General features: G+C 63.8%; 51 protein-coding genes and 1 pseudogene (1 of these 52 running past the window's edge). 22 read left to right on the forward strand and 30 right to left on the reverse strand.

The window, feature by feature from the left end; genetic code table 11:
* Positions 1 to 419 precede the first annotated feature (419 nt).
* The 12 genes from AC07SI_RS22850 to AC07SI_RS22905 all read right to left on the reverse strand — a co-directional run bounded on the left by AC07SI_RS22850 (position 420) and on the right by AC07SI_RS22905 (position 14164).
* Entirely contained in the window at positions 420 to 1817 is a 1398-nt protein-coding gene (locus AC07SI_RS22850; protein WP_495006558.1) for an amidase, read from the reverse strand.
* Complete coding sequence (locus tag AC07SI_RS22855) at positions 1814 to 3082, reverse strand: Zn-dependent hydrolase (RefSeq protein WP_120449076.1); 1269 nt, start codon at positions 3080 to 3082, stop codon at positions 1814 to 1816. The genes AC07SI_RS22850 and AC07SI_RS22855 overlap by 4 nt, the downstream gene beginning before the upstream one ends.
* 13 nt (positions 3083 to 3095) lie before the next feature.
* Entirely contained in the window at positions 3096 to 3791 is a 696-nt protein-coding gene (locus tag AC07SI_RS22860; RefSeq protein WP_495006559.1) for an ABC transporter ATP-binding protein, read from the reverse strand.
* Complete coding sequence (locus tag AC07SI_RS22865) at positions 3791 to 4540, reverse strand: ABC transporter ATP-binding protein (RefSeq protein WP_015884778.1); 750 nt, start codon at positions 4538 to 4540, stop codon at positions 3791 to 3793. The genes AC07SI_RS22860 and AC07SI_RS22865 overlap by 1 nt, the downstream gene beginning before the upstream one ends.
* Positions 4537 to 5547 (reverse strand): branched-chain amino acid ABC transporter permease, encoded by a 1011-nt coding sequence (locus AC07SI_RS22870; RefSeq protein WP_065904023.1) that lies wholly within the window; start codon positions 5545 to 5547, stop codon positions 4537 to 4539. The genes AC07SI_RS22865 and AC07SI_RS22870 overlap by 4 nt, the downstream gene beginning before the upstream one ends.
* 1 nt (position 5548) lies before the next feature.
* The gene (locus tag AC07SI_RS22875) at positions 5549 to 6409 is read right to left on the reverse strand and encodes a branched-chain amino acid ABC transporter permease (RefSeq protein ID WP_015884776.1); all 861 of its coding nucleotides are present in this window, start codon (positions 6407 to 6409) and stop codon (positions 5549 to 5551) included.
* A 61-nt stretch (positions 6410 to 6470) separates the two neighbouring features.
* Complete coding sequence (locus tag AC07SI_RS22880; protein WP_065904020.1) at positions 6471 to 7673, reverse strand: ABC transporter substrate-binding protein; 1203 nt, start codon at positions 7671 to 7673, stop codon at positions 6471 to 6473.
* Positions 7674 to 7883: 210 nt separating this feature from the next.
* Positions 7884 to 8651 carry a FadR/GntR family transcriptional regulator gene (locus AC07SI_RS22885; RefSeq protein ID WP_065904017.1) on the reverse strand — a complete coding sequence of 256 codons (768 nt, stop codon included), beginning with the start codon at positions 8649 to 8651 and terminating at the stop codon, positions 7884 to 7886.
* A gap of 107 nt (positions 8652 to 8758) precedes the next feature.
* A complete protein-coding gene (locus AC07SI_RS22890; protein WP_262134153.1) occupies positions 8759 to 9508 on the reverse strand; it encodes an alpha/beta hydrolase in 750 nt (249 codons plus the stop codon).
* 103 nt (positions 9509 to 9611) lie between these two features.
* Positions 9612 to 10976: an efflux transporter outer membrane subunit gene (locus tag AC07SI_RS22895; protein ID WP_120450779.1), complete on the reverse strand. Its 1365-nt coding sequence runs from the start codon at positions 10974 to 10976 to the stop codon at positions 9612 to 9614.
* Positions 10977 to 11019: 43 nt separating this feature from the next.
* Entirely contained in the window at positions 11020 to 12993 is a 1974-nt protein-coding gene (locus AC07SI_RS22900) for a MacB family efflux pump subunit (protein ID WP_120449075.1), read from the reverse strand.
* A 1-nt stretch (position 12994) separates the two neighbouring features.
* Positions 12995 to 14164: an efflux RND transporter periplasmic adaptor subunit gene (locus AC07SI_RS22905; protein WP_120449074.1), complete on the reverse strand. Its 1170-nt coding sequence runs from the start codon at positions 14162 to 14164 to the stop codon at positions 12995 to 12997.
* Between the two features lie 256 nt (positions 14165 to 14420).
* On the opposite strand from AC07SI_RS22905, the gene AC07SI_RS22910 reads away from it, so the two are divergent.
* The 4 genes from AC07SI_RS22910 to AC07SI_RS22925 all read left to right on the forward strand — a co-directional run bounded on the left by AC07SI_RS22910 (position 14421) and on the right by AC07SI_RS22925 (position 18595).
* Positions 14421 to 14903, forward strand: a complete 483-nt coding sequence (locus AC07SI_RS22910) for a sigma-70 family RNA polymerase sigma factor (RefSeq protein ID WP_065904000.1) — start codon at positions 14421 to 14423, stop codon at positions 14901 to 14903.
* A 119-nt stretch (positions 14904 to 15022) separates the two neighbouring features.
* Complete coding sequence (locus AC07SI_RS22915; RefSeq protein WP_065903997.1) at positions 15023 to 16360, forward strand: lysine N(6)-hydroxylase/L-ornithine N(5)-oxygenase family protein; 1338 nt, start codon at positions 15023 to 15025, stop codon at positions 16358 to 16360.
* A gap of 136 nt (positions 16361 to 16496) precedes the next feature.
* Complete coding sequence (locus AC07SI_RS22920) at positions 16497 to 17717, forward strand: putative DNA modification/repair radical SAM protein (RefSeq protein ID WP_495006560.1); 1221 nt, start codon at positions 16497 to 16499, stop codon at positions 17715 to 17717.
* Entirely contained in the window at positions 17714 to 18595 is an 882-nt protein-coding gene (locus tag AC07SI_RS22925; RefSeq protein ID WP_495006561.1) for a TIGR03915 family putative DNA repair protein, read from the forward strand. Before AC07SI_RS22920 ends, AC07SI_RS22925 begins: the two co-directional genes overlap by 4 nt.
* Before the next feature lie 449 nt (positions 18596 to 19044).
* Here AC07SI_RS22925 and AC07SI_RS22930 read toward each other — a convergent pair whose 3' ends face one another.
* The 7 genes from AC07SI_RS22930 to ctlX form a co-directional block, all read right to left on the reverse strand.
* Positions 19045 to 19542 carry an Lrp/AsnC family transcriptional regulator gene (locus tag AC07SI_RS22930; RefSeq protein ID WP_065903991.1) on the reverse strand — a complete coding sequence of 166 codons (498 nt, stop codon included), beginning with the start codon at positions 19540 to 19542 and terminating at the stop codon, positions 19045 to 19047.
* A gap of 5 nt (positions 19543 to 19547) precedes the next feature.
* Positions 19548 to 20378, reverse strand: coding sequence for an ABC transporter ATP-binding protein (locus AC07SI_RS22935; RefSeq protein ID WP_065903988.1), 831 nt, complete (start codon positions 20376 to 20378; stop codon positions 19548 to 19550).
* Positions 20379 to 20381: 3 nt separating this feature from the next.
* A complete protein-coding gene (locus AC07SI_RS22940; protein ID WP_065903984.1) occupies positions 20382 to 21095 on the reverse strand; it encodes an ABC transporter permease in 714 nt (237 codons plus the stop codon).
* Complete coding sequence (locus tag AC07SI_RS22945; RefSeq protein ID WP_106803316.1) at positions 21092 to 21793, reverse strand: ABC transporter permease; 702 nt, start codon at positions 21791 to 21793, stop codon at positions 21092 to 21094. The genes AC07SI_RS22940 and AC07SI_RS22945 overlap by 4 nt, the downstream gene beginning before the upstream one ends.
* A 169-nt stretch (positions 21794 to 21962) precedes the next feature.
* Positions 21963 to 22742: an ABC transporter substrate-binding protein gene (locus AC07SI_RS22950; protein WP_495006562.1), complete on the reverse strand. Its 780-nt coding sequence runs from the start codon at positions 22740 to 22742 to the stop codon at positions 21963 to 21965.
* A gap of 379 nt (positions 22743 to 23121) precedes the next feature.
* A complete protein-coding gene (ocd, locus tag AC07SI_RS22955; RefSeq protein ID WP_495006563.1) occupies positions 23122 to 24168 on the reverse strand; it encodes an ornithine cyclodeaminase in 1047 nt (348 codons plus the stop codon).
* Between the two features lie 11 nt (positions 24169 to 24179).
* The gene (gene ctlX, locus AC07SI_RS22960; RefSeq protein ID WP_065903973.1) at positions 24180 to 25106 is read right to left on the reverse strand and encodes a citrulline utilization hydrolase CtlX; all 927 of its coding nucleotides are present in this window, start codon (positions 25104 to 25106) and stop codon (positions 24180 to 24182) included.
* Positions 25107 to 25390: 284 nt separating this feature from the next.
* Between ctlX and AC07SI_RS22965 the strand changes: the two genes are divergently transcribed.
* On the forward strand, positions 25391 to 26287 hold the full coding sequence (locus AC07SI_RS22965) for a GNAT family acetyltransferase (protein WP_495006564.1): 897 nt from the start codon (positions 25391 to 25393) through the stop codon (positions 26285 to 26287).
* A gap of 117 nt (positions 26288 to 26404) precedes the next feature.
* On the opposite strand, the gene AC07SI_RS22970 is transcribed toward AC07SI_RS22965, so the two are convergent.
* The 5 genes from AC07SI_RS22970 to AC07SI_RS22990 form a co-directional block, all read right to left on the reverse strand.
* Positions 26405 to 27424, reverse strand: a complete 1020-nt coding sequence (locus AC07SI_RS22970) for a branched-chain amino acid aminotransferase (protein ID WP_065903971.1) — start codon at positions 27422 to 27424, stop codon at positions 26405 to 26407.
* Between the two features lie 226 nt (positions 27425 to 27650).
* Positions 27651 to 29030 (reverse strand): dihydrolipoyl dehydrogenase, encoded by a 1380-nt coding sequence (gene lpdA / locus AC07SI_RS22975; RefSeq protein WP_065903968.1) that lies wholly within the window; start codon positions 29028 to 29030, stop codon positions 27651 to 27653.
* 4 nt (positions 29031 to 29034) lie between these two features.
* Positions 29035 to 30291, reverse strand: coding sequence for a dihydrolipoamide acetyltransferase family protein (locus tag AC07SI_RS22980; RefSeq protein WP_495006565.1), 1257 nt, complete (start codon positions 30289 to 30291; stop codon positions 29035 to 29037).
* A complete protein-coding gene (locus AC07SI_RS22985) occupies positions 30292 to 31350 on the reverse strand; it encodes an alpha-ketoacid dehydrogenase subunit beta (RefSeq protein WP_065903963.1) in 1059 nt (352 codons plus the stop codon).
* A 1-nt stretch (position 31351) separates the two neighbouring features.
* Entirely contained in the window at positions 31352 to 32587 is a 1236-nt protein-coding gene (locus AC07SI_RS22990) for a 3-methyl-2-oxobutanoate dehydrogenase (2-methylpropanoyl-transferring) subunit alpha (RefSeq protein WP_065903960.1), read from the reverse strand.
* 195 nt (positions 32588 to 32782) lie between these two features.
* Here AC07SI_RS22990 and bkdR point away from each other — a divergent pair, with 195 nt between their 5' ends.
* On the forward strand, positions 32783 to 33271 hold the full coding sequence (gene bkdR / locus AC07SI_RS22995; protein ID WP_056861361.1) for a Bkd operon transcriptional regulator BkdR: 489 nt from the start codon (positions 32783 to 32785) through the stop codon (positions 33269 to 33271).
* A gap of 140 nt (positions 33272 to 33411) precedes the next feature.
* On the opposite strand, the gene AC07SI_RS23000 is transcribed toward bkdR, so the two are convergent.
* Positions 33412 to 34275 (reverse strand): MBL fold metallo-hydrolase, encoded by an 864-nt coding sequence (locus tag AC07SI_RS23000; protein WP_213551146.1) that lies wholly within the window; start codon positions 34273 to 34275, stop codon positions 33412 to 33414.
* 94 nt (positions 34276 to 34369) lie between these two features.
* Between AC07SI_RS23000 and AC07SI_RS23005 the strand changes: the two genes are divergently transcribed.
* The 5 genes and pseudogenes from AC07SI_RS23005 to AC07SI_RS23025 all read left to right on the forward strand — a co-directional run.
* Positions 34370 to 34705 carry an ArsR/SmtB family transcription factor gene (locus tag AC07SI_RS23005; protein WP_053256978.1) on the forward strand — a complete coding sequence of 112 codons (336 nt, stop codon included), beginning with the start codon at positions 34370 to 34372 and terminating at the stop codon, positions 34703 to 34705.
* A 50-nt stretch (positions 34706 to 34755) separates the two neighbouring features.
* A complete protein-coding gene (locus tag AC07SI_RS23010) occupies positions 34756 to 36000 on the forward strand; it encodes an NAD(P)/FAD-dependent oxidoreductase (RefSeq protein WP_495006566.1) in 1245 nt (414 codons plus the stop codon).
* Complete coding sequence (locus tag AC07SI_RS23015; RefSeq protein WP_120449063.1) at positions 36001 to 36807, forward strand: sulfite exporter TauE/SafE family protein; 807 nt, start codon at positions 36001 to 36003, stop codon at positions 36805 to 36807.
* A gap of 120 nt (positions 36808 to 36927) precedes the next feature.
* Positions 36928 to 38073, forward strand: coding sequence for a nitric oxide-sensing protein NosP (gene nosP, locus AC07SI_RS23020; protein WP_065903949.1), 1146 nt, complete (start codon positions 36928 to 36930; stop codon positions 38071 to 38073).
* A gap of 262 nt (positions 38074 to 38335) precedes the next feature.
* Positions 38336 to 39967 (forward strand): annotated as a pseudogene (locus AC07SI_RS23025) (PAS domain-containing hybrid sensor histidine kinase/response regulator); the annotation flags it as partial.
* 20 nt (positions 39968 to 39987) lie between these two features.
* On the opposite strand, the gene AC07SI_RS23030 reads toward AC07SI_RS23025, so the two are convergent.
* Together AC07SI_RS23030 and AC07SI_RS23035 are read right to left on the reverse strand one after the other, a co-directional pair.
* The gene (locus AC07SI_RS23030) at positions 39988 to 40653 is read right to left on the reverse strand and encodes a response regulator transcription factor (RefSeq protein ID WP_065903944.1); all 666 of its coding nucleotides are present in this window, start codon (positions 40651 to 40653) and stop codon (positions 39988 to 39990) included.
* A gap of 27 nt (positions 40654 to 40680) precedes the next feature.
* On the reverse strand, positions 40681 to 41220 hold the full coding sequence (locus tag AC07SI_RS23035) for a PQQ-dependent catabolism-associated CXXCW motif protein (RefSeq protein WP_495006567.1): 540 nt from the start codon (positions 41218 to 41220) through the stop codon (positions 40681 to 40683).
* A 153-nt stretch (positions 41221 to 41373) separates the two neighbouring features.
* Between AC07SI_RS23035 and AC07SI_RS23040 the strand changes: the two genes are divergently transcribed.
* A complete protein-coding gene (locus tag AC07SI_RS23040) occupies positions 41374 to 42000 on the forward strand; it encodes a response regulator (RefSeq protein ID WP_065903938.1) in 627 nt (208 codons plus the stop codon).
* 130 nt (positions 42001 to 42130) lie between these two features.
* Here AC07SI_RS23040 and AC07SI_RS23045 read toward each other — a convergent pair whose 3' ends face one another.
* Both AC07SI_RS23045 and exaA read right to left on the reverse strand, forming a co-directional pair.
* A complete protein-coding gene (locus AC07SI_RS23045) occupies positions 42131 to 42778 on the reverse strand; it encodes a pentapeptide repeat-containing protein (RefSeq protein WP_065903937.1) in 648 nt (215 codons plus the stop codon).
* Positions 42779 to 42921: 143 nt separating this feature from the next.
* On the reverse strand, positions 42922 to 44814 hold the full coding sequence (gene exaA, locus AC07SI_RS23050; protein ID WP_495006568.1) for a quinoprotein ethanol dehydrogenase: 1893 nt from the start codon (positions 44812 to 44814) through the stop codon (positions 42922 to 42924).
* A 254-nt stretch (positions 44815 to 45068) separates the two neighbouring features.
* Between exaA and pedF the strand changes: the two genes are divergently transcribed.
* From pedF to AC07SI_RS23100, 10 genes are all read left to right on the forward strand, one after another.
* Positions 45069 to 45530 carry a cytochrome c-550 PedF gene (pedF, locus tag AC07SI_RS23055; protein ID WP_065903930.1) on the forward strand — a complete coding sequence of 154 codons (462 nt, stop codon included), beginning with the start codon at positions 45069 to 45071 and terminating at the stop codon, positions 45528 to 45530.
* Positions 45531 to 45533: 3 nt separating this feature from the next.
* Positions 45534 to 46277 (forward strand): quinoprotein dehydrogenase-associated SoxYZ-like carrier, encoded by a 744-nt coding sequence (locus tag AC07SI_RS23060; RefSeq protein ID WP_495006569.1) that lies wholly within the window; start codon positions 45534 to 45536, stop codon positions 46275 to 46277.
* A gap of 2 nt (positions 46278 to 46279) precedes the next feature.
* Positions 46280 to 47206, forward strand: coding sequence for a quinoprotein relay system zinc metallohydrolase 1 (locus AC07SI_RS23065; protein WP_495006633.1), 927 nt, complete (start codon positions 46280 to 46282; stop codon positions 47204 to 47206).
* Positions 47207 to 47235: 29 nt separating this feature from the next.
* Positions 47236 to 48756 (forward strand): acetaldehyde dehydrogenase ExaC, encoded by a 1521-nt coding sequence (exaC, locus tag AC07SI_RS23070; protein ID WP_495006570.1) that lies wholly within the window; start codon positions 47236 to 47238, stop codon positions 48754 to 48756.
* A gap of 179 nt (positions 48757 to 48935) precedes the next feature.
* The gene (gene pqqA / locus AC07SI_RS23075; protein WP_106805631.1) at positions 48936 to 49007 is read left to right on the forward strand and encodes a pyrroloquinoline quinone precursor peptide PqqA; all 72 of its coding nucleotides are present in this window, start codon (positions 48936 to 48938) and stop codon (positions 49005 to 49007) included.
* A gap of 104 nt (positions 49008 to 49111) precedes the next feature.
* Positions 49112 to 50275: an alcohol dehydrogenase-like regulatory protein ErcA gene (gene ercA, locus AC07SI_RS23080; RefSeq protein WP_213551159.1), complete on the forward strand. Its 1164-nt coding sequence runs from the start codon at positions 49112 to 49114 to the stop codon at positions 50273 to 50275.
* Positions 50259 to 51629: an ATP-binding response regulator gene (locus tag AC07SI_RS23085; protein ID WP_065903909.1), complete on the forward strand. Its 1371-nt coding sequence runs from the start codon at positions 50259 to 50261 to the stop codon at positions 51627 to 51629. The genes ercA and AC07SI_RS23085 overlap by 17 nt, the downstream gene beginning before the upstream one ends.
* 86 nt (positions 51630 to 51715) lie before the next feature.
* Complete coding sequence (locus tag AC07SI_RS23090) at positions 51716 to 53194, forward strand: DASS family sodium-coupled anion symporter (protein WP_262134174.1); 1479 nt, start codon at positions 51716 to 51718, stop codon at positions 53192 to 53194.
* A gap of 147 nt (positions 53195 to 53341) precedes the next feature.
* Entirely contained in the window at positions 53342 to 54988 is a 1647-nt protein-coding gene (locus AC07SI_RS23095; RefSeq protein WP_065903904.1) for an MFS transporter, read from the forward strand.
* Positions 54985 to 56133 carry an HlyD family secretion protein gene (locus AC07SI_RS23100; RefSeq protein WP_106803333.1) on the forward strand — a complete coding sequence of 383 codons (1149 nt, stop codon included), beginning with the start codon at positions 54985 to 54987 and terminating at the stop codon, positions 56131 to 56133. Before AC07SI_RS23095 ends, AC07SI_RS23100 begins: the two co-directional genes overlap by 4 nt.
* 39 nt (positions 56134 to 56172) lie before the next feature.
* On the opposite strand, the gene AC07SI_RS23105 is transcribed toward AC07SI_RS23100, so the two are convergent.
* A protein-coding gene (locus AC07SI_RS23105) for an aldose 1-epimerase (protein WP_495006571.1) crosses the window boundary here: on the reverse strand, positions 56173 to 56915 show its 3' portion. The gene runs 115 nt beyond the window's last position; the window shows 743 of its 858 coding nt (coding positions 116–858); the start codon falls outside the window, past its right edge; its stop codon occupies positions 56173 to 56175.

Here is a 56915-nt window from a genome sequence, read left to right on the forward strand (position 1 = left end):
TGCTGGCATTTTCTGCGCCTGAGACACCGCTTTCGCAGCCTCGCTAAAGCTCGACAACTCCCACAGGGGATTGGCGGAGTCGCGCTTATTTCAATTGCCTGTGGCATCGCAGTAGTTGGCGCGACGCAGCTCAAGTGTGGGAGTTGTCGAGCCCCAGCGAGGCTGCGAAGGCGGCGGTATTGCTGGCATTTTCTTCGTCTGAGACACCGCTTTCGCAGCCTCGCTAAAGCTCGACAACTCCCACAGGGGATTTGCGGAGTCGCGCTTATTTCAATTCCCTGTGGCATCGCAGTAGTTGGCGCGACGCAGCCCAAGTGTGGGAGCTGCCGAGCCTTGGCGAGGCTGCGAAGGCGGCGGCATGGGCGATAGGGGGGTTGGCTGACCTGCCACCCCCGAAAGCCCCCCCAGTTGAGTCCACTTCAGGTCTGCGGCGCTTGCAAGTGCGGTGTGGGGAACGCTTTGGCGTACACCTGGCAGACCTTCAGCACCTGTTCATCGGCAAAGCGCGCGCCCACCACATGCAACCCTACCGGCAGACCATTCGCCGCCAGCCCGCATGGCACCGATGCCGCCGGTTGCTGGGTCAGGTTGAACGGGTAGGTAAACGGCGTCCACTCCATCCATGCCTGCATCCCGGAACCCGGCGGCACGTTGTGCCCGGCGTCGAACGCGGTGATCGGCAGCATCGGCGACACCAATATGTCGTAATGCTCATGGAACGCGGCCATCTTCGCTACCAGCGCCGCGCGGGCTTCGAGGGCGTCGTTGAAGTCGCCAAGACTGAGCTGTTCACCGCGTTGTGCGATGCGCAACAGACCGGGGTCCAGCAGCTGTTTTTGCGCATCACTCATGGCGCCGGTCAGGCGTGCGGCACCGGCGGCCCACAGGGTATTGAACACTTCCAGTGGGTCGCTGAAGCCTGGATCGATCTGCTCGACATGGGCGCCCAATTGCACCAATCCCTCGACTGCCTGGCCCACGACCTTGGCAACCTGCGGATCGACCTTCACATAGCCGAACGTCGGGCTATAGGCCACGCGCAACCCTTTGAGGTCCGCAGCGCCCGTCAACCAGGGCGTCGTCCGCGGCGCGCCGATCAGGCCGTCCCGCGCGTCTGGCTGGGCGATGGTCTGCAGCATCAACACGCTGTCTTCCACGGTGCGGGTCATCGGCCCCAGGTGCGACAGAATCGTCATGGAACTGGCCGGCCACTGCGGCACATAACCGAACGTCGGCTTGATCCCGAAAGTGCCGGTAAACGCGCACGGAATCCGGATCGAGCCGCCGGCATCGCTGCCCTGGTGCAATACGCCGAGGTTCAACGCCGCCGCTGCACCGGCGCCGCCGGACGAACCGCCCGCCGTGGTGCGTGTGTCCCACGGGTTGCGCGTGATGCCGTACAGCGGGTTGTCGGTCACGCCTTTCCAGCCGAACTCCGGGGTGGTGGTCTTGCCCAGCAGCACGGCGCCGGCCTTGCGCATCAAGGCGGAAAACGGCGCGTCGACGTCCCACGGCCCTTCGGCGGATGAGGTGCGCGAGCCCTTGCGGGTGGGCATGCCGATTGTCAGCGTGAGGTCCTTGATCGACGCCGGTACACCGTCCAGCGCGCCGCAGGGCTGGCCCTTGAACCAACGCTGCTCCGAGGCTCGCGCAGCCTGCAGCGCGCCTTCGGGGTCGACGTGGCAGTAGGCGTTCACCACCGGGTTGTAGCGTTCGATACGCAGCAGGGCGTCCTCGGTGACGTCCACCGGTGACAAGGTCTTGTCGCGAAAATGCTGCAGCAGTTGCACCGCTGTCAGTTGGCCCATCTCACTCATGCCTGGTCCCCCTGTGCCGCATTGACCATGGCGCGCAACAGCACCGCGCAGCCTGCCGCGAGGTCATCCGGCGCGGCGTTTTCGATTTCGTTGTGGCTGATGCCGCCTTCGCACGGCACGAAAATCATCCCGGCCGGGCCGAGTTCGGCGACGAAAATCGCGTCATGCCCGGCACCGCTGACGATGTCCATGTGGCTCAAACCCAGCGCGCCTGCCGCGTCGCGCACGGCATTGACGCACGCCGGGGCGAAGTCCAGGGGCGGGAAGTCGGCGGTCGGCGTCAGCTCGAACGTCAACCCATGCCGGGCCGCGCTGGCTTCGATCACGCTGCGCACTTCATCGACCATCGCTTGCAGCTTGTCCGCGTGCAGGTGGCGCAAGTCGAGGGTCATGTGCACCTGGCCGGGAATCACATTGCGCGAGCCTGGGTGCAGGCTCAGGCAGCCGACGGTGCCACAGGCGTGAGGTTGCTGCTGGTGAGCGATGCGATTGACCGCGCTGACCACCTCGGCGGCGCCGACCAGGGCGTCCTTGCGCAGGTGCATCGGCGTCGGGCCGGCGTGGGCTTCGACGCCGGTGAGGGTCAGGTCGAACCACTTCTGGCCCAGGCAACCCATCACCACGCCAATCGTGGTGGCCTGGTCTTCCAGCACCGGGCCCTGCTCGATATGCGCCTCGAAATACGCCCCCACGGGATGGCCGAGCACCGCACGGGAACCGGCATAGCCGATGCGCTGCAGCTCGGCGCCCACCGACAGGCCCTGGTCGTCGAGCTTGTCGAGCGTGTCCTGCAGGTCGAATTTCCCGGCAAACACCCCGGAGCCCATCATGCAGGGCGGAAAGCGCGAGCCTTCCTCGTTGGTCCAGACCACCACCTCGATCGGCGCCTGGGTTTCGATGTTGAGATCATTGAGGGTACGGATCACTTCCAGCCCGGCCATCACCCCGTAGCAGCCGTCGAACTTGCCACCGGTAGGCTGGGTGTCGATATGGCTGCCAGTCATCACCGGCGCCAGGGCCGGGTTGCGCCCAGGGCGACGCGCAAAAATATTGCCGATGGCGTCGACACTCACGCTGCACCCAGCGGCCTCGCACCACTGCACAAACAAGTCGCGGGCCTGGCGATCGAGGTCGGTAAGGGCCAGGCGGCACACGCCGCCCTTGACCGTGGCGCCGAGCTGGGCGAGGTCCATCAGCGATTGCCACAGGCGGTCGCGATTGATCAGTGGGGCATTGCTCTGGAGCGGTTGCGCAAAGCTATTCATCAGTGTTCTCCGGTCAGGCGCTCAGGGCCAGGTAGCGGTTCTTGATGGTCGGGTCGGCGCGGAAGGCGGCGGCGCTGCCCTCGTAGACCACGCGGCCCTGTTCGAGCACGTAATGGCGGTCGGCGAGCTTGTCGCAGACCATCAGGTTCTGTTCCACCAGCAGCACGGGGAGGCCGTCGTCCTTGACCTTGCGCAGGATCTTCACCAACTCGTCGACGATCACCGGGGCGAGGCCTTCGGTGGGTTCGTCGAGGATCAGCAGCTTGGGATCGTTGAGCAGGGCGCGGGCGATGGCGAGCATCTGCTGCTCGCCGCCGGACAGCGCGTGGCCGGCGTTTTTGCGCCGCTCCTTGAGGCGCGGGAACATGCCGTAGACGTCATCCAGCTGCCAGCGGCTGGTCTTGCGCGCGGCGATGCGCAGGTTTTCCTCGACGGTGAGCAGGCGGAAAATCCCGCGGTTCTCCGGCACCAGGGCCAAGCCCTGGCGCGCGATTTCAAAGATCTTCTGGCCCACCAGTGCCTGGCCATTGAAGTGAATCTGGCCCTGGCGCGGGCAGATGATCCCGAGAATGCTGCGCAGCGTGGTGGTCTTGCCGGCGCCGTTGCGCCCCAGCAGCGTCACCAGCTCGCCGGGGTTGACGGTCAGCGACACGCCTTCGAGCACGTGGCTCTTGTCGTAGTAGGAATGGATATTGTCGACGATCAGCATCAGGCAGCCTCCCCAAGATAAGCCGTGCGCACACGTTCATCGGCCCGCACGAATTCCGGCGTGCCTTCCACCAGGATCTGCCCGTGGCTCATCACCGTGATGCGTTGGCTGATCGACATGACGATGCTCATGTTGTGTTCGATCAGCAGCACCGTATGGTCGCGGCCGAGGTCGCTGATCAGCTGGGTCATGATCGGAATGTCATCGATGCCCATGCCCGAGGTGGGCTCGTCGAGCATCAACAGTTTCGGTTTCGAGCAGATCGACATGCCCACCTCCAGCACGCGTTGCTGGCCGTGGGAAAGCTCGCCGGCCAAGGTGTCGGCACGCGCGCTGAGCTGCAGGCGTTCGAGCACCTGGTCGGCCATCTCCAGGTGTTCGCGCTTGCTGTCGACCCGGCGCCAGAAGTTCAGCGCGCGGGCACCGTCGCGGCCTTGGGCGGCCAGGCGCAGGTTCTCGCGCACGCTGAGGTTCTGGAACAGGCTGGTGAGCTGGAACGAGCGCGCCATGCCCAGGCCGACGCGGCCGTGGGCGGGCTTGCGCATCAGGTTCTTGCCGTCGAAATGGATCGCCCCGGCAGTGGCCTGGCGCTCACCGGTCAGGCAATGAAACAGGCTGGTCTTGCCCGCGCCATTGGGGCCGATGATGGTGTGGATGGTGCCGGCTTCGACCTTGAGGTTCACGCCATTCACCGCATGGAACGCGCCGTAGGCCAGTTCCAGGTCTTTGGTTTCCAGCAGGATGCTCATAGCACTTCCTCCTTGGTGATCACAGCGGCCTTGCGCGGGCCTCGCACCTTCTCGAACAGCGACGCCAGGCCTCCCCACAACCCACCGCGCATGAAGATCACCACCAGGATCAGGATCACCCCCAGCAACATCAGCCAGCGCGGCCACAGGTCGGAGAGAAAATCCCCCAGCAGCACGATGGAACCGGCCCCCAGCAATGAGCCGAACAGCGAGCCGGTGCCGCCGACGATGGTCATGATCAGGATGTTCTCGGACATCGCCAGGTCGATATTCGACAGCGGCACGAAGTGCAGCAGCATCGCGTACAGCGCGCCGGCGATGCCGGTGACCGCGCCGGACAGCACGAACACCAGGATCTTGAAGTGGCGGGTGTCGTAGCCGATGGCCGAGGCGCGGGTTTCGTTTTCGCGGATCGCCATCAGCGTGCTGCCGAATGGCGAAGCGATCACCCGGCGTGCGCCGATGAAGATCAGCAGGAACAGCACCGCGACAAACCCATAGAACGCACGGGCGTCGGCCAGCGACAGCAGCACGGTGTCGCCGAGGCGGATTTCCGGGCGCGGCACGCTGAGCAGGCCGTTGTCGCCACCGGTCCAGTCGCTCAAGGTGTAGGCCACGAAGTAGGCCATCTGGCTGAACGCCAAGGTCAGCATCACGAAGTAGATGCCAGTGCGCCGGATCGCCAGGGCGCCCACCAGCAAGGCCAGGAAGCCACCGGCCACGGCAGCGCCGAGCAACGCGGTGAACAGGCCCAGTTGCAGATGAATCATCAGCAGCGCCGCGCAATAGGCGCCGGCGCCGAAGAAGATGCCTTGGCCGAACGACAGCAGCCCGGTGTAGCCGAGCAACAGGTTGCAGGCGAGGGCGGCCATGGCAAAGATCAGGATCTCGGTGGCCAGGGTCGCCGAGGGCAGCACCAAGGGCAGGCCGATCAGCACCGCGAGTACCCACAGCAACATGGCTTTGGATTGGGTCTTGGCAAACGGCAGTGGATTTTTCTCGCTCATCTCAGGCTCTCCCGAACAGGCCGTAAGGGCGCACCAGAATCACCACGGCCATTGCGCCGTAGATCATCAGGCTCGCGCCTTGGGGCCAGAGTGTGGTCATCAGGCTCTGCACCACGCCCACCAGCAAACCGCCGACCAGCGCTCCGCTGAACGAGCCCATGCCGCCGATCACCACGACCACGAAGGCCACGCCGAGGATCTCCGGGCCGACAAAGGGCTGCGCGCCGCGCAACGGCGCAAACAGCACGCCGGCGACACCGGCCAGGGCCACGCCGAGGGCGAAGGTCATGGAAAACAGGCGGAAGATATTCGTGCCCAGCAGCGACACGGTTTCGGTGCTTTCACTGCCGGCGCGCACCAGTGCGCCGAAGCGCGTGCGTTCCAGCAGCAGCCACAGGCCCAGGCCGACCAGCCCGGAAAACACGATGAGGAACAGGCGATAGTAGGGGTAGACGAAGTCGCCGACCACCAGCACCCCGCGCAGCAGTTCCGGCACGGCGACGCTCTTGCCCACCGGGCCCCAGATCATCACGCTGGCTTCCTGGATGATCAGCGCGATCCCCAGGGTGACGAGGATCTGGAACATGTGTGGCAGGTGGTAAATCCGTTGGATTAACAGGCGCTCGATCACCCACGCCAACGCAGCCACCACCAGCGGCGCGATCAGCAGGGCCAGCCAGAAGTTGCCGGTGAGGCTCACGGCGGTGTAGCAGATGTAGGCGCCCAGCAGGAAGAACGCACCGTGGGCGAAGTTGACGAAGTTGAGCAGGCCGAAAATGATCGTCAGCCCGACCGCGATCAGGAAGTAGATCATCCCCAATCCCAGGCCGTTGAGTATCTGGAACAGATAAAGATTAAGCATGCAGAAACCCTCGGACAGGCGGCCGCGAACGCGGCCCTGTCGTGTTTAGCGAGTCAGCGGGTCAGGCGAGCGTGCAGCCCGTGGCGTCCACCGGCGGGAAGGACTGGCCGGCGCTGAGCACCTTGGCCAGGTCGTCCTTGTCGGCCATGTCGCCGGCGGCCTTGCCGATCAGCAGGTAGTAGTCCTTGATCACCTGGTGGTCGCCGGCGCGGATCGATTCCTTGCCGGTCGGGCCTTCGTAGCTCAGGCCCTGCATGGCCTTGGCCACGGTCGGCCCGTCGAAGCTGCCGGTGGCGATGATGGTTTCGAGCATGACCTTGGTGCTGATGTAGTCAGCGGCCAGCGGGTAGGTGGGGTTGATGCCGTACTTGGCCTGGGTCAGCTTGACCAGCTCGCGGTTGAGCGGGGTGTCGACCTGGTGCCAGTACTGCGCGCCGAGGTACACGCCTTCGAGCACATCGCTGCCCAGTTCCTGGAATTGATCGAGACCGGCAGACCACACCAGCAGCACTTTCATGCGCTCCTTGATGCCGAAGTTCACCGCCTGGCGCAGGGTGTTGGACGACTGGCTGCCGAAATTCAGCAGCACCAGCACGTCGGGCTTGGTGGAGATGGCGTTGGTCAGGTAGCCGGAGAATTCCTGTTCCTGCAACGAGTGATAGCTGTTGCCCACGTGCTCCAGGCCGTGTTCCTTGAGGACATTTTTGGCGCCTTCGAGCAGGGCTTCACCGAACACGTATTGCGGGGTGATGGTGTACCAGCGCTTGGCGTCCGGCAGCAGCTTGATCAGCGGCACCATGGTTTCGCGGATCGCGCCGTAGGTCGGCACCGACCAGCGGAACGTCGCCTTGTTACAGTCCTTGCCGGTGACTTCGTCGGCACCCACCGGGGTCATGAACACGCCGCCGACCTTGTCCACTTCCTTGGCCACGGCCAGCGCCGACGACGACAGCGTGCACCCCTGGAAGAACCGCGCGCCGTCCTGCTGGATGGCTTCCTGGACCTTGCGCACCGCCTTGCCGGCGTTGCCTTCGGTGTCGATCACCTTGTAGTTCAGCGGGCGACCGAGCACTTCGGGGTGCTGTTCCACCGCCAGGCGCGAACCCATGTCGGCAAACTTGCCATAGCTGGCAAAGGCGCCGGACATGGACTTGAGGCCGTAAAAGGTAAAGGGTTCGGCGGCGAATGCCGAACGCACGCTCAGCGGAAGGCTGAGGGCGGCGGCGGCGGTGAGACTGGCTTTCAACAACGTACGACGCTGCATGGGGTGACTCCCTGGTTTAGTTATTGGCAGGAGTAGCAATGGCGATACGGTGGAGCAGGGCCTGTGGGCAGGCCTTTTTATTGAGGCGAAACGCGGTCAGGAAATGTGCGGGCGGGCTTGCTCGCGAATACGGTGCATCAGTCTCCGGATGCTTTGCTGACCCCCCGCATTCGCGAGCAAGCCCGCTACCACACTGGGTCTGTAGTGTTTTTAAGAGTGATCGAACTCCAGTAGAAAATGCGGGCTGACCTGGCCTTCCAGCGCGGTCATGTGGTGTTCGGCGTCGCACATGTGTTCGTGCATCAGGCTGCGCACGGCTTTTTCATCGCCGGCGCGAAACGCGCTCAGCAACTGTTTGTGATAGTCGAGGTTGGCCGCGTCGAACTGCTTGCGCTTGGGCTTGTAGGCCTTTTTCAGCACCACCAGGTCACGCAACAGGTCATTGAGGAACTGCGCCATGAAGCTCAGCAACGGGTTGGGGCACGCCTTGGCCAGCAGGTTGTGGAACTCCAGTTCCGCCAGGCGCTGTTCACGCTGGCCGGCCTCGCTGTCTTCCGGCGCGCTGCAGAAATCCACGTTGTCCTGCAGGGCCTGGTAGTCGTCCTCACTCAGGCGCCCGAGTACCGAGACGGCCAGTTCCACTTCGATGACCTTGCGCAACTGGTAGACCTGCTCGCCATCCAGATGCTGGAAGTGCAGGTAGTTGCGCAAGGCGCGGCTGGCCGGCTCGGTGCCCGCCTGGTTGAGGTAGGCGCCGCCGCTGGGGCCGGTGCGCGTGCTCACCAGGCCCTCGACTTCCAGCGCCTTGAGCGCCTCGCGGGCCGAGCCCTTGGAGCACTGGAAGCTTTCCATCAGCTCGCGCTCGGTGGGCAGGCGATCGCCGGGCTTGAGTGCATCGGTGACGATAGAGCGCTTGACCGACTCGACAATCACATCGGACAGCTTCTGGCGTTTGCGTCGTAGCGGGCGGCTTAGCATGGGTTCGATTTATCGTATTAATGCGGATAAATAGCACTTAATAACGATTGGGTCGCAGCGTCAACGCAGGGTGTCGTTTTCGGCCGCAACAGGTCGCAAACGGCGCGCTACTCCCAAACGCCTGAATCCAGGCAGCGCGTCGACGCCGGCGGCTGCTTGCCATAGGCAAGGAAGTCGCCCACCCATTGGTTGACGCAGCCGCTGGGGCCTGACGTGGCGGTGTCCTTGAGGTGCAATTGTGCAACCCGGGGCGCGGCCTTTTCGCCGGGCGCCGCATTCACCAGCACCATGCGCGCGACGCGGTCGGGAAACAGCGCGCCGTAATGGCTGCCCAAGCGCGTGGCGCCGGCGTTACCGAGGTAGTACAGCTGCGCGTCACCGAGTTGGGCCCGCACGAATTCCATGTCGCGCACGGCCTGCTCAAGGCCATTCTTGTGCTTGAGGTCGCGCGGGCTGAGCTCGATCACGTCATAGCGATTGAGCAGCGTGCGATAAGCCTGGTTGGAATAGGCACCCCAGCGGCTGGCCAGTTGCACGGCGAAGGTGCCGGCGCGGTTGCGCCGGGTGGTGTCGCCAGCCTGGGCGAAAACCACGCCTTCACGGCTCAGCGGATCGCGCGCGCCGACACGGGTGACGTACAGGCGCAGGTTGCCTTGGCGTGGCGCGGCGTAGTTGCGCGGGACACTGACGACGCCGCATTGGGTGCGCGCCAGCACTTCGGGGTCCAGGTGTTCGACCTGGGGGATGGGGCAGTCGAGCAGCCAGTCGATGGCGCTTTCGGTGATCAGTGGCTGGGCCAGGGCGGTGCTTGCCATCAGCCAGATACCGCCACAAGCGAGGTGTTTTGCAACAGTCATCAGGAGGTCCCGGGCAGCCGTGTGATGGCGGCTTTTTTACCAAGGACCTGGGTTGAAGAATGTAGGTCGAGAAAACAGCTCGTGTACGAAAGTGGAGTTTTGTTTAGCGGATATCAGTCTCCCAGCCACCCCCCAGTGCTTTGTACAAGGCGATGCTGGCCTGCAGGCGCGACAGCCGCAGCTGCACGTTCAAGTCCTGGGCCGCGTACAGCGTGCGTTGGGTCTCCAGCACTGTGAGCAAGTCCTCGGCGCCTGCCTGGTAGCGACTCTCGGCGATCTGGAAGGCGGTCTGCGCCTGTTGCAGCTCTTCGCTTTGCCATTCGCGCTGCTGGTCGAGGCGGGTGATGCTGCTGAGGGCTTTTTCCACATCGGCAAAGCCGTTGATGATCGCGCCACGGTAGGTTTGCAGCAGCTCATCCTGGCGGGCGCGGGCCTTGTCGCGCTCGGCGCTTAAACGGCCGTTGTTGAAGATCGGCCCGACCAGCCCGGCGGTCAGCGTGTAGTACGGGCTGCGCAGCATTTCTGCGGCTTTGTATGCGTCCGAGCCAAGGGTCGCACCGAGGGTCACGGCCGGCAGCATGGCCGCCCGCGCCACGGTGACGTCGGCTTGTGCCGCCGCCAGCTGCGCCTCGGCCTTGGCGATGTCGGGGCGGCGACTGAGCAATTGGCTGGGCAGGCCCGCGCCGATGGTCGGCCAGCTCAGCGCCTGGAATGGTTCGGCGCCCAGGTCGAGGGCCTGCACCGGTTGGCCGAGGAGCGCCGCGAGGGTGATCCGCGACTCTTCGGCCAATTGCTCGATCAGCGGCAATTGCCGTTGTTGGCTGGCCACCAGGCTTTTCTGCTGGGCCAGTTCCAGGGCCGTGGCGGAGCCGGCGTCGTAGCGCGTCTGCACCAGGTCGAGCACGTTGCGCGCGTTCGCCAGGTTGAGCTGGGCAATCTGTTCGCGCTCAACGGCCGCCAGGGTTTGCGCGTAGCGGTCGGCCACATTGGCGAGCAAGGTCAGTTCCACCGTCGCCTGGTCAAACTCGCTGGCCCGCAGGCTGTGCAGGGCGCTGTCGCGCGCAGCCGCGCGGCCACCCCAGAAATCCACTTCATAACTGGCGGTGAGGTTGGCGCCGAAGTTGTCGACAACCTCATCGCTTTGCGACGCGTCCAGGCTCGGTCCGCCTTTGCCGCGCAGCAGTTTCTGGCGGCTGGTGTCGAGATTCAGCTTGACCTCGGGCAGCAGCGGCGCGCCGGCAATCACTGCGCTGGCCTGGGCCTGGCGGACCCTGGCCATGGCGGCGGCGACGTCGAAACTGTCACGCCGCGCCTGGTCGACCAGGCGATTGAGTTGCGGGCTGCCAAAGTGCGTCCACCAGCGCTGGTTGGTGGCCTGGGTCGCGTCGCGCTCGGCAAATTGCCAGGCGGCCGGCGGCGCAATACCGCTGTCGATGGCGCCAGGACTGCCGGTGCAGGCGCTCAACATCAGGCACAGGCTGAGCAGGGACAGGTGCGTGGGCAGGGATGGTTTATTCACTGGTCAATGCCTTAACCGGATCGAGCCGGGCAGCTTTACGGGCCGGCATAAAGCCGAATACGACGCCGGTGACCAGCGCGCAACCAAATGCGCCAAGGACCGCCACCAGGGAAAACTGGACCGCCACCTTGGCCAGCACCAGCACGCCGCCCACCAGCAGGGCCAGGGCGATACCGCACAGGCCGCCGACCACCGAGAGCATCACTGCCTCGGTGAGGAACTGGCGCAGGATGTCGCGCTGGCGCGCGCCGGTGGCCATGCGGATGCCGATTTCGCGGGTCCGCTCGCGCACCGTCATGAGCATGATGTTCATCACGCCGATGCCGCCGACCAACAGCGAAATCGCCGCAATCGAGCCGAGCATCAACGACAGCGTGTTTTGGGTGCGCGCCTCGGCCTGGATCATCGCGGCGTTGTTGGTCAACTCGTAGTCGCGCTTGCCGTTGTGCAGCTTTTGCATCAGTGCGTCGATGGCCACCTCGGCCTCGTGGACCTTGCGCGCATCGGCGGCGGCAATCACCACGTATTCGGGGTTGTAGCTGCCAAACAGGCGCACGCTGGCGGCGGTGTAGGGGATGGCGATGCGGTCGTCGCTGTCCTTGTTGCCGGAGCTGGCGCCTTTTTCCGCGAGCACGCCGATCACCTGGAACGGCACGTTCTCGATCAGGATGTACTGGCCGATCGGGTTGACCTGGCCCTTGAACAGCTTTTCGCGGATGCGGTGGCCAATCACCGCCACCGTGGCACCGGCGCGCTCATCGGCGGCGGTGAAATAACTGCCCTCAACCACCGGCCAGTTGAAAATGTCCGGGAAGTTGGTGTCATTGCCGCCCACATAGGCCATGTAGTCGACATTGCCAAAACGCACCCCGGCCTCGGTGCCGTTGACCGGCATGATGCGCTTGACCTGCGGCAGTGCCGCCAGCGCCGCGACGTCATTGAGGGTGACGATACCCAGCGGCGTGCGCGGGTTGGGCGACGAACCGCTGAGGTAAAGAATGTTGGAGCCGAACGCGCCCATCTGTGCCATGACCTGGCGCTTGCTGCCTTCACCGACCGCCAGCATCACCACCACCGACGCCACGCCGATGATGATGCCCAGCAGGGTCAGCGCCGTGCGGAAACGGTTGATCCACATCACCCGCCAGGCGGCCTGTACCGCGTCGATCAGTTCGGCTTTCCAGGCGCCGTTGTGTTCGGCGCCGTCGGCCAGGCGCTGGCGCAGGTCCACGGCCTGCAAGGCGCCGTTGCTGGCGGGTGCGGGGACGTAGCTGTCGGCCTCGGCCGAATCGCTGATGATCAGGCCGTCGCGAATCTCGATGATGCGATTGGCCCGCGCCGCGACTTCGCGGTCATGGGTGATCAGGATCACCACGTGGCCCTGGCTCGCCAGCTCATCGAGCAAGGTCATCACCTCGGCGCCGCTGTGGCTGTCGAGGGCGCCGGTGGGTTCATCTGCGAGGATGATGTGCCCGCCATTCATCAAGGCGCGGGCAATCGACACGCGCTGCTGCTGGCCGCCGGACAACTGGTGCGGACGGTTACCGGTGCGGTCGGCCAGGCCCAGGCGGGTGAGCAGGGCCTTGGCGCGGGCGTGCCGTTCGGCGGCGCTGATGCCGGCATAAATCGCCGGCATCTCGACGTTTTCCTGGGCCGAACCCGACGGGATCAGGTGGTAGCCCTGGAACACGAAGCCGAACGCTTCACGGCGCAGCCAGGCCAGCTCATCGCTGTCCAGGTGCGCGACATTTTCGCCGGCGAACAGGTAGTCGCCGGTTGTGGGCCGGTCGAGGCAGCCGAGGATATTCATTAATGTGGACTTGCCGGAGCCGGACGCGCCGACAATCGCGACGAATTCCCCGGCGTGGATCGACAGGTCGATGCCGCGCAAGACGTCGACCTGCGGGCTGTCGCCGCCGCCGTAGGATTTGCGGATGTCCTTGAGTTCGATCAGGGGCGTGGTCACCTCAACCCCCGTTGCCGTCGGCCGGGCCGATCAGCAGGTGATCGCCTTCATGCAGGCCGTCGAGCACTTCGACGCGCAGGCGATCACTGATGCCCAGGCGCACTTCGCGCTCCTCGATGCGCCCGTTTGCCGCCACTACGCGGGCAATCTGCCTATCGGCGCTCGAGGTGCCCTGCAACGCAGCGACCGGCACGGTGAGCGCGTCCTTCACGGCCCCCGCGACAAAGAACACCTGGGTGGTCATTTCGGCCATCAAGGCATTGTCGCTGTTGTCCACATCCAGCAGCACGGTGTAGAGCACCACGCGGCCGCTGCCGCTTTTGTTGGAGCTGTTGGGGCTGCCGCTGCCCTGGGTTTCATTCAACGGCTTGGGCGGAATCGGCAGGATTTGCCGCACGGTGCTGGTCCAGCGCCGGTTGCCGCCGCTCAGGGTGGTGAAATAGGCGGTCATGCCGGGTTTGACGTGGCCAATGTCGGCTTCCGAGACTTCCGCCCACACGGTCATCGGCGACAACTTGGCGATACGCAGGATCAGCGGCGTCTGCTGCTGGGCGTTGAGGGTCTGGCCGACCCGCGCGTCCACCGCCACCACGGTGCCGGTCATCGGCGCATAAATGCGCGTATAGCCCAGTTCCGCTTCGTCGCTGCGCAGGCTGGCCTGGGCCTGGAGGATCTGCGCCTGGAACATGTCCATCCGCGCCTGGGTCGCGCTCAATTCGGCCTTGGCGGTTTGCACATCTTCTTCACGGGTCGCGTTGCCGGCCGCCAGGCGCTGCTGGCGCTGGTATTTCTGGCGCGCCAGTTCGTGCTGGGCTTTCTGCTCCTGCAACTGGGCCTTGAGGTTTTCGATGGCGTAGCGGCTGGCGTCGAGCTTGGCTTTTTGCGTGGACGGGTCGATTTCCACCAGCAACTGGCCTTCCTGGACCTGATCGCCGGCTTCGACGTGAATCTTGCGGATCTGCCCGGAGGCCTGGGCGCCCACGTCCACATATCGACGCGGTTGCAGGGTGCCGAGGGCCGTGACGCTGTTTTCGATATTGCCGCGGCTGACGGTGACGGTGGTGAGCGTGTCACGCCCCGGCGGCAACACCTGCCAGGCGGCAACGGCGATGAGGGGGATCAGGCACGCGATAACAAGCAAGGCGCGTCGGGCAGGGCGAGGGCGTTTCATGCTTAGGTTCCAGCCAGGAAAGTTCGGAGCGCAGTTGCGCAGAGCTGACAGTTAAACGAGAGAATTGACCGGGGATTTAGGCTGTTACACAAGCGGTTACAGGTCCTTTGAAGAAAAATAATCGTCCATCGGTGCAAGTCTGCTTTAAAAGTAGATGAGAATTACTATAAATTGCACGCACCCAAACTGCCATTACCTCATACGCTGTCTTTTTCGCACTCAAGGACCTAATGCCGCCACCCGGCGGTCGGGAGTCATGTTGGAAAACTACTATCGCGAGCTGGTGTGTTTCCTCAACGCCAAGCTGGGCAACCGCCAGGTTGCCGAGGATGTGGTGCATGACGCTTATGTCCGGGTGCTGGAACGTTCCAGCGATACCCCCATCGAACAACCCCGCGCCTTTTTATACCGCACCGCCCTGAACCTGGTGATCGACGGCCACCGGCGCAACGCCTTGCGCCAGGTCGAGCCGCTGGATGTGCTGGACAGCGAAGAACGCTTCGCCCCCTGTTCGCCCCACGCCACCCACGACCACGGCCAGCGCCTGGAACTGCTCGAACGCGCCCTCGCCGAGCTGCCGGCAGCGTGCCGCGACAGTTTCATGCTGCGCAAGCTCGACGGATTGACCCACGTGCAGATCGCCGAGCGCCTGTGCATTTCCCGCGCGCTGGTGGAAAAACACATCGTCAACGCGATGAAGCACTGCCGGGTGCGGATGCGCGAGTGGGACGCGCACTGATCACCGATCAGTTAAATTTTATTTCACTGTCCTCGTTTCCTATCAACACATGACCTGTTGTGCAGGTCTTGAAGGTATTCCCGCCCCACCGCCAAGGGGCTTATCCAGAGGACACTGGAATGACACAGGCAATTGCTTCGCCCGCGGTTCACGACCTGATCGGTATCGGTTTCGGCCCTTCGAACCTGGCGCTGGCCATCGCCCTGCAGGAGCGCGAAAAGGCCCAGGGCAAACTGGACGTGCTGTTTCTCGACAAACAGGCTGACTACCGCTGGCACGGCAATACCCTCGTGACCCAGAGCGAGCTGCAGATTTCCTTCCTCAAGGACCTGGTAACCCTGCGCAACCCCACCAGCCCGTACTCCTTCGTCAATTACCTGAAAGCCCACGACCGCCTGGTGGATTTCATCAACCTGGGCACCTTCTACCCGTGCCGCATGGAGTACAACGACTACCTGCGCTGGGTCGCGGGGCAGTTCCAGGCCCAGGCGCGCTACGGTGAGGAAGTGCTGGCGATCGAGCCGATCCTGCACCAGCAGCACGTCGAGGCGTTGCGCGTGATCTCCCGCGATGCGCTGGGCGAGCAGCATGTGCGCACCACCCGTTCGGTGGTGGTCAGCGCCGGCGGCACGCCGCGTATTCCCGACGCGTTCAAGGCGCTCAAGGGCGACAGCCGGGTGTTTCATCACTCCCAGTACCTGGAGCGCATGGCCTCGCAGCCCTGCGTCGACGGCAAGGCCATGCGCATTGCGATCATCGGCGGTGGCCAGAGCGCGGCCGAAGCCTTTATCGACCTCAACGACAGCTTCCCGTCGGTGCAGGTCGACATGATCCTGCGCGGCTCGGCGCTGAAGCCGGCCGACGACAGCCCGTTCGTCAACGAAGTGTTCTCGCCGGCCTTTACCGACCTGGTGTTCCAGCAAGTCGGCGCGGAGCGTGAGCGACTGGTCGCCGAGTACCAGAACACCAACTATTCGGTGGTGGACCTGGACCTGATCGAGCGCATCTACGGGATTTTCTACCGCCAGAAAGTCTCCGGCATCGCCCGCCAGGCCTTCCGCACCATGACCGTGGTCGAGAAGGCCACGCCGGGTCCGCTGGGCATCGAACTGGCCTTGCGCAACAACGCCAACGGCGAAACCAGCGTCCACCATTACGACGCCGTGATCCTGGCCACCGGCTACGAGCGCCAGATGCACCGCGAACTGCTGGCACCGCTGGAAGCCTATATGGGCGACTTCGAAGTCAGCCGCGATTACCGTATCGTCACCGACGAGCGCTGCAAGGCCGGCATCTACATCCAGGGCTTCAGCCAGGCCAGCCACGGCTTGAGCGATACCTTGCTGTCGGTGCTGCCGATCCGCGCGGACGAGATCGCGGCGTCGCTGCATGCGCTGGACCGGCATCGCGGCAACGCGCGTTCGGTGCAGGACCTGCTGCTCGCCACCGCCAGCTGACACTGTAGAAGCCTGGCTTGTCGAATCGCCGCGGTGCGACGATACGACAAGCCCTTCGCCTACCAGTCATCATTCCAGGCTGGTATTCGGGATTGCTCGCTGATACTGTACAAAAAACCAGTATCGGTAGCCCTCCATGCAGTTGATCGAAAAACTCAGCATCCTCGCCGACGCCGCCAAGTACGACGCCTCCTGCGCGAGCAGCGGCGCGCCCAAGCGCAGCTCGGAGGGCAAGGCGGGGCTGGGTTCCACCGACGGCATGGGCATCTGCCACAGCTATACCCCGGACGGGCGCTGTGTGTCGCTGCTCAAGGTGCTGCTCACCAACTTCTGTCTCTACGACTGCCAATACTGCGTCAACCGCCGTTCCAGCGATGTGCCCCGCGCACGTTTCAGCCCGGAGGAGGTGGTGACCCTGACCCTGGATTTCTACCGGCGCAATTGCGTCAGCGGGCTGTTTCTCAGCTCGGGCATCATCCGTTCGGCCGACTACACCATGGAGCAGCTCGTCCGCGTGGCCAAATTGCTGCGCGAAGAACATGACTTTCGCGGCTACATCCACCTCAAGACCATCCCCGAGGCTGACCCGGCGCTGATCGCCGAGGCCGGGCGCTACGCCGATCGGCTGAGTGTGAATATCGAGTTGCCTACCGATGCCAGCCTGCAGACGCTGGCGCCGGAGAAACAGATCGGCTCGATCAAGCAGGCCATGCAGACCATCTACACCGGCGAACAGACGGTATTCAACGAACCGCGCGCGCCGCGTTTTGCCCCGGCCGGGCAGAGCACGCAGATGATCGTCGGCGCCGATGATACCGACGACAGCACCATCCTCCACGGGGCCGAGGCGCTGTACGGCAACTTCAAGCTGCGCCGCGTGTATTACTCGGCCTTCAGCCCGATCCCCAACAGCCCGAAAAGCGTGCCGCTGGCCGCGCCGCCATTGATGCGCGAGCACCGCTTGTACCAGGCGGACTTCCTGCTGCGCAGCTACGGCTTCAGTGCCGGTGAGCTGTTCCAGGGCCCCGGCCACCTGGCCCTGGACATCGACCCCAAGTTGGCCTGGGCGCTGGAACATCGCGAGGTGTTCCCGCTGGACCTCAACCGCGCCGAGCCGACGCTCATCGCCCGTATCCCCGGCATTGGCCTGCGTACCACCCAACGCCTGGTCGACCTGCGGTGTGAGCGCAAGATCCGCTTCGAAGACCTGGCGCGCATGCGCTGCGTGCTGGCCAAGGCCAAGCCGTTTTTCATCACCAGCGATTACCACCCGCAGCAGGCCGACAGCACCAGCGTGCTGCTGCGCGAACAATTGCGCGACCGCCCGCAGCCGCAACAGATGGGGTTGTGGGGATGATCAGCCTCGAATGCGACAACCTCTTCAGCACCTGGCGCGAGCAGGCGCGCTGGTTGCTCAGCCATCAGGTCGACCCCAGCCAGGTGAGCTGGGGCGAGGCCGAGGTGGCGGACCTGTTTGCCACCGACGAGCCGATTCCGGCGGGGCTTGGTCCGTTCCAGGCGCGGATTCCCAAGGCACTCCTGGAGTTGCTCGAGTCGGCTGCCTGTTACCACGGCGATCAGCGCTGGAGCCTGTTGTATGAGGTGTTATGGCGCGTCAGTCATGGCGACCGCACCGCGATGCTGGCGGGGGACAAGCTCGGCAGCGAGCTGCAGCGGCGGATCAAGCAGGTGAGTCGCGAGGCCCATCACTTGCACGCGTTTGTGCGCTTTATCGCCGTGCCAGCAGAGGCGGGGCCGGAGTTGCCGGAGTACGTCGCCTGGCATGAGCCGGCCCATGACATCCTGAAAAGCGCGAGCCAGCATTTTATCGGGCGCATGGGACGCCATCGCTGGATGATCGCCACGCCGCTGGATGGGGTGTATTACGACGGCGAACAGTTGAATCATCAGCGCGAGTGCCCCGAGGCCTGGCAGCAACTGGCGCAGAATATCGAAGACCCGCACAGTGCCATGTGGTTGACCTACTACAGCCACATCTTCAACCCGGCGCGCCTGAACCCCAAGGTCATGGAAGGCCACTTGCCCAGCCGGTTCTGGAAGAACCTGCCGGAGGGCAAGTTGATCCCGGGATTGATCAGCGAAGCGCGCACCGGCAAGCAGAAGGATGGGCAGGCAAAGCTGATTGGAGCCCGACCCGGAAAGAGAATTGCCAATCCGATCAATGGCGGCGCTGGCTTGCCGGCGATGGCGGCGTGTCAGTTGGATCAACGTTGACGGGTGCTCCGCTATCGCAGGCAAGCCAGCTCCCACATTGAGTTGTATTCCAAGGTTGGAACCGAGTTGTATCGCCCGCTCGGATATTGGCATGCCCCCAATCCCCAGCCCAAACAGCGATCAAAACTGTGGGAGCGGGCTTGCCCGCGAAGGCGGTGTATCAGTCGCTGAAGAAGGTGGCTGATCTACCGCCTTCGCGAGCAAGCCCGCTCCCACCTGTGGTTGTATTCCAAGGTTGGAACCGGGTTGTATCGCCCGCTCGGATATTGGCAAGTCCCCAATCCCCAGCCCGAACAGCGATTAAAACTGTGGGAGCGGGCTTGCCCGCTCCCACATTGGGTTGTATTCCAGGGGTGGGACCGGGTTGTATCGCCCGCTCGGATATTGGTCGGCACCCAATCCCACACACACACACATACGGGATCTTCATGGTCCAGGCAGGTGGGGCCTCAGGTCAGTTCGGTGGCGGTGTTCTTGACCACCGCCAACTCCGGGTGCGCGACCAGTTTGTCGATGTGCAATTCATCATTGTTCAACCAGGTCTCGGTCAGCACCCGGTAGTGTTCCATGTCGCGGCAGCGCATGCGCAGGCTGTAGTCGAACGGCCCGCTGATCAACTGGCATTCGAACACCTGCGGACAGGCCTTGATGCAGGCTTCGAAGGCCTTTTGCGCCGAGCGGCCACTCTGGTTGGACAAGGCCACCAGCACCAGCAGCGACAGCCCCGGTGAGACCATCTGCACATCGATGATCGCCCCATATCCACGGATCACCCCACGTCGCTCCAGCTTGCGCACCCGTTCCAGGCAGGGCCTGGGCGTGAGGTGCACCAGCGACGAGAGCTTTTCGTAGGTGATACGCCCCTGATGGCGCAGTACGTCGATGATTGCCTCGTCGATGCGGTCCAGCGCAGGAGAAGAATGGGGTCCGTTGGCCTTGGTATCCATGGGTTTCACTTCAAACGGTTGGAAAGAAATTGCTGCAAGCGCTCGCTGCTGGGGTGGTCGAGAATCTCGGCGCCGCCTTGTTCCTCGACCCGGCCCTGGTGCAAAAACAACACTTGGCTGGACACCTGGCGGGCAAAGCCCATCTCGTGGGTGACCATCAGCATGGTACGACCTTCCTCGGCCAACGTCTGTATGACTTTGAGGACTTCTCCTACAAGTTCCGGGTCGAGTGCCGACGTCGGCTCATCGAACAGAATGATTTCCGGCTCCATCGCCAATGCGCGTGCGATAGCCACGCGCTGCTGCTGGCCACCGGACAGGAACGCCGGGTATTGATCCGCCACACGGCCGGGCAGACCGACCTTGTCGAGGTACATGCGTGCACGTTTTTCCGCGTCGGCGGCACTCACGCCAAGCACCCGGCGCGGCGCCATGGTGATGTTTTCCAGCACGGTCATGTGGCTCCACAGGTTGAAGTGCTGGAACACCATGGCCAGGCGCGTGCGCAGATTCTGCAGTTGCTCCTGGTGCGGCGCGCGGGTGCCGGCGCGGCCCTGGCGCATTTCGATGCTGATGCCGTCCAGGGTGATCACCCCGGCATCGGGTTGTTCGAGAAAGTTGATGCAGCGCAGCATCGTGCTCTTGCCCGAGCCACTGGCGCCGATCAGGCTGATCACATCGCCGTTGCGTGCGTTGAGGGACACGCCCTTGAGCACTTCGTGTTCGCCGTAGCGTTTATGGATGCCTTCGACTTGCAGCTTGACGGCCGCCGTTGCAGTTTTGCTGACGGGTATGTCGACCGGATAAGTGGCCAGGGCCTGCGCGGACTGATTCATGGGTTAGCCTCGGGTAGGAACAAGAAAACGCATCCAGCGACGTTCGGCCAGTCGGAACAGGCCCACCAGTGCAAAGGACAGCAGCATGTAGAGCAGGGCGGCGATGCCGAAGGCCTGGAACGTCAGGAACGTCTCGGCGTTGGCATCGCGGGCCACCTTGAGGATGTCGGCGACGGTGGCGGTGAACGCCAGCGACGTGGCGTGCAGCATCAGGATCATTTCGTTGCTGTAGGCCGGTAACGCACGGCGCAAGGCGGCGGGGACCACCACAAACAGGTTGAGACGCCAGCCGTGCAGGCCGTAGGCGCGTGCGGCTTCGATTTCGCCATGGGGAATGTTGCGGATCGCGCCGGCGAAGATTTCCACGGTGTAGGCGCAGGTATTCAGCACGAACGCCAGCAAGGTGCAGTTGAGTGCGTTGCGGAAAAACTGGTTGAGCAGGGCGTTGTCCTGCACCACCTCCAGGCTGTACAGCCCGGTGTAGCAAATCAGCAGTTGGATATACAGCGGCGTGCCGCGAAACAGGTAGGTATAGACCTCCACCGGCCAGCGCAGCCAGAAGTGCTCCGAGACGCGCGCGAGTGCCAGCGGGATCGACAGGACGAAGCCGAACACCACCGAGATAATGAACAGCCACAGGGTCATGGCGACGCCGGACAGCCCCGCGCCATCACTGAACAGATAGGCCAGGCCGTATTGCTGGAACAGTTCGATCATCGCGCCATCCCCTTGATACCGAGGTTGTAGCGCCGCTCAAGGCGCTTGAAGATGCGGTTGGACAGGGTGGTGATCACCAGGTACACGAGGCCGGCGAGGATCAGGAAATACAGCGGCTCGTTGGTGGTCTTGCCAGCGTTTTGCGCGGCCTTGACCAGGTCTGACAGGCCGATGATCGACACCAGCGCGGTGGACTTGAGCAGCACCAGCCAGTTATTGCCCAGGCCCGGCAGGGCAAAGCGCATCAGTTGCGGGAACAGCACCAGGTGAAAGCGCTGCCAGCGGCTCAGGCCGTAGGCGGTGGCGGCTTCGAGTTGGCCGACCGGCACACTGAGGATCGCACCGCGAAAGTTCTCGGTGAAATACGCGCCGTAGATAAAGCCCAGGGTGATCACCCCGGCGGTGAATGGGTCGATTTCAAAGTAATCCCAGCCGAACACTTCGCTGAGGTCGTTGAGCCACAGTTGCAGGCTGTAGAAGATCAGCAGGATCAGCACCAGGTCCGGCACGCTGCGGATCAGCGTGGTGTAGAGCGTGGCCGGCACCCTTAGCCATTTGGCGCTGGAGAGTTTGGCGCCAGCCGCGATCAGGCCGAGGGAGAGGCTCAGGGCCAGCGCGAGGAACGCCAGCTTGAGCGTCATCCAGGCGCCCTGGGCCAGCATCGGGCCGTAGCCTTGCAGGTTGAGGAGTTCGTTCATGGGAGAGTCTCTAAAGGGCGCAGACGACCCTTGTAGCAGCCGGCTGATGGGGGAGGGGGCTTGCCCCCGATAGCAGTGGGTCAGTCCATACCAGTGTCGACTGACACGCCGTCATCGGCGGTGAACCCCTTGCGCACAAGCCAGGTCCTACAGGGGTGAGGCGTTGGCATCACTCGTTGTAGATGTCCTGGTCGCCGAAGTACTTCTTCTGGATCTTGGCGTAGGTGCCATCGGCCTGGACGGCGGCGATGCCTTTGTTGATCAGCTCGCGCAGCGCCTGGTCGTTCTTGCGCAGGCCCATGGCGATGTCCAGCGGCAGGGTCGGGTCCTTGAAGGCCGGGCCGGTCTTGAAGTCGGCGCCTTCAGGCTTGGACAGGAAGTTGAGCTGGGCTTCGAGCTTGTCGGTCAGGGTGGCATCGAGGCGGCCGTTCTGCAGGTCGGCGTAGTTTTGCTCCTGGGACTGGTACGCCTTGATCTGGGCACCCAGCTTGGCCAGTTGCGCGCGGGCATAGGCTTCCTGCAGCGAGCCTTGCAGCACGCCGACCTGCTTGCCGTTGAGGGATTGCGGGGTGTCGCCAAAGTCGGCGTTTTTGCGGGTGATCACCGACGTTGGGCTGAGGAACAGCCGGTCGCTGAAGTCGATGACTTTCTCGCGTGCCGGGGTCACGGCCATGGACGACATGATGGCGTCGAATTTGCGCGCGCGCAGGGCCGGGATCATGCCGTCGAATTCGTTGTGCACCCAGGTGCATTTGACCTCGAGCTTGGCGCAGATGGCGTTGCCCAATTCGATATCGAAGCCTTGCAGGCTGCCATCGGCGGCCACGGATTCGAAGGGGGGATACTCGGGGAATACGCCGAAGCGGATTTCTTGCCAATCCTGGGCGTGGGCAGCGGTTGCACACAGTGGCAACAGCAATGCAGCGAAAAGTGATCGCAGTGGAGTCATGTGTATTCCCTATATTTTGTAATTGATGTCAGGGCAGTAAACGGATCAAGCAATGTTTTCCAGGGTGCAGGGCTCTTCGTGGCGAGGGGGCTCGCCCCCCTTGGACTGCGCAGCAGTCCTGAATCCTGTCACCGTGTCTTTTGGGTCGTTCGTGGAGCATGTACGGGGCAGCTTCACAGCCTGTCGCGGGCAACCCCGCTCGGCACAGAGAATGCTTCATAGTGGTGCGTTTTTTGTGTCGTTTGGTTGGGGGTTAAAGCGCAAATTGCGCTGTTAAAACTGCCAATGCAGCGGAATCGGCTGCCGCACCCGCTGAATCGGCTTTTGACCCCCTCGATTCTGGCCTGCCCCGGGCGCAAAGCGGCAGGCCAGAGCGGTCTCAGGCGCGCTTTTTCTGCTGTACGCGGGGTTGCTGGGCCAGGCGCGCAAACAGGTCTTTCGGGTCGGCGAGGTCCGGTACCAGTTCCAGTTCGCTGCCCACGTCCAGCGCCTTGGCCACGTCCAGGACGTAGCGCAGGGCCGAGTAGTCTTCGATGGCAAAACCGACCGAATCGAACAGGGTCACCTGGCGCGCATTCTCGCGGCCGGGCTGTTGGCCGTTGATCACCTGCCACAGCTCGGTCACCGGCGAATCTTCCGGCATGTGCTGGATTTCACCTTCGATACGGCTTTGCGGTTCGTACTCGACGATCACGCGGGCGCGCTCGACGATACGTCGGTCCAGCTCGGTCTTGCCCGGGCAGTCGCCGCCCACGGCGTTGAGGTGCATGCCGGGTTCGATCATGTCATCGGTGAGGATGGTGGCGTAGGCCTTGTCGGCAGTGACGGTGGTGACGATGTCCGCACCCTTGACCGCTTCCGCCACGCTGCCGGCGAGGATCACTTTGATTGCCGGGAAGGCCTTGAGGTTGGCCGCCAGCTTGGCGGTGGCCTTGGGGTCGATATCGAACAGGCGGATTTCGTTGATGCCGAGCATGGCGTGGAAGGCCAGGGCCTGGAACTCACTCTGCGAGCCATTGCCGATCAACGCCATGCTGCGGCTGTTGTCGCGGGCCAGGTAGCGGGCGACCAGCGCCGACGTCGCAGCGGTACGAATCGCCGTGGTCAGGGTCATTTCCGCCAGCAGCACCGGCTTGCCGGTGTCGACGTCACCCAGGGCGCCGAATGCCATGACGGTGAGCATCCCGGCCAGGGTGTTCTTCGGGTGGCCGTTGACGTACTTGAAGGCATACAGCGAGGCGTCCGAGACCGGCATCAACTCGATCACGCCGTCCGGCGAGTGGTTGGCCAGGCGCGCGCACTTCTCGAAATCCTGCCAGCGCAGGTAGTCGGCGCGGATGTACTGGGCCATCTCGGTGATGCAGGTTTGCAGGCCTTTTTGCGAGACCAGGTAGCTGAGATCGTTGACGTCGATATAACGGGTCATGGCAAGACTCCTTATTGAAATGAGGGACGGGCCGGCAGATGCACTTCGGCCAGCATGCAGCGGGCACTGCCGCCGCCGATGCGTTCGATGTTGTCGATGTTCACCACCACCGGCCGGGTGTGGCGTTCCACGTGCGCACGCTGGGCCGGTTGCAGGGCACCCCAGGCGCTGGCCGACATCACCAGCAGCGGCTGGCCGTCGCGGTCGTGGACTTCAAGCATGTTGCCGGCGAAGGCTTCGAGCTGGTCGAAGTCGAGGGCGAGGATGTCTTTGCCGGTGTCACGCAGGGAGCGTTCCAGGGCCTGGCGCTCGTCGGCATGGGGCAGGGCTTGCAGGCACACCACCGAGAGGTCGCGGCCGACGCTCATCATCACGTTGCTGTGGTAGATCGGCGCGTGGTGGCGGTCGACGGCGTGGAACACGCACAGTTGGTAGTCGAGGCGTTCGGCGAACTGGCGCAGGGCGTCGTGATGGGTGCGCCCGGAGTGGCAGGCGTAGCTGATGCGATGCTGGCGGTCGAGCACCATGCTGCCGGTGCCTTCGAGGAAAATGTTCTGTTGTTCGAGGTGACTCAGGTCGATGGTGTGCTTGATCGCAAAGCGCTGTTCCAGCACTTGCAGCACACCTTTGTTGCGCTCCAGTCGTCGGTTCTGGCCTTCCATCGGGTACAGCACCAGGCTGCCGTCGGCGTGGCTGCTCCACCAGTTGTTGGGGAAAATCGAATCGGGAGTGTGGGGCGCCGGCGTGTCCTGCACCACCAGGACTTCCACGCCATGCTGGCGCAGCGTGTCGACATAGCCATCGAACTCTTCCAGCGCTTTGTGCTGTGCACTGAGCGGGTCAAGGGGCGGGCGCTGGAAACGGTTGTTGATCGCGGTGTCCGGGTTGAAGGCAAAGCGCGCCGGGCGAATCATCAGGACGGTGTTGGTGGTTTGCATGGGTGCACGGATCCATGGGGTTGAGCAGTGGCGCTATTTTGTCGCTTGTGCGGGATGAATCCCGGCTGAAACGAAGGGGTGGCTCAGCCGGGAAAGCTGAAAAGGTGGGTAAGGCAGCCGAATCGGCTGTAAGGGTTGGAGCAGGGGCGAAAGGTAGGAGCGGGCTTGCTCGCGATAGGGTCTGTCACCACCGGATTGGCTGACTGCCACTGCGCATTCGCGAGCAAGCCCGCTCCCACATTGGTATGGTGGCGTCTGCCAAACCGCCGCAGCAAGGAGCAACTATGTCGACCGCTGTCCGTACTGCCCAACCCGCCGATGCCGAGGGAATCAGCCAGGTTATCCTGGCGGCCTTGCACAGCAGCAATGCGCGGGATTACCCCGCGGATGTGATTGCCCGGGTAGCGGCTAACTTCACCCCCGATGCAGTGCTGGCATTGCTGACGCGCCGGGTGGTGCTGGTGGCGGTGCAGGAGCAGGTGATTGTCGCCACGGCCGCCCTGGACGCCAATGTGGTGCGCTCGGTGTTCGTCAATCCGGCGCTGCAAGGGCAGGGCATTGGCCGGCTGTTGATGATTGAAATCGAAGTGCGCGCCCGCGAGGCCGGGGTGACGATGTTGAGTGTGCCGTCTTCGCTGACCGCCGAACCGTTCTATACCAAGCTGGGGTTTCAAACGGTCCGCGATGTTTACCACGGCAACGAGCGCACCTTGGTGATGGAGAAGACGCTGTTGTCGCGCCATCCCATCGGACTCTATCGCGACCGCCAGCATCGGGCGCAGGTGGTGGCGTTGTGGCAGGAGGCATTCGGGTATGACACCGCGCACAACCTGCCAACCCTGGCCATTGATAAGAAGCTGGCCGTCAACGATGGGCTGTTTTTCGTGGCAACGGACAAGAAGGTGGTGATCGGCACGATTCTGGCCGGCTACGACGGCCATCGCGGCTGGCTGTATTCGGTAGCCGTGCACGCTGATTATCGGCGTCATGGCCTGGGTTCCTCGCTGGTGCGCTATGCCGAGCAGGCATTGACGGCCCTGGGCTGCATGAAGATCAATCTGCAGGTCACCAGTGGCAACGAGGCGGTGGCGGCTTTCTACGAGGCGTTGGGGTATGGGGTGGAGGCGAGGATCAGCATGGGCAAGAAGATTGCCGCGAACATCCCCAAGAGCGAGGCATAAACCTGTCGGAGCCGGCTTGCCGGCGATGAGGCCCTTGAATCCAATGCAGTATTCAGGGTAGCCATCGCCGGCAAGCCGGCTCCTACAGGGTCGTGTGGCTCAGCCGGGTGTGGGCTGTCAGACCTTGACGATCCAGCCCGCCGGGGCTTCGATGTCGCCGGTTTGCACGCCGGTCAGCTCTTTGTAGAGCTGTTGGGTGATCGGGCCGACTTCGGTTTCGCTGTGGAACACGTGCAGCTTGCCGTTGTACTGGATGCCGCCGATTGGCGAGATCACGGCGGCAGTGCCGCAGGCGCCGGCTTCCTTGAAGTCCGCCAGTTTGTCGATGAACACTTCGCCCTCGATCACTTCCAGGCCCAGGCGGGTCTTGGCCAGCTCGATCAACGACAGGCGGGTGATGCCTGGCAGCACCGAAGGCGACTTCGGCGTGATGAACTTGTTGTCGTGGGTGATCCCGAAGAAGTTCGCCGAGCCGACTTCCTCGATCTTCGAATGGGTCATCGGGTCCAGGTAGATCGCGTCGGCGAATCCGGATTTCTTCGCTTCGGAACCCGGCATCAGGCTGGCGGCGTAGTTGCCACCGACCTTGGCGGCACCGGTGCCCTGTGGCGCGGCGCGGTCGAAGGTGGAGATCTGGAAGTTGTGCGGCACCAGGCCGCCCTTGAAGTAGGCACCGACCGGGATCGCGAACACCGAGAAGATGAACTCCGGCGCGGTACGCACGCCGATGTTGTCACCGGTGCCGATCACGAACGGGCGCAGGTACAGCGCGCCGCCACTGCCGTACGGCGGGATGAAGCGCTCGTTGGCCTTGACCACTTGTTTGCAGGCTTCAATGAAGTCTTCGGTCGACACATGTGGCATCAGCAGGCGGGCGCAGCTGCGTTGCATGCGGGCGGCGTTCTGGTCCGGGCGGAACAGGTTGATCGAGCCGTCCTTGCAACGGTAGGCCTTGAGGCCTTCGAAGCACTGTTGGCCATAGTGCAGGGCGGTGGAGCCCTCGCTGATGTGCAGCACGTTGTCGTCGGTCAGGGTGCCTTTTTGCCACTCACCGTCTTTCCAGACCTGGAGAAACCGTTTGTCGGTCTTGATGTAGTCAAAACCCAGCTTGTCCCAATTGATGCTTTCGTTACCCATGACACCCTCTATCTCTGGTCAACCGCCTGGTCGAAGGCAGGCTTGTCGGTTTTTTTCTGGATGGGCGCAACAATACTTCATTCTTGGCCGGTGTGGGAGCGGGTGGGCGGGCCATTCAGCAGCTGTATTGGCTGATCCACCGCTATCGCAGGCAAGCCAGCGCCCCCATTTGCAATGCATTTTACCTGTGGGAGCTGGCTTGCCTGCGATGGCCTCACCGCGGTTGTTAAAGGTGCAGCGCGTGGCCCAGGGCCCTTAAAGCGGCTTCCTGCACGGCTTCGCCGAGCGTCGGATGGGCGTGGATGGTGCCGGCCACGTCTTCCAGGCGCGCGCCCATTTCCAGGCTCAGGCCGAAGGCGGTGGACAGCTCGGACACGCCGACGCCCACGGCCTGCCAGCCGACGATCAGGTGATTGTCACGCCGCGCCACCACCCGTACGAAGCCGGTTTTCGACTCCAGGGTCATGGCCCGGCCATTCGCCGCGAACGGGAAACTCGACACGATGCAATCCAGTCCGGCCGCCTTGGCCTCGTCCGGGGTCTTGCCGACCACCACCAGCTCGGGGTCGGTGAAACACACGGCCGGGATGGCCGCCGGGTTGAATTCGCGGGACTTGCCGCTGATCAGTTCGGCGACCATTTCACCCTGGGCCATGGCGCGGTGCGCGAGCATCGGTTCGCCGCTGAGGTCGCCGATCGCCCACACATTGCGCATGCTGGTCTGGCAACGGCTGTCGATCTTGATCGCGGCGCCATTCATTTCCAGGTTCAGTGCCTCGAGGTTCCAGCCCTGGGTGTTGGGTCTGCGACCCACGGCAACCAGTACCTGATCGGCGTCCAGCGACACGGTGTCGCCATTCGGATCGCGGACCTGCAGGCTATTGTTGTCGAACCCGGTGACGCTGTGCTTGAGGTAGAGCTTCACGCCCAGGTGCTTGAGGGATTCGGCCACCGGCTGGGTCAGCTCGGCGTCGTAGGCGGGCAGGATGCGGTCCTGCGCTTCGACGACGCTGACCTGCGCGCCAAGCTTGCGATAGGCAATCCCCAGTTCCAGGCCGATATAACCGCCACCGACCACGATCAGGCGCTTGGGCACGCGAGTTGGCGCCAGGGCCTCGGTGGAGGAAATGATCGGCCCGCCAATCGGCAACATCGGCAGGTTGACGCTTTTCGAACCGGTGGCCAGCAGCAGGTGCTCGCACTGGATGCGCTGGTCGCCGACGTCGACGGTCTTGCCGTCCACCACCTTGGCCCAGCCGTGGATGACCTGCACCTTGTGCTTCTTCAGCAGCGCGGCAACGCCGGTGGTCAGGCGGTCGACGATGCCATCTTTCCATTCCACGCTCTTGCGGATGTCAAGGGTTGGCACGTCCACTTCGATGCCCAGTTGCGAGCCCTGGCTGTGGTGGATGGTTTGCTGGAACTGTTCGGCCACGTGGATCAGGGCCTTGGACGGGATGCAGCCGATGTTCAGGCAGGTGCCGCCCAGCGCCTGGCCTTCCACCAGGATGGTCGGGATGCCCAGCTGGCCAGCCCGGATCGCTGCCACATAACCGCCAGGTCCGCCGCCGATGATCAGCAGCGTGGTATTCAATGTCTGAGTCATGCCCTTACTCCAGGTACAGGCTGGCGGGTTGTTCGAGCAGGCCACGGATGGCCTGGATGAATTGCGCCGCGTCCATGCCATCGACCACGCGGTGATCGAAGGAGCTGGAGAGGTTCATCATCTTGCGCACCACGATCTGGCCCTTGACCACCATCGGTCGCTCAACGATACGGTTGACGCCGACGATGGCCACTTCGGGCAAGTTCAGCACCGGGGTGCTGACGATGCCGCCGAGCGCGCCCAGGCTGGTCAGGGTAATGGTCGAACCCGACAATTCATCGCGGCTGGCCTTGCCATTGCGTGCGGCCGTGGCCAGGCGCGCGATTTCCTCGGCGTTGCCCCACAGGCTGCGGGCTTCGGCGTGTCGCACCACCGGTACCATCAGGCCGACGTCGCTCTGGGTGGCGACACCCACATGCACCGCGCCGAGCCGGGTGATGACCTGGGCTTCGTCGTCATAGCGCGCGTTGATCTGCGGGAAGTCGCGCAACGCCACGACCATCGCCCGCACGATAAACGGCAGCAGGGTCAGCTTGCCGCGCGTGGCGCCGTGCTTCTCGTTGAGGTGCACGCGCAGCTCGTCGAGGGCGGTGACGTCGATCTCTTCCACGTAGCTGAAATGCGCGGCGCGCCGGGTGGCATCCTGCATGCGCTGGGCGATCTTGCGGCGCATGCCGATCACCGGGATCTGTTCTTCGCTGGTGCGTTCGGCGTAGGGGTTGGCAGCGCTGTGATGGTGCGCCGGTCGCTGCTGCAAGTAAGCGTCCAGGTCTTCGTGCAGAATGCGCCCCGCCGGGCCGGAGCCCTGGACCAGGCGCAGCTGGATCCCGGCATCCAGCGCATGCTTGCGCACGGCGGGGGAGGCCAGCGGGCGTTCGTCGGCTTCACGCGCCACCGGCGCCTGGGCCTTGATGACTGCCGGTGCCGGCTTGCTTTCAACCGGCGCCGGCTTGGCTTCGACCACCGCAGCGGCTTTCACCGGTTCACTTACCGCAGGCGCTTCCTTGGCGTTACCGGCGCCTTCGACTTCAATACTGATCAAGATACTGCCCACGGCCATGACTTCACCCGGCTCGCCGCCGAGTGCAATCACCTTGCCGTGCACCGGCGAGGGAATGTCCACCATCGCCTTGTCGGTCATTACATCTGCCAGCACCTGGTCTTCGACGACCATGTCGCCGACCTTCACGTGCCACACCGACAGTTCAACTTCCGCGATGCCTTCGCCAATGTCCGGCATCTTGATAACGTGCGTGCCCATTCAGACCTCCATGACCCGTTTCAACGCCGCGCCCACTCGGGACGGCCCTGGGAAATACGCCCACTCCTGCGCGTGCGGGTAGGGGGTGTCCCAACCGGTGACGCGTTCGATCGGCGCTTCCAGGTGATGGAAGCAATGCTCCTGCACCAGCGACACCAACTCGGCACCAAAGCCGCAGGTGCGGGTGGCTTCATGCACCACCACGCAACGGCCGGTCTTTTTCACCGACTTGACGATGGTTTCCAGGTCCAGTGGCCACAGGCTGCGCAGGTCGATGACTTCGGCATCGATACCGGTTTCCTCGGCGGCGACTTGCGACACATACACGGTGGTGCCGTAGGTCAGCACCGTGACGGCCGAGCCCGGACGCACGATGGCGGCTACGTCGAGCGGCACGGTGTAGTAACCGTCCGGCACCTGCGCTTGCGGGTGCTTGGACCACGGCGTCACCGGGCGGTCGTGGTGGCCGTCGAACGGGCCGTTGTACAGGCGCTTGGGCTCGAGGAAGATCACCGGGTCATCGTTTTCGATCGAGGCGATCAGCAGGCCCTTGGCGTCATACGGGTTGGACGGCATCACGGTGCGCAGGCCGCAGACCTGGGTGAAGACCGCTTCGATACTCTGGCTGTGGGTCTGGCCGCCGTAGATGCCGCCGCCGCAAGGCATGCGCATGGTCAGCGGCGCGGTGAACTGGCCGGCCGAGCGATAACGCAGGCGGGCGGCTTCGGAGATGATCTGGTCGGTCGCCGGGTAGACGTAGTCGGCGAACTGGATTTCTGCCACCGGACGCAGGCCATAGGCGCCCATGCCCACGGCCACGCCGATAATGCCGCTTTCGGAGATGGGCGCGTCGAACACCCGCGAACTGCCGTACTTGGTCTGCAAGCCTTCGGTGCAACGGAATACGCCGCCGAAGTAACCGACGTCCTGGCCGAATACCACCACATTGTCGTCACGCTCAAGCATCACATCCATGGCCGAGCGCAGGGCCTGGATCATGGTCATGGTGGTGGTGGTCATGGCGGTTTCCAATTCGATGCTGTTGTTGTGATCGTTCATGTCAGATCCCCAACTCTTGACGCTGGCGCTTCAAGTGCTCCGGCATCTCTTTATAGACGTCTTCGAACATGGTCGCGGCGCTTGGAATCTGGCCACCGGCCAGGGTGCCGTACTGTTCGGCTTCTTTCTGGGCCGCAATCACTTCGGCTTCCAGTTCAGCGCTGACCGCCGCGTGCTCCTCCTCGGACCACTGGCCAATCTTGATCAGGTGCTGCTTGAGACGGGCAATCGGGTCGCCCAGCGGGAAGTGACTCCAGTCGTCGGCAGGCCGGTATTTGGACGGATCATCGGAGGTTGAGTGCGGACCGGCGCGGTAGGTGACCCATTCGATCAGGGTCGGGCCGAGGTTGCGGCGCGCACGCTCGGCGGCCCAGGCGGAGGCGGCGTACACCGCGATGAAATCGTTGCCGTCGACCCGCAGGGAAGCGATGCCGCAGCCCACGCCGCGTCCGGCGAAGGTGGTGGCTTCACCGCCGGCGATAGCCTGGAAGGTGGAGATTGCCCATTGGTTGTTGACCACGTTGAGGATCACCGGCGCGCGGTAGACGTGGGCGAAGGTGAGGGCGGTGTGGAAGTCCGATTCGGCCGTGGCGCCGTCGCCGATCCAGGCGGAGGCGATCTTGGTATCGCCCTTGATCGCCGAGGCCATGCCCCAGCCCACACCTTGTACGAATTGGGTGGCGAGGTTGCCGGAAATGGTGAAGAAACCCGCGTCCTTGACCGAGTACATGATCGGCAACTGGCGACCCTTGAGCGGGTCGCGCTCGTTGGACAGCAGTTGGCAGATCAGGTCCACCAGCGGCACGTCGCGGGCCATCAGGATGCTTTGCTGGCGGTAGGTGGGGAAGCACATGTCGTCGATGTTCAAGGCCAGGGCCTGGGCGCTGCCGATGGCTTCTTCGCCAAGGCTTTGCATGTAGAACGACATTTTTTTCTGACGCTGGGCGACGACCATGCGGTTGTCGAAGATGCGCGTCTTGAGCATCGCGCGCATGCCTTTGCGCAGGATCTCCACCGGCACACCTTCGGCCCACGGGCCCAGGGCCTGGCCCTGGTCGTCGAGGACGCGGATCAGGCCCTTGGCCAGGTCGGCGGTGTCGGCGGGTTCTACGTCGATGGCGGGTTTGCGCACCAGGCCGGCGTCGGTCAGGCGCAGGTAGGTAAAGTCGGTCTTGCAGCCGGGGCGGCCTGAGGGTTCAGGCACGTGCAGGCGCAGTGGTTCGTACTGCTGGGTCATGGCTTTCTACGCTCTATCTTGTGAATTTCTTGTAGTGGGCGCGCTAGCTGACAGTCAGTCTTCGGGTAGAAGAAATCTTGTCCTACAACAATCATAGGCGTGGCGTAGAAGAATATTTATCTGTGTTTCATTGCGCTCGGGATCATTTGCGGATAAAAAAACTGCATAAACATAATAAACAGGTGATTTTGTCTCATGCGCAAACTGGACCGTACCGATATCGGCATTCTCAACGCCCTGCAGGAGAATGCGCGGATCACCAACGCCGACCTCGCCCGCTCGGTCAACCTGTCGCCGACGCCGTGTTTCAACCGGGTCAAGGCGATGGAGGAACTTGGGCTGATTCGTGACCAGGTCACGCTGCTCGATGCCGACCTGCTGGGGCTGCACGTCAACGTGTTCATCCATGTGAGCCTGGAAAAGCAGAACGAACTGGCGTTGCAGCAGTTCGAGGGGGCGATTTCCGACCGTCCCGAGGTGATGGAGTGCTACCTGATGGCCGGCGACCCGGACTACCTTATCCGCGTGCTGGTGCCGACGATCCAGTCGCTGGAGCGCTTCATGATGGATTTCCTGACCAAGGTGCCGGGCGTGGCCAACATCCGCTCCAGCTTTGCGCTCAAGCAAGTGCGCTACAAAACCGCGCTGCCGCTGCCGGCCAATGGCATCAGCCTGGGCAATTGATTGACACCGCTCTCACAGATCCAAACACAGCCCAACATGTGGGAGCTGGCTTGCCTGCGAAAGCGCTGGGCCAGCCAGCTTATCTGCACCTGATACACCGCCAGCGCAGGCAAGCCAGCTCCCACACGGGATCGACGTTTTTACAGTTGGTTGAGGGGGATCTTCAGGTACGTCACGCCATTCTCCTCAGCCGGCGGCAGATTGCCCGCGCGCACGTTCACCTGGATCGCCGGCAGCAGCAATGTCGGCATCCCCAGCCCGGCATCGCGCGTGGTGCGCATCTCGACAAACGCATTCTCATCGACCCCGTCATGCACATGAATATTGCCCGCGCGCTGCTCGGCCACGGTCGTCAGGCACTTGGCCTCGCGGCCCTCGGGCGGATAGTCATGGCACACATACAGCTGGGTCTGCGGGGGAAACGCCAAGAGCTTGCGCATCGACGCATACAACTGCCGCGCATCGCCGCCGGGGAAGTCGCAGCGCGCCGTGCCCACGTCCGGCATGAACAACGTGTCGCCCACCAGGATCAACCGGTCGTCGATCAGGTAAGCCATGTCCGCCGGCGTATGCCCCGGCACGTGCAGCGCCTGGGCCTTGAGGTTGCCGATATGAAACACCTCGTCCGGCGCAAACAGGTGGTCGAACTGCGAGCCGTCCACGCGAAACTCCGGCTCCAGGTTGAACAGGTGCTTGAAGACGCCCTGCACCTTGCTGATGGACGCGCCGATGGCAATCTTGCCGCCCAGGAGGCGGCGCAGGTAGGGCGCCGCAGACAGGTGATCGGCATGCGCGTGGGTTTCCAGCAGCCATTGCACGTGCAGGTCGTGCTCGCGGACGAAGGCGATGACCTTGTCGGCCTGGGCCGTGTCGGTGCGCCCCGAAGCCGGGTCGTAGTTGAGCACCGAGTCAACGATGGCGCAGGGGCCACCGTCGGTTTCATACACGACGTAGGTGTAGGTCGACGATGCCTCGTCCAGAAAGGCTTGAATCAACGCTGGCATGGCGGCGGTCCCTGGTGAAGAAAAAAGTGGTTACAATCAGTTTACATTTACACATAATGTTTTGAGCTTAAGTGACAGAAAGGACCCGAGGCAAATGGAATCTACTCTGAGTGAGGGCGAAGTCGCCCAGTTGCGCGCATCGGCGTCCAAGGCCTGTTCCTTGCTCAAGGCGCTGGCCAACGAAGACCGTTTGTTGATCCTCTGCCAGCTGACCCAGGGCGAGCGCAACGTCGGCGAGCTGGAAACCATGACCGGCGTGCGCCAACCGACGCTGTCACAACAGTTGGGCATCTTGCGCGATGAAGGGTTGGTCGCCACCCGTCGGGAAGGCAAATACATCTTCTACGGGCTGGCCAGCCACGAAGTGATCCAAGTGATGAAGACCTTGTCCGGGCTGTACTGCGGCGCGGTCATGAAAAGCTGGGCGTGACGCCATCCGGCAGCGACCCTTGTGTGCATGTATAAGAAAGGCGATCGACCATGAATGACCAACACTGGGGCCCTACCATCAGTGGCGATATCGTAGTCATCGGCGGCGGTTCGGCGGGCATCGGCCTGCTGGCCAGCCTGCTCAAGCGCGACCCGCACCTGAACATCACCCTGATCGAACCCAGCGACCACCACTGCTACCAGCCGGCCTGGACGTTGGTGGGCGGCGGTGCCTATGACCTGGAAAAGACCCGCCGCCCGCTGGCCGATGTGCTGCCCAATGGAGTGACCTGGGTGCAGGCTGCGGTCACCGAGCTGTTGCCCGACGAACACACCCTGATACTCGACAACGGCCAGCGCGTGACCTGGCAAAACCTCATCGTCTGCCCCGGCCTGCGCCTGGCCTGGGAGAAGATCGAGGGGCTGCAGGACACGCTGGGCCGCAATGGCGTGACTTCCAACTACAGCTATCAGTACGCCGCCTACACCTGGCAGTTGGTGCAGCAATTGAAGGGCGGCAAGGCGATCTTTACCCAGCCGGCGATGCCGATCAAATGCGCGGGCGCACCGCAGAAGGCCCTGTACCTGTCCTGCGACCATTGGCTCAAGCAAGGCCATCTGAGCAATATCGACGTCGAATTCAACCTCGCTGGCGCGGCGCTGTTTGGGGTCGCGACCTTCGTGCCGCCGCTGATGAAATACGTGGAGAAGTACAACGCCCGCCTGGCATTCAATGCCAACCTGGTGAAAGTCGACGGCCCGGCCCGCAAGGCCTGGTTCGACGTGAAGGACGCCGAGGGCAACGTCACCGTGGTCGAGAAATCCTTCGACCTGCTGCACGTGGTGCCGCCCCAGGTCGCACCGGAGTTTATCCACCAGAGCGCGCTGGCCGACGCCGCCGGTTGGTGCGAAGTGAACCCCCATAGCCTGCAACACCTGCGCTACCCGCACATCTTCGGGTTGGGCGATGTGTGCGGCACCACCAACGCCAAGACCGCTGCCGCGGTGCGCAAGCAAATCGTGGTGGTCGCCGAAAACCTGCTGGCCCTGCGCAAACAGGCGCCATTGCCGCTCAAATACGACGGCTACGGCTCCTGCCCGCTGACGGTGGAGAAGGGCAAGGTGGTGCTGGCCGAGTTCGGTTATGGCGGCAAACTGTTGCCGACCTTTCCCCTCGACCCGACCCGCGCGCGGCGTTCGATGTGGTTTCTCAAGGCGACGTTGCTGCCGTGGTTCTACTGGAACGGCATGCTCAAGGGGCGCGAGTGGCTGACCCGCTTGAGCAAGGTGGACTGAATGCTGCTGGCGAGTGTTTTAGGCATCTTGATGGGCCTGGTCATGGGCTTGACCGGCGCGGGCGGCGGCATCCTTGGCGTGCCGGCGTTGGTGCTCGGGTTGGGCCTGAGCATGACCCAGGCCGCGCCCGTGTCCTTGCTGGCGGTGGGTGCAGCGGCGGCGGTGGGCGCGATTGACGGCCTGCGCCATGGCCTGGTGCGGTACCGTGCCGCGCTGTTGATCGCCTTGCTCGGCGCGCTGTTCTCGCCGCTGGGGGTGTTCCTTGCCCACCAGATGCCGGAAGCCCTGCTGATGGGCCTGTTCAGCGCGCTGATGGTGCTGGTGGCCTGGCGCATGTTGCAGCGCGAGAAAGTCGAAGCCGGGCCGAGTGACCATGGCGCCGCGTCCTGGGGCCAGAAGAACTGCATGCTCGACCAGCAGACCGGGCGCCTGGCCTGGACCGCCAAGTGCAGCGCGACACTCGCTGCACTCGGTGCGGTCACGGGCGCCGTGTCCGGACTGCTCGGGGTCGGCGGTGGCTTCCTGATCGTGCCGGCGTTCAAGCAACTCACCGATGTGCAGATGCGCGGCATCGTCGCCACTTCGCTGATGGTGATCAGCCTGATCTCGCTGATCGGCGTGGTCGGCGCGTTCCACGCCGGTGTGCGCATCGAGTCGATGGGCTGGGTGTTCATCGCCGCGAGCATTGTCGGCATGTTGATCGGCCGGCGCCTGTGCTCGGTGATCCCCGCGCGGACCCTGCAGGTCGGGTTTGCCAGCCTGTGCGTGCTGGTGGCGGCCGGCATGTTGGTCAAGGCGGCGGTCTGATGTGAAACGCCTGCGACGCCACGACAATTCATCCCATCGCATCCCCCCACCCAGTACCCAAGTAGCATAGGTCCCACCCCCGGGCCTTCGTACACTCATGCTTCAGAGGGGGAACCAGCGATGCACAACAGTGAAGGCGTAGTCAGTGCCATGTCCCAGGCCGCCGATGCCGGGCAGGCGGCCGAGGAGTTGGCGCGGCAACTGCTGCATCCGTATCTGGGATTCGTGCTGTTTTTCTGTTCCGCTTCCTACGACCTCCAGGCACTCGGCCAGGCCCTGCAGCAGTGCTTTGGCAGTGTGCGTGTGGTGGGTTGCACCAGTGCCGGTGAGATCACGCCCCAAGGTTATGGCCGCAATTGCATCACGGCGGTGGGGTTCAATCACGCGCACTTCTCCATTGCCACCGAACTCATTGACCAGGTTGAACACTTCAGCCTGATCAACGCCCAGGACATGGTCGAGCGGCTGGTCGGCGGCTGTCGCAGCAATACCCTGGCGCCGATCAAAGGCAATACCTTCGCCCTGACCTTGCTCGATGGCCTGTCCAGCCGTGAAGAAATGGTGCTCGCCGCCCTCAGCGCGGCGCTCGGCGACATCCCGCACTTCGGCGGTTCGGCCGGCGATGACAACTTCCTCACCGACACCCACGTGTACTTCAACGGCGCCTTCCACAGCGGCGCGGCGGTGGTGGTGCTGGTCAACACCTGGCTGGACTTCGAGGTCTTCACCACCCACCACATCCTGCCGCGCACCGAGAAGCTGGTGGTGACCGGCGCCGACAGCCCGTCACGCCGGGTGTTCGAGCTCAATGCCGAACCCGCCGCCGAGGAGTACGCGCGGCACATCGGCGTGGCCGTGGCCGACCTCGACCACCGGCTCTTCGCCGCCCACCCACTCGCGGTGCGCATCCACGACCAGTACTACGTGCGCGCGATCCAGCAAGTGCACGCCGACCTGAGCCTGAGTTTCTACTGCGCGGTGGAAAACGGCATCGTCCTCACCGTGATGAAGCCCGGGCCGATCCTGCCGAACCTGCAAGGCCTGTTCGATGGCCTGCACGCGCGGCTCGGCGACCTGCTGCTGACCATCGGCTGCGACTGCTTCCTGCGCCGCCTGGAGCTGGAAGACACCGGCACCCTGGAGCAGATCGGTGGCTTGCTGCGTGACCAGCGGGTGATGGGGTTCAACACCTACGGAGAACAGTTCAATGGCATGCACATCAACCAGACCTTCACCGGGGTCGCCATTGCCCGTGGCCGGCGCTGAGCTGCTCGCCGAGGTCGCCCGGCTGCAACAGGACAACCACAAGCTGGCGCGGATCAATGCGGCGCTGATCGAGCGCATCGAGTCCGGCATGACCCAGGGCAACAACCCCTACACCACCTTTCAGCATTCAGTGGTGCTGGCCGAGCAAGTCCGCGAACGCACCGACGCGCTGAACCAGGCGATGGCCGAACTCAAGGCCAGCAACCACCTGCTGATCAACGCCCGGCTGCGTGCCGAAGCCCTGCGCGGCGAACAGATAGCGGCGCAGCAGGCCCAGGCCAGCGAGCGCTGGATTCGCCTGATCACCGACAACGTGCCGGCCCTGATCGGCTACCTGAATGCCGACCTGGTCTACGAGTTCACCAATAAAGTCTATGAAGAATGGTACTGCTGGCCGCGCGGGATGATGCTTGGCCAGAGCCTGCGCGAAGTCCACAGCGAGCAGCATTGCCAGCGCCTGGATGCCTACGTCGCCCGCGCCCTGGCCGGGGAGAGCGTGACCTTTGAGTTCGCCGAGACCAACATCAATAACCAGGAGCGCTACATGCTGCGCTCCTATGTGCCGAACATGCTCGCCAGCGGTGAAGTGGTGGGGATTTTCGTGCTGATTCGCGACATCACCGAACGCCGGCGCACCGCCGAAGCCCTGCACCAGGCCTATCAGCACCTGGAGCAACGCGTGGCCCAACGCACCTCGGAACTGACCTCGCTCAACGGCCAGTTGTTGAAGGAAATCGACGAGCGCCGGCGCATGGAAGCACGCCTGCGCGAGGCCAAGCGCGAGGCCGAGCAGGCCAACCTGTCGAAAACCAAATTCCTCGCTGCCGTCAGCCACGACCTCCTGCAACCGCTGAACGCGGCGCGGCTGTTTACCAGTGCATTACTGGAACGCCCCAGCGAAACCCTGGTGCGCAACGTGAGCAATTCCCTGGAAGACGTGGAAAACCTGTTGGGCACCCTGGTGGATATTTCCAAGCTGGATGCCGGGGTGATCAAGGCCGATATCGCCCCGTTCGCCCTGAGTGAATTGCTCGATAACCTGGCGGCGGAGTACACCGAGCTGGCCCGCAGCGAAGGCCTGCAGTTGCATTTTGTCGGTTGCTCGGCACTGGTGCACAGTGACATTCAGCTGCTCGCGCGGATCCTGCGCAACCTGCTCAGCAACGCGATTCGCTACACCTACAAGGGCCGCGTGGTGCTGGGCTGCCGACGCCAGCACCAGCGCGTGTTGATCCAGGTGTGGGACAGCGGCATGGGCATTGCCGAGGAGCGGCTGGAGGAGATTTTCCAGGAGTTCAAGCGCGGTGATGTGCAGCGCCCGGACCAGGATCGCGGCTTGGGCCTGGGGCTGGCGATCGTGGAGAAAATCGCCGGGATACTTGGCCATCGTATCAGCGTCAGGTCCTGGCCGGGCCAGGGCTCGATGTTTTCGGTGGAGGTGCCGTTGAGCACCACCGCGCCCAGGTCCTTGCCGATGCCGTGCATGAGCGAGCCGCTGCTGGAGCGCCTGCAGGGCGCGCGGGTGTGGGTGCTGGATAACGATGCGGCGATCTGCGCGGGAATGCGCACCTTGCTCGAAGGCTGGGGCTGTTGCGTGGTGACGGCGCTGTCAGAGCAGGACCTGGCGCGGCAAGTCGACAACTACCATGCCGAGGCGGACCTGCTGATCGCCGACTACCACCTCGACCACGACCAGAACGGCGTGGACGCCGTCGCCCGCATCAACGCCCGGCGCGGTCGTGCGATCCCGGCGATGATGATCACCGCCAACTACAGCAATGAGTTAAAGCTGCAGATCCGCGAGCTGGGGCACACGCTGATGCACAAGCCGGTGCGGCCGATGAAGCTCAAGACGGCGATGAGTCACTTGCTCGGCCAACACGTCTCCCTGTAGGCGTGGGGAGTTGGGCAGGATCAACGGCGCAGGTAGGAGCCGAAATCAATGTCGCCGGCACTGAGGATCGCCTGCACCCGGTTATGCACATTCAATTTGCGCAGGATCGCCGACACGTGAGCCTTCACCGTGGTCTCGGCAATCTCCAGGGTGTAGGCGATCTGCTTGTTCGACTCGCCCTTGGTCATGCGCTCCAGCACCAGCAGCTGCTTGCGGGTCAGGGCTTGCAGCAGCTCGGGGGCGAAGCCGGGGTTTTCGTTGAGGCGCCGGTGCGTGCCGGGCTTCTGGGTGCGAATGATGTCCGGCGGCAGGTACACATTGCCGTTGAGAATCTGCTGGATCGCCTCGGTCATCTGCAGGCGCGGCGAAGACTTGGTGATAAACCCCACGGCGCCATAGGTGATGGCCTGCAGCACGATCTGCTTGTCCTGCTCGGCGGAGACAATCACCACCGGGATGGTCGGCGATTCGTTGCGCAGGTTGATCAGGCCATTGAGGCCGTGCATGCCGGGCATGTTCAGGTCGAGCAGGATCAGGTCGAGGTCGTCGTGTTCCTGGGTCAGGGCGAGGGCACTGTCCAGGTCGGCGGTTTCCATCACGTCGCTGCCGGGGAACCCGTCGCTGATGACGTTATGGATCGCCTCGCGAAACAGCGGGTGATCGTCGGCAATCAGAATTTTGTACATGGCCGTTCACCTTCTTGTTGTGGATTTTTATTCAAAGGGTTCGGGTGCTGCAGCCGTCACTGGCAGATTCGCCGCTTCCCATGCGTCCAAGCCATCGCGGTACCAATACACAGAGGTATAGCCCAGGTTGGCGGCTCGTTTTACCGCGTTCCAACTCAGCCAGCAATCGGCGCGGCAGTAGAACACCAGCGGCCGGCTCAGGTCGCCGTGGGTGTATTTGTACAGGTGCCGCACGAAATAACCCTGCCATTCCGGCGTGAGGTCGCCGTCGCCGGTATTGGCCAGCCAGTGGCTGCCGGGCACGTTGGCATGCGGCTGGTCCTCGATGAAGCGGCCTTGCAGCCACTGGCGGCGGTACACATCGACCAGCACCGGCGCGGGCGTCTGGCGCAGCAGGGTTTGCAGGGCCTGGGTGTCGACAATCGTCGCGCCTGGCAGTTGGTCGGGCGTAGGGCTGCGGTACAGGCTGAGACGGTAGCCTTCGGCGGAAAACAGCGAGGTGTCGGCGCAGGTGTAGCCGACGAACAGGCACAGCAGTGCCACGAGGGGCAGTCGAGCGGGCAGCATGGCAAGGCAATCCTTATCGTTATGCGCCCATTACACGTGAGTCGCGCTGCCTTGGGAATGCGACGATAGACAGCAAAACCAGTACCAAAGTAGTAGGTCGCGGCAGACCCCGGGGTTCTAGCATGGGGAAGATACGCTGCCATTGGAGGCACTATGAACATCCTGCTGGTCGATGATCACGCCGTGGTCCGCCTGGGGTATGCCGGCCTGCTGCGCCACGGGCTGCCGGGCGTGGTGGTCCGTGAAGCGGCGAGCGGCGAGGAGGCCCTGGCGCGGGTGCACGAGGCGGTGCCCGCGCTGGTGATCATCGGCTTCGGCCTGCCGGGGATCAGCGGCCTGGAAACCACTCGCCGCCTGCGCCAGCGCCTGCCGCAGTTGCGCGTATTGTTCTTCAGCCAGCATGCGGAACTGCCGGTGGTGCGCCAGGCCCTGGACGCCGGCGCCGCCGGTTACCTGACCAAAAACGCCTCGCCGGCGGTGATGCTTGAGGCGGTGCAGCGCATCCTCGACGGCCACACCTACATCGAACAGGACCTGGCCACGCAACTGGCCTATCACCCCACCGACCGTCGCCTGCAAGGCATGACCCAGCGCGAGCTGGAGATTTTCCTGATGCTCGCCAAAGGCACCCCGGCACGCTCGATCGCGGCCCAGCTGAGTATCAGCAGCAAGACCGTGTCCAACCACCTGACCTTGCTCAAGAGTAAATTGCAGGTGAGTTCCCATGCCGAACTGGTCCACCTGGGCATCGATATGGGCGTAGTGCGAGTGGCGGGCTGATCTCTACCTGATGCACGCGGACCCTGTGGGAGTGGGTTTGCTCGCGAATACGCTGTGTCAGTATCAGGTGTGCTGACTGACCCGGCGCTTTCGCGAGCAAGCCCGCTCCCACATGTTGATCCACGGCGTGCTAGCGATCCCAGGTAGTGGGGCAGTCCTTGCAGCCTTCCATGTTCGCGTCCTGGAAATTCCCGTAATGCTGGCGCGCACCGGTCAGGGTGGCGTTTTCCAGATTGCTTTCACCGAACTTGGCTTCCTGCAGATTTGCATCGCGCAGGTCCGCCCCTTGCAGGTCGGCCTTGCTCAGCCAGGTCATTTCCAGGTCCGCCGCGCGCAGGTTGGCCTTGTGCAGCTTGGCTCCGGACAGCCGCGCAAATTGCAGGTAGGCCGCACTGAGGTTGGCATTCTCGAATTGCGCCCCCTGGGCGAAGAGGCCCCAGCCCTGGATCGCCATCAACGTCGCGTCGGTGAAATTGGCCAGGCGCAGGTTGCTCTGCTGCAGGCTCGCGCGGGTCAGGTTGGCGCCTTGCAGCTGGGCTTTTTCCAGGTTGGCCAGGTCGAGGTTGGCGTGGCGCAGATCGGCCTCGCGCAAGTCAGCGCCGGCCAGGTTCATCTTGCTAAGGTTCTGATTGCTCAGGTTGGCGCCCTTGAGATTGGCGCCAGGGCACTGGCTGTGTTCGGCGATGGTGCAGCCGTTGATCACCAGGGGCGCGTCGTCGCCATCGTCGGCGTGGGCCAGGGGCAGGGACAGCAGGAGTAACAAGGGCAGGTATTTCATGACGAGACCTCGAAGGTGGCGGGGTACCTGTCGCACCGACTGCGCAGCAGCCGATGCGACAGGAAGAATGCCGGGGCCGCTTCGCAGCCCAGCGCGGGGCATGCCCGCTCGCCACAAAAGGCGACCCCGCATTCTCGGAGGGGTTACTTCTGGGCGGTTTTCAGGTCCCAGCTCGGGATCTTGAACACCCAGAACGAACCCCCTTGTGCCACCGGCTTGGTCAGCTCGGCCATGTCGCCGCCCCACAACGGCACCGCGCCGCCATAGCCGACGGTGACGCCGATGTACTGCTCGCCATCCTGTTCCCAGGTGATCGGCGGCGAGACGATGCCGCTGCCGGTCTGGAACTTCCACAGCTCCTTGCCGGTTTTCGCATCGAAGGCCTTGAAGAAGCCGTCGCCGGTGCCGGTGAACACCAGGTTGCCCTTGGTTGCCAGTACGCCGGCCCACAGTGGCAGATGTTCCTTGTGTTCCCACACGACTTTGCCGGTGGTCGGGTTCATCGCGCGCAACGTGCCGACGTGGTCGTCATACATGCGCTTGATGCGAAAACCCATGCCCAGGTACGCCGAGCCTTTCTTGTAGTTGACCTCTTCGGTCCAGTATTCCTCTTTCCACTGGTTGCCCGGGATGTAGAACAGTCCGGTGTCCTGGCTGTAGGCCATGGGGTTCCAGTTTTTGCCGCCCAGGAACGGCGGCGAGACTTCCACCGGCTTGCCCTTGGTTTCACCCGGCAGCGGTTTGGCCGGACGCTGGCCTTCGTTTTCCACCGGACGCCCGGTCTTCAGGTCGATATGGCTGGCCCAGGTGATGTTGTCGACGAACGGGAAAGCGTTCTGCAGTTTGCCGTTGGTGCGGTCGACCACATAGAAAAAGCCGTTGCGGTCGGCGTGGCCGGTAGCCTTGGTGACTTTGCCGTCCTTGTCCTTGTAGTCGAACAGCACCAGTTCGTTGTTGCCGGAGAAGTCCCAGGCATCGTTCGGGGTGTGCTGGTAGAACCACTTCACTTCGCCGGTGCTCGGGTCGACGCCGACCTGGCCGGAGGTGTAGAGGCTGTCGAAATCGTGTGGGTTGCCGTCCTTGGAGGTTCGCGCCCAGGTGTTCCACGGGCCCGGGTTGCCGGCGCCGACGATGACGGTGTTGGTCTCGGCATCGAAGCTCGCGCTCTGCCAAGGTGCGCCGCCGCCGTGGCTCCAGGCCTCGACCTTGCCGGTTTCGGTGGTCGGGTCATCCGGCCACGACGGTGCCTTGACGTCGCCGGTCGGGGTGCTGTCCTTGCCGTTCAGGCGGCCCATGTGGCCTTCCACGAACGGGCGCATCCACACTTCTTCGCCGGTGTCCGGGTCGCGCGCATACAGCTGGCCGACCACGCCGAACTCATCGCCGGAGCTGCCGTGGATCAGCAGCACCTTGCCGCTGACCTTGTCCTTGATCAGCACCGGGGCGCCGGTCATGGTGTAGCCGGCGGCGTGATCGCCGAATTTCTTGTTCCACACCACTTTGCCGGTGTTCTTGTCGAGGGCGATCAGGCGCGCATCGAGGGTGCCGAAGTAGATCTTGTCGCCGAAGATCGCCGCGCCACGGTTGACCACGTCACAGCACGGGCGAATGTTGTCGGGCAGGCGGTGGTTGTAGGTCCACAGGCGTTTGCCGGTCTTCGCGTCAAGGGCGAACACGCGGGAGTAGGAACCGGTCACGTAGACCACGCCGTCGCTGACGATGGCCTGGGATTCCTGGCCGCGCTGTTTCTCGTCGCCGAACGAGTAGGACCAGGCAGGCGTGAGCTTGAACACGTTCTTGTCATTGACCTGGGCCAGCGGGCTCCAGCGCTGGGCGTTGGTGCCCATGCCGTATTGCAGCACGTCCTTTGTGGTCAGGTGGTCGTTGGCGATATCTTCCCAGGTGACGTTGCGCGTCTGCTTCGCAGGTTCGGCAGCGGCATGGCTGGCAGCACTGAGGGACAGGCTGCCCACCAGCAGAAAGGCTTGCAGGGCAAGGCTCAAGGGTGAGAGGGCGGGTAGCGATCTTATTGTCATGGTTGCAGTTCCCAGTGGAGGTTTTGGCCTGCACAGGGTGCGACGTCCATGGGCGTGCGAATACGGAAAAAGTCCCGGTGTTGCCGGGACAATTTCCCGAACCGCCTCTGATTTAGCAGTGCCCCACAAGGCCTGCTACCAACGGATGAGACCCCGACCACCAAAGCAGCATACGGGTGTCGCCGAGCGCTTCCTAAGATGGTTGCCATAGCCTCTGCCAAGAGGTTTTGCGTGCACTCCTGAGGGAAAAAATAATGACAACAAAACGCAACGCCTGGATGACCGCCTGCCTGTTTGCCGGGGTACTCGGTGCCGGTGCCGTCATGGCCCACGGCAACGTCACACCGACCGCCGTGGAAACCAAGGGCCTGACCCCGATCAAGGACGCCGGCGTGCCGCTGGACGCCGATGGCTGGGCCGCGACCAACCCCTATCGCACCTCGCCCGAGCACGACAAGGCGGTGGAAGTCGGTGCCTCGGCCTATAACCAGAACTGCGCCGCCTGCCATGGCCTGGAAGCCAAGTCCGGCGGGATCGCACCCGACCTGCGCATGCTCGATGTGGGCGACGCCGGCGATGAATGGTTTGTCGAACGGGTGCGCCACGGTGCGGTGCGTGATGGGCGGGTCTACATGCCGAAAATGGCCGACTACCTGAGCCAGGAAGCCCTGTGGGCGGTGCGCACTTACCTCGACAGCGTGCACGTCGAGGAGTAGGGCATGCGCCTGCGCGGGGTGTGGATCTGCTGGTTGCCGATGCTGGCCTGGGGCGCGCCCGTGGACCCGGTGCCGTCGGTGATGTGGGATTACTACCACCAGCGTTTTCTCGACAATGCGCCCTTCGTGTTCGACGCGCGCGTCAAGCTGCTGGCCCCGCCGTTCGCCGAAGATGCGCGCCAGGTGCCGCTGGAAATCGACGCCCGCGCGTTCAAGGGCGAGGTGGTGAAAATCCTCGCCTGGGCCGAGTTGAACCCCTTGCCGAAAATCGTCGACTTCCAGCCCCGCGAGGGTGTGCTGCCGTGGCTGTCGATCCGGATTCGCATCGAACAGGCCACGCCGTTGCGCGCGGCGGTGCTGACCAGGGACGGCCTCTGGCATGTCGGCTCGACCCTGATCGATGCAGCCGGCGGCGGCTGCACCGCACCCAGCGTGGTGCGCACCCAGGCGGGTTGGGAAGAGCACCGCGGCGAAGTGTTCGGCGGACGCTACCCGCGCGCCGAATTCAGCCGCGTCAAGTTGCAAGTCGCCCACCCGATGGATAACGGCATGGTCAGCGGCATTCCCGAATTCTTTATCAACACGGCCGAACTCCGCGGCGCCGACGGTCAGTTATTGGCGACACTGGAGCTGTTTCCCGCGGTCAGCGAAAACCCCAGCCTGGCCTTTGATATCCAGGCGAGCGGCCCCACGCGCCTGACCCTGCGCGACACCAGCGGCAGCCAGTTCGAGGCGGCCATCCCATGACCCTGCGCTGGACGCTCTTGTGGCTGATCCTGTTCAGCCTGCCGGTGCTGGCCGAGCTGGATTACGCCCTCAAGCCGCGGCTGATCGCCGACCACACCTGGTTGCTCGAAGGCAGCACCGACAATTTCGCCAAGGACAATGGCGGCAACATCGTCAATGTCGGGTTTATCGTCACCGAGCCCGGCGTGGTGGTGATCGACACTGGGCCGTCCCGGCGCTACGGCGAAGCGTTGCGCCAGGCCATCGCCCGGGTCACCGACAAACCGGTGATCCAGGTGCTGTTGACTCACCACCACCCCGACCATGCCCTGGGCAACCAGGCGTTCAAGGACGTGCCGATTGGCGCACTCGCCGGCACCACCGCATTGCTGCATGAACAGGGCGACAGCCTGGCCGAGAACCTCTATCGCCTGGTCGGTGACTGGATGCGCGGCACCGAAGTGGTGCTGCCCGGTGAAACCCTGCAGCCGGGTGTGAAGACCTTCGGCAGTCACGACCTGCAACTGCTGCAGCTACGCGGTCATACCGGCGCGGACCTGGCGATCCTCGACCGGAAGACGGGGGTGTTGTTCGCCGGTGACCTGGTGTTCTACCAGCGTGCGCTCACCACCCCGCACTCACCGGGCCTGGCCGTGTGGCTGAGCGATATCGCCACGCTGCAAGGCTTGCCCTGGACCCTGATCGTGCCTGGCCACGGCCCTATGGCGACCGACGCCAAACCGCTGGAGCAGATGCGCGACTACCTCACCTGGCTCGATCAATTGCTGCGCGACGCCGCCGCACGTGGCAGTGACATGCTGGAACTGATCCGCAGCCCGATCCCTGCACGTTTCGCGGCGATCAACCTCAGCCGCTACGAATTGATCCGCAGCGTGACCCATCTGTACCCGCAATACGAACGCACGCAGATGCAACGCATCAACCCCTGACAATACCCACAACAGACAGAGGCCTCACCATGATCTACGCACAACCTGGCACCCACGGCGCCGTCGTCAGCTTCAAGCCGCGCTATGGCAACTACATCGGCGGTGAGTTCGTCGCGCCGGTCAATGGCGAGTATTTCACCAACACTTCACCGGTCACCGGTGAGGCGATCGCCGAATTCCCGCGCTCGACCGCCGCCGATATCGACAAGGCCCTCGACGCTGCGCATGCCGCCGCCGACGCCTGGGGCAAGACCTCGGCCCAGGACCGTGCCCTGGTGCTGCTGAAGATCGCCGACCGCATCGAGCAGCACCTCGAAGTGCTGGCCGTGACCGAAACCTGGGACAACGGCAAGGCCGTGCGCGAAACCCTCAACGCCGATGTGCCGCTGGCCGCCGACCATTTTCGCTATTTCGCCGGCTGCATCCGCGCCCAGGAAGGCGGTGCCGCCGAGATCAACGAGCTGACCGCCGCTTATCACTTCCACGAGCCGCTGGGCGTGGTCGGGCAGATCATCCCGTGGAACTTCCCGCTGCTGATGGCCGCGTGGAAACTCGCCCCGGCGCTGGCTGCCGGCAACTGCATCGTGCTCAAGCCGGCCGAGCAGACGCCCCTGTCGATCATGGTGTTTGCCGAGCTGGTCGGCGACCTGCTGCCGCCGGGCGTGCTGAACATCGTCCAGGGCTTTGGCCGCGAGGCGGGCGAGGCACTGGCCACCAGCAAGCGCATCGCCAAGATCGCCTTTACCGGCTCGACTCCGGTGGGCGCGCACATCATGCATGCCGCCGCCGAGAACATCATTCCGTCCACCGTGGAGCTGGGCGGCAAGTCGCCGAATATTTTCTTCGAAGACATCATGCAGGCCGAGCCGCAATTCATCGAAAAGGCCGCCGAGGGCCTGGTGCTGGCGTTCTTCAACCAGGGCGAAGTGTGCACCTGCCCGTCGCGGGCGCTGGTGCAGGAGTCGATCTACGAAGCGTTCATGGCTGAGGTGATGAAGAAGATCGTCAAGATCAAGCGTGGCAACCCGCTGGACACCGAGACCATGGTCGGCGCGCAGGCGTCCGAGCAGCAATTCGACAAGATCCTCTCCTACCTGAAAATCGCCCAGGAGGAGGGTGCGGTGCTGCTGACCGGCGGCGCGGCCGAGCGCTTGGAGGGGGATTTGTCCAGCGGCTATTACATCCAGCCGACCCTGCTCAAGGGCCACAACAAGATGCGCGTGTTCCAGGAAGAAATCTTCGGCCCGGTGGTGGGCGTGACCACCTTCAAGGACGAGGCCGAGGCACTCGCGATTGCCAATGACAGTGAGTTCGGCCTGGGCGCCGGGCTGTGGACCCGCGACATCAACCGGGCCTACCGCATGGGCCGGGCGATCAAGGCGGGTCGGGTGTGGACCAACTGCTATCACCTGTACCCGGCGCACGCGGCGTTCGGTGGCTACAAGAAGTCGGGTGTGGGGCGTGAGAACCACAAGATGATGCTGGACCACTATCAGCAGACCAAGAACCTGCTGGTGAGCTACGACATCAACCCGCTGGGTTTCTTCTGACCCTGACCTGAAGGGCAAGCACCTGGTGGAGCCGGCAAGCCGGCTCCTACCATTCGATCGTTGTACCTCCGCGACTAATGCAGGGTGAGGGTTGCTTCGAAAGTAGCATTCGCCTCGCCGATCCTGCGTGCATTAATGGATTCACCGGAATCTTCCGGCACAACAAGAGGACGCTCCCCATGTGGATCAAACCCGCTTTCACCGACCTGCGTATCGGCTTCGAAGTGACGATGTACTTCGCCAGCCGCTGATCTGGCGTGCTGCAGGGAAGATGCCTCTTTGGTCTGATTGCTTTCGCGGCCGGATCGGTTAGTGTGGAGCGCATCTTCCAAAATAATAAGAAACAGGCTTAACAATGAGCCCAAACCTGAGCCTCCTGCGTAAATTCGTCTCGCCTGAAATCATCTTCGGCGCCGGCTGCCGGCATAACGTCGGCAATTACGCCAAGACCTTCGGCGCGCGCAAGGTGCTGGTGGTCAGCGACCCCGGCGTGATTGCCGCCGGCTGGGTCGCCGATGTCGAAGCCAGCCTGCAAGCCCTCGGTATCGACTACTGCCTGTACACCGCCGTATCGCCCAACCCGCGCGTCGAAGAAGTGATGCTCGGTGCCGAGGTGTACCGCGAAAATCATTGCGACGTGATCGTGGCCATCGGCGGCGGCAGCCCGATGGACTGCGGCAAGGCCATCGGCATTGTGGTCGCCCATGGGCGCAGCATCCTCGAGTTCGAAGGCGTGGACACCATTCGCGTGCCCAGCCCGCCCTTGATCCTCATTCCCACCACGGCCGGCACCTCGGCGGACGTGTCGCAGTTCGTGATCATCTCCAACCAACAGGAACGCATGAAGTTCTCCATCGTCAGCAAGGCGGTGGTGCCGGACGTGTCGCTGATCGACCCGGAAACCACCGCGAGCATGGACCCGTTCCTGTCCGCCTGTACCGGCATCGACGCGCTGGTGCATGCCATCGAGGCGTTCGTCTCCACCGGGCATGGCCCGCTTACCGACCCCCATGCGCTCGAGGCCATGCGCCTGATCAACGGCAACCTGGTGCAGATGATCGCCAACCCCGGCGACATTGCCCTGCGCGAGAAAATCATGCTCGGCAGCATGCAGGCCGGGCTGGCGTTTTCGAATGCGATCCTCGGGGCGGTGCACGCCATGTCCCACAGCCTGGGCGGCTTCCTCGACTTGCCCCATGGCCTGTGCAACGCGGTATTGGTGGAGCACGTCGTTGCGTTCAACTACAGCTCGGCGCCGGAGCGGTTCAAGGTGATTGCCGAGACCTTCGGCATCGACTGCCGTGGCCTCAACCATCGGCAGATCTGCGCGCGGCTGGTAGAGCACCTGATTGCGCTCAAGCACGCGATCGGTTTCAACGAGACGCTCGGCCTGCACGGCGTGCGCGTGGCCGACATCCCGTTTCTGTCCCAGCATGCGATGCATGACCCGTGCATCCTCACCAACCCGCGCGAGTCCAGCCAGCGTGATGTCGAGGTCGTCTATGGCGAAGCTCTCTGACGCGCAACAGCGCGCCCTGGCCGGGCTGCTGGGGCTGGGTGACCAGTCGGCGCGCAAGAGCCATTACCCGGAACTCACCGCGCGGCTCGACGAGCTGGAGGCCGAGCGCAATCGCTACATCCGCCTCAACGACGAACTGGAGCAGCGGGTCGCCGCGCGCACCGACGAGCTGCTGGAGGCCAACCTCAACCTGCAACAGCAGATCGCCCAGCGCGAGCAGATCGAACAGGACCTGCGCGACGCCCGTGACGCCGCCCAGGCCGCCAATCGCAGCAAGGACAAATACCTCGCCGCCGCCAGCCATGACCTGCTGCAACCGCTGAACGCCGCGCGGCTGCTGATCTCGACCTTGCGCGAGCGCAACTTGCCGAGCGTCGAGCAGGTACTGGTGGAACGTACCCACCAGGCCCTGGAGGGCGCCGAGGACTTGCTCACCGACCTGCTGGATATCTCGCGGCTCGACCAGGCGGCGGTCAAGCCGGACGTGGCGCTGTATCGCCTGGATGAATTGTTTGCGCCGCTGGTCTCGGAGTTCCAGTCGGTGGCCCAGGCAGCCGGCCTCAACCTGCGCGCGCGTACCGGCGGGTATGCGATCCGTACCGACTTGCGGCTGTTGACGCGGATTTTGCGCAACTTCCTCAGCAATGCCTGCCGCTATACCGATGAGGGCTGCATCCTCCTTGGCGCGCGCCGGCGCGGTGATCGCCTGCGCCTGGAGGTGTGGGACACCGGGCGCGGGATTGCGGCGGATCGGTTGGGTTCGATCTTTCTGGAATTCAACCAGCTCGACGTCGGTCGCGCATCGGACCGCAAGGGCGTAGGGCTGGGCCTGGCGATTGTCGAGCGTATCGCCGATATTCTTGGCTACCCGGTGGCGGTGCGGTCCTGGCCGGGGCGCGGTTCGATGTTCAGTATCGAGGTGCCGCTGAGCGACGAAATGCCACTGGCGATCAGCCAACTGCCCGTCGCGCCTACCACTGGTAACCCGCTGCCGGGACGGCGCTTGCTGGTGATCGACAACGAAGTGAGCATCCTCGAAAGCATGCGTGCGCTACTCGGCCAGTGGGGCTGCGAGGTGGTCACCGCCACTGATCAGGCGGGCGCTTTGCTGGCGCTGCAGGGCAGGGCGCCGGAGTTGATCCTGGCCGACTATCACCTTGACCATGGGGTGGTCGGCTGTGCAGTGGTCAAGCATCTGCGTGAGCACTTCGAGCAGAAGATCCCGGCGGTGATCATCACCGCCGATCGCACCGACCAGTGCCGCCGCGCGCTGCGCCGCCTGGAAGCGCCGCTGCTGAATAAACCGGTCAAGCCCGGCAAGTTGCGCGCGGTATTGAGCCAATTGCTGGCCTGACGCCCGGCGCGTTGATACCCGTCAACACACCCTGCGGCCTTATGCGCCATGCTCCCGGCCTGAATGGAAGGCCTACGGAGTACCGCATGAACGCCCCCGCAACAACCGCTGCATCCTTCAAGTTGCCCCTGGGCCTGGTGGTCGCCGTGCTGGTGATGGTCGGCGTGCTGCTGTTGCCGCTGCCGGCGGACTTGCCGGTGGCCGGGCACCGGATGCTGGCGATCCTCGCCTTTGCCGTGGTGGTGTGGATCACCGAGGCAGTGTCCTATGAAGCCAGCGCGATCATGATCACTTCGCTGATGGCGTTTTTGCTCGGCACCGCGCCGTCGCTGCAGGACCCTGCGCACCTGATCGGCTCCAGCCCGGCGATCAGCATGGCGCTGACCGGCTTCTCCAACCCGGCGCTGGCGCTGGTGGCGGGGGCGCTGTTCATTGCCGCAGCGATGACCCACACCGGCCTGGATCGGCGTATCGCGCTGGTCACCCTCAGCCGCATCGGCACCAGTACCCGGCGCATCCTGTTGGGCGCGATTGCGGTGACCATTTTGCTCAGCCTGGTGGTGCCCAGCGCCACCGCGCGCAGTGCCTGCGTGGTGCCGATCATGATGGGCGTGATCGCCGCCTTCGGCGTCGACAAGCGCTCGAACATTGCCGCCGGGATCATGATCGTGGTCGCGCAGGGCACCAGCATCTGGAACGTCGGCATCCAGACCGCCGCGGCACAGAACCTGCTGACGGTCGGCTTCATGGACAAGATGCTCGGCCAGCGTGTGTCGTGGCTCGACTGGCTGATCGCCGGCGCGCCGTGGGCGGTGATCATGTCGGCGGTGCTGCTGTTTTTGGTGCTCAAGTTGCTGCCGCCGGAAACCGACAGCATTCCCGGCGGCCAGGAGGCCGTGGCACAGTCGCTGGTGGACATCGGGCCGATGACCGGGCCGCAGAAGCGCCTGTTGAGTGTCTCGGTGCTGCTGTTGCTGGCGTGGGCCACCGAGGGCCGGTTGCACAGTTTCGACACCACCTCGACCACCTATGCAGGCCTGGTGTTCCTGCTGCTGCCGGGGCTGGGCGTGATGACCTGGAAGGACGTGCAGTCGCGTATTCCGTGGGGCACGGTGATTGTGTTTGGCGTCGGCATCAGCCTCGGTACGGCGCTGCTGACCACCCAGGCCGGGCAGTGGCTGGGCGCGCAGGTGGTGACGCACACCGGGTTGGATCAGCTCGGGCCGCTGGGCGTATTTGCCATCCTCGGGGCCTTCCTGATTGTGATCCACCTGGGCTTTGCCAGTGCCACGGCCTTGACCTCGGCGTTGTTGCCGATCCTGATCGCGGTGTTGCAGACCTTGCCGGGTGAGTTCAGCCGCCTGGGGATGACCATGCTGCTCGGGTTTGTGATGAGCTACGGGTTTATCCTGCCGATCAATGCGCCGCAGAACATGGTTTGCCTGGGGACCGGCACGTTCACGGCGCGCCAGTTTGCCAAGGTGGGGATTCTGGTGACGTTGCTCGGCTATGGCCTCATGCTGATCTTCGCCGCCACGTACTGGAGTTGGCTAGGCTGGATCTGAGCTGGAATCTGCGCCGGCATTTGTCTGGCGGGCGCGCTGCTGGGATCAATTGCACCCTCGAGATGGCAAGATGAACTCCGCTCAGGTTTACTACTCCCTGAGTAATGGTTTTACCGGCGTCTCCCGCCGGGTCATCTAGGTCACCGAATGGACAAATACACCCCCCACACCTGGCAGCCCCACGAGCGACCGAGCCTGCCTGGCTCGCCGTCGACGCCGCTGCACCCCACGCACAAACGCTGGCTGTTTGCGCTGGTCGGCGTGCTGGTGGCGATTACCGGCGGGCTCGGCAATGCGCTGGTCATCGCCAACCTGCAATACCTGCAAGGCGCCCTGGGCGCGACAACGGCGGAAATGGCCTGGCTGCCCGCCGCCTATGTGATGACCAACGTGTGCATGAACCTGCTGCTGGTGAAGTTTCGCCAGCAGTTCGGCCTGCGCGCGTTCACCGAAGTGTTCCTGGTGCTGTATGCGCTGGTGACCTTCGGCCATTTGTTCGTCAACGACCTCAGCTCGGCCATCGCGGTGCGGGCGGCCCACGGGATGGTCGGCGCGGCGCTCAGTTCGCTGGGGTTGTACTACATGATCCAGGCGTTCCCGGCCAAATGGCGGATGAAAGCCCTGGTGCTGGGGTTGGGCACCGCGCAATTGGCGCTGCCGTTGGCGCGGCTGTTCTCCGAGGATTTGCTGCAAATCGCCGAGTGGCGTGGCCTGTACCTGTTCGAACTGGGCATGGCCCTGATCTGCCTGGGGTGCGTGTTCCTGCTCAAGTTGCCGCCTGGCGACCGCTTCAAGACCTTTGAAAAACTCGACTTCCTGACCTTCGGCATCCTCGCCACCGGGGTCGCCTTGCTCTGCGCCGTGTTGTCGCTGGGGCGCATCGACTGGTGGCTGGAAGCACCGTGGATCGGCGTCGCCTCGGCCTGTTCGCTGGTGCTGATCATGGCCGGCCTGGCGATCGAGCATAACCGCGCCAACCCGTTGCTGATGACCCGTTGGCTCGGCAGTGGGGTGATGATCCGCCTGGCGCTCGCCGTGGTGTTGATTCGCATGGTGCTGTCGGAGCAGTCCACCGGCGCCGTGGGGTTCATGCAGATGTTGAACATGAGCTACGAGCAGATGCACACCCTGTACGTGGTGATGCTGGCCGGGGCGATTGCCGGGCTGGTGGTCAGTGCTCTGACGATCAACCCGGCGCACCTGCTGATGCCGCTGATCATCTCGCTGGCGCTGATGGCCGTGGGGTCGGTGATGGACAGTTTTTCCAGCAACCTGACCCGGCCGCAGAACATGTACATCAGCCAGTTCCTGCTAGGCTTTGGCGGCACGTTCTTCCTGGGCCCGACCATGGTGCTGGGCACCCGCAACGTGCTGACCAACCCGCGCAACCTGGTGAGTTTCTCGGTGATGTTCGGGATCTGCCAGAACCTCGGCGGCCTGATTGGCGCAGCGTTGCTCGGCACCTTCCAGATCGTGCGCGAGAAATTTCACTCGAGCATGATCGTCGAGCACCTGACCCTGCTCGACCCGCGTGTGGCCGCGCGGGTGCAGAGCGGTGGCTCGGCCTACGGCGGGGTGATCGCCGACCCGGAATTGCGCAACCTCATGGGCATTCGCAGCCTGGCCACGGCGGCCACGCGTGAGGCGAATGTGATGGCTTACAACGATGTGTTCATGCTGATCGCGATCATCGCTATCCTCACCATGATCTGGATCTTTATCCGCAGTCTGTGGCTGATGAGCACCACCAAGGCAGCAGCCCCTCCCGTTCAACCCAGCGGCGCCACTTCATGACCGAAACGACCACCACCACGACCACCAATGCCATTGCCTCCACCCCGGAAGGCACCGCGCCGCCCGGCGCGAGCGTGACCGAACCGCGCTCGCTGCGGGTGCGCATCATCTCGTCGCTGGGCTTCGCCGCGATTGCCATCATCGGCGTGCTGATCGTGTTGTATGCTTGGCAATTGCCGCCGTTCAGCAGCGCCGTGGAAACCACCGAGAACGCCCTGGTGCGCGGCCAGGTAACGATTATCGGCCCGCAACTCAGCGGGTATGTGTTCGAAGTGCCGGTGCAGGACTTCCAGTACGTCAAGGCCGGCGACCTGCTGGTGCGCCTCGATGACCGCATCTACAAGCAGCGCCTCGACCAGGCGCTGGCGCAACTGGCGGTGCAGAAGGCATCGCTGGCCAATGTGGTGCAGCAACGCAACAGTGCCGAAGCGACCATCAAGCTGCGCCAGGCCGCCTTGGTGGACAGCCAGGCCCAGGCGCGCAAGAGCACCGCCGACCTGCGCCGCAATGAAGAACTGATCAGCGACGGTTCGGTATCCAAGCGCGAGCTGGACGTGACCCGTGCCGCGAATGCGCAGACCATCGCCGCCGTGGCCCAGGCCCAGGCCAGCCTGGAGATCGCGCGGCAGGACCTGCAGACGGTGATCGTCAATCGCGGCTCCCTGGAGGCGGCGGTGGCCAGTGCCGAGGCGGCCGTGGAGCTGGCGCGGATTGATTTGTCCAACACCCGCATCACCGCGCCGCGTGACGGCCAGCTGGGGCAGATTGGCGTGCGCCTTGGCGCCTTCGTCAATTCCGGCGCGCAGTTGATGGCGCTGGTGCCCCACCAGTTGTGGGTGATCGCCAATATGAAAGAAACCCAGATGGACAATGTGCAGGTCGGCCAGCCGGTGACCTTCACCGTGGATGCGCTCAACCACCGCAAGTTTCGCGGCACGGTGCAGCATATTTCCCCGGCGACCGGCTCGGAGTTCAGCCTGTTGCAGGCGGACAACGCCACCGGCAACTTCGTGAAGATCGCCCAGCGTGTGCCGGTGCGGATTACCGTGGACCCGGATCAGGCCGAGAGCGAGCGGCTGCGGCCGGGGTTGTCGGTGGTGGTGAGTATCGACACGGCAGGGCGCCTGAAAAACAGCCCGCCCTGACCACCCCAGCCACCCTGTAGGAGCCGGCCAGCCGGGCGCCTACAGGGGAAGGTATTTCAGGGTGAAATCGAGTTGAGTCGATTGGCCTTGTTCCAACAGTTTCAACCCGGGCCGTCCCGGCAGGTGATGCGCATTCACCGGATGGCTCACCGGTTCGATGCAGAAAAATCCCAGCCCTGGTGGGCAGAACAGCAGGAAGTAGTCGGCGCCGGTGGCTCGGCATTCCAGCGCATAGCCCAGCTCCGGCTGCTCGATCCGGCACTGCCCGTCCCACTGGCAAAAGCCATTATCCACCAGGCGCTCCGGCAGCGCCTTGAGCTGGCGGAAATCCCAGTCCGCCGGCAGCGGAGCGAGCCCCGTCGGCAGCTTGGATGCATCACTCATCCACACCTGCCCGGCGTTGGCCTGCAAGCGCGTTGCCGGCCGGCGCGGTAGGTAGGGATGCAAGCCCAACCCATGCCACGCGGCCTTGTCGGCCAGATGTGTGACGCGCAGTTCGATCCTCAATTCGCCGCCGCCCAGGCGAAACCGCTGCTCGGCGCGATAGGCAAACGGTGTGTCGCACTCCACCGCCAGCACCACCTCATCCGCCGACTGGCTGACCACCTGCCACACCTGCTGCCAGGCCGAACCATGAATCGGCAGCGGGTCGAGCGGGCTGTTCGGTGTCAGCGCCAGCCAGCCATCCGGGGTGTCGAAACCGCCTTCGGCAATCCGATTGGACCAGGGCGCCAACGGATAGCACCCCAGCTTGCCCGGCAACCCGGTAGCGATCGCCTGCT

The organism is Pseudomonas sp. GW821-FHT05D12 (assembly GCF_059419825.1).

Coding starts and splice junctions, on each gene's coding strand:
- AC07SI_RS22940 (WP_065903984.1), bottom strand. CDS start 21,095: ATGATCGAACTGTTCCAGCAATACGGCCTGGCCTATCTGTTCAGTGAT.
- AC07SI_RS23040 (WP_065903938.1), top strand. CDS start 41,374: ATGAACATCCTGCTGGTCGATGATCACGCCGTGGTCCGCCTGGGGTAT.
- AC07SI_RS23095 (WP_065903904.1), top strand. CDS start 53,342: ATGGACAAATACACCCCCCACACCTGGCAGCCCCACGAGCGACCGAGC.
- AC07SI_RS22980 (WP_495006565.1), bottom strand. CDS start 30,291: ATGGGCACGCACGTTATCAAGATGCCGGACATTGGCGAAGGCATCGCG.
- AC07SI_RS22850 (WP_495006558.1), bottom strand. CDS start 1,817: ATGAGTGAGATGGGCCAACTGACAGCGGTGCAACTGCTGCAGCATTTT.
- AC07SI_RS23015 (WP_120449063.1), top strand. CDS start 36,001: ATGCTGCTGGCGAGTGTTTTAGGCATCTTGATGGGCCTGGTCATGGGC.
- lpdA (WP_065903968.1), bottom strand. CDS start 29,030: ATGACTCAGACATTGAATACCACGCTGCTGATCATCGGCGGCGGACCT.
- exaC (WP_495006570.1), top strand. CDS start 47,236: ATGATCTACGCACAACCTGGCACCCACGGCGCCGTCGTCAGCTTCAAG.
- AC07SI_RS22925 (WP_495006561.1), top strand. CDS start 17,714: ATGATCAGCCTCGAATGCGACAACCTCTTCAGCACCTGGCGCGAGCAG.
- AC07SI_RS23035 (WP_495006567.1), bottom strand. CDS start 41,220: ATGCTGCCCGCTCGACTGCCCCTCGTGGCACTGCTGTGCCTGTTCGTC.
- nosP (WP_065903949.1), top strand. CDS start 36,928: ATGCACAACAGTGAAGGCGTAGTCAGTGCCATGTCCCAGGCCGCCGAT.
- AC07SI_RS23030 (WP_065903944.1), bottom strand. CDS start 40,653: ATGTACAAAATTCTGATTGCCGACGATCACCCGCTGTTTCGCGAGGCG.
- AC07SI_RS23010 (WP_495006566.1), top strand. CDS start 34,756: ATGAATGACCAACACTGGGGCCCTACCATCAGTGGCGATATCGTAGTC.
- AC07SI_RS23090 (WP_262134174.1), top strand. CDS start 51,716: ATGAACGCCCCCGCAACAACCGCTGCATCCTTCAAGTTGCCCCTGGGC.
- AC07SI_RS22865 (WP_015884778.1), bottom strand. CDS start 4,540: ATGAGCATCCTGCTGGAAACCAAAGACCTGGAACTGGCCTACGGCGCG.
- AC07SI_RS22990 (WP_065903960.1), bottom strand. CDS start 32,587: ATGACCCAGCAGTACGAACCACTGCGCCTGCACGTGCCTGAACCCTCA.
- AC07SI_RS22885 (WP_065904017.1), bottom strand. CDS start 8,651: ATGCTAAGCCGCCCGCTACGACGCAAACGCCAGAAGCTGTCCGATGTG.
- AC07SI_RS22935 (WP_065903988.1), bottom strand. CDS start 20,378: ATGAATCAGTCCGCGCAGGCCCTGGCCACTTATCCGGTCGACATACCC.
- AC07SI_RS22895 (WP_120450779.1), bottom strand. CDS start 10,976: ATGTTGAGCGCCTGCACCGGCAGTCCTGGCGCCATCGACAGCGGTATT.
- exaA (WP_495006568.1), bottom strand. CDS start 44,814: ATGACAATAAGATCGCTACCCGCCCTCTCACCCTTGAGCCTTGCCCTG.
- AC07SI_RS22855 (WP_120449076.1), bottom strand. CDS start 3,082: ATGAATAGCTTTGCGCAACCGCTCCAGAGCAATGCCCCACTGATCAAT.
- AC07SI_RS22965 (WP_495006564.1), top strand. CDS start 25,391: ATGTCGACCGCTGTCCGTACTGCCCAACCCGCCGATGCCGAGGGAATC.
- AC07SI_RS22920 (WP_495006560.1), top strand. CDS start 16,497: ATGCAGTTGATCGAAAAACTCAGCATCCTCGCCGACGCCGCCAAGTAC.
- AC07SI_RS22875 (WP_015884776.1), bottom strand. CDS start 6,409: ATGCTTAATCTTTATCTGTTCCAGATACTCAACGGCCTGGGATTGGGG.
- AC07SI_RS22870 (WP_065904023.1), bottom strand. CDS start 5,547: ATGAGCGAGAAAAATCCACTGCCGTTTGCCAAGACCCAATCCAAAGCC.
- AC07SI_RS22930 (WP_065903991.1), bottom strand. CDS start 19,542: ATGGATACCAAGGCCAACGGACCCCATTCTTCTCCTGCGCTGGACCGC.
- AC07SI_RS23085 (WP_065903909.1), top strand. CDS start 50,259: ATGGCGAAGCTCTCTGACGCGCAACAGCGCGCCCTGGCCGGGCTGCTG.
- AC07SI_RS22880 (WP_065904020.1), bottom strand. CDS start 7,673: ATGCAGCGTCGTACGTTGTTGAAAGCCAGTCTCACCGCCGCCGCCGCC.
- AC07SI_RS23045 (WP_065903937.1), bottom strand. CDS start 42,778: ATGAAATACCTGCCCTTGTTACTCCTGCTGTCCCTGCCCCTGGCCCAC.
- AC07SI_RS23100 (WP_106803333.1), top strand. CDS start 54,985: ATGACCGAAACGACCACCACCACGACCACCAATGCCATTGCCTCCACC.
- AC07SI_RS22860 (WP_495006559.1), bottom strand. CDS start 3,791: ATGCTGATCGTCGACAATATCCATTCCTACTACGACAAGAGCCACGTG.
- AC07SI_RS23060 (WP_495006569.1), top strand. CDS start 45,534: ATGCGCCTGCGCGGGGTGTGGATCTGCTGGTTGCCGATGCTGGCCTGG.
- AC07SI_RS22910 (WP_065904000.1), top strand. CDS start 14,421: ATGTTGGAAAACTACTATCGCGAGCTGGTGTGTTTCCTCAACGCCAAG.
- ctlX (WP_065903973.1), bottom strand. CDS start 25,106: ATGCAAACCACCAACACCGTCCTGATGATTCGCCCGGCGCGCTTTGCC.
- AC07SI_RS23000 (WP_213551146.1), bottom strand. CDS start 34,275: ATGCCAGCGTTGATTCAAGCCTTTCTGGACGAGGCATCGTCGACCTAC.
- AC07SI_RS22970 (WP_065903971.1), bottom strand. CDS start 27,424: ATGGGTAACGAAAGCATCAATTGGGACAAGCTGGGTTTTGACTACATC.
- AC07SI_RS22985 (WP_065903963.1), bottom strand. CDS start 31,350: ATGAACGATCACAACAACAGCATCGAATTGGAAACCGCCATGACCACC.
- AC07SI_RS22950 (WP_495006562.1), bottom strand. CDS start 22,742: ATGACTCCACTGCGATCACTTTTCGCTGCATTGCTGTTGCCACTGTGT.
- AC07SI_RS22945 (WP_106803316.1), bottom strand. CDS start 21,793: ATGAACGAACTCCTCAACCTGCAAGGCTACGGCCCGATGCTGGCCCAG.
- AC07SI_RS23005 (WP_053256978.1), top strand. CDS start 34,370: ATGGAATCTACTCTGAGTGAGGGCGAAGTCGCCCAGTTGCGCGCATCG.
- pedF (WP_065903930.1), top strand. CDS start 45,069: ATGACAACAAAACGCAACGCCTGGATGACCGCCTGCCTGTTTGCCGGG.
- AC07SI_RS22905 (WP_120449074.1), bottom strand. CDS start 14,164: ATGAAACGCCCTCGCCCTGCCCGACGCGCCTTGCTTGTTATCGCGTGC.
- AC07SI_RS22890 (WP_262134153.1), bottom strand. CDS start 9,508: ATGACTGTTGCAAAACACCTCGCTTGTGGCGGTATCTGGCTGATGGCA.
- ercA (WP_213551159.1), top strand. CDS start 49,112: ATGAGCCCAAACCTGAGCCTCCTGCGTAAATTCGTCTCGCCTGAAATC.
- ocd (WP_495006563.1), bottom strand. CDS start 24,168: ATGACCCGTTATATCGACGTCAACGATCTCAGCTACCTGGTCTCGCAA.
- AC07SI_RS22915 (WP_065903997.1), top strand. CDS start 15,023: ATGACACAGGCAATTGCTTCGCCCGCGGTTCACGACCTGATCGGTATC.
- bkdR (WP_056861361.1), top strand. CDS start 32,783: ATGCGCAAACTGGACCGTACCGATATCGGCATTCTCAACGCCCTGCAG.